This is a genomic window from Pleomorphomonas koreensis DSM 23070, assembly GCF_000425185.1.
Classification (GTDB): domain Bacteria; phylum Pseudomonadota; class Alphaproteobacteria; order Rhizobiales; family Pleomorphomonadaceae; genus Pleomorphomonas; species Pleomorphomonas koreensis.
On sequence record NZ_AULH01000016.1, the window covers coordinates 1 to 57671 of the forward strand.

At 67.7% G+C, this 57671-nt stretch carries 42 protein-coding genes and 1 rRNA gene (1 of these 43 running past the window's edge); 27 read left to right on the forward strand and 16 right to left on the reverse strand.

Annotated elements, in window-relative coordinates; genetic code table 11:
- Window positions 1-138 (reverse strand): 16S ribosomal RNA (locus tag H512_RS0114090); the annotation flags it as partial.
- 720 nt (window positions 139-858) lie between these two features.
- On the opposite strand from H512_RS0114090, the gene H512_RS24075 reads away from it, so the two are divergent.
- A complete protein-coding gene (locus tag H512_RS24075) occupies window positions 859-2526 on the forward strand; it encodes a DNA recombination protein RmuC (protein ID WP_210162699.1) in 1668 nt (555 codons plus the stop codon).
- Window positions 2527-2532: 6 nt separating this feature from the next.
- Here the strand turns inward: H512_RS24075 and arfB are convergent, their stop codons facing one another.
- Window positions 2533-2958: an alternative ribosome rescue aminoacyl-tRNA hydrolase ArfB gene (gene arfB, locus H512_RS0114100; RefSeq protein ID WP_026784005.1), complete on the reverse strand. Its 426-nt coding sequence runs from the start codon at window positions 2956-2958 to the stop codon at window positions 2533-2535.
- Window positions 2959-3003: 45 nt separating this feature from the next.
- The gene (locus tag H512_RS0114105) at window positions 3004-4152 is read right to left on the reverse strand and encodes an MFS transporter (protein WP_026784006.1); all 1149 of its coding nucleotides are present in this window, start codon (window positions 4150-4152) and stop codon (window positions 3004-3006) included.
- A gap of 234 nt (window positions 4153-4386) precedes the next feature.
- On the opposite strand from H512_RS0114105, the gene H512_RS0114110 reads away from it, so the two are divergent.
- From H512_RS0114110 to cyoE, 7 genes are all read left to right on the forward strand, one after another.
- Complete coding sequence (locus tag H512_RS0114110) at window positions 4387-6792, forward strand: membrane-bound PQQ-dependent dehydrogenase, glucose/quinate/shikimate family (protein ID WP_053239880.1); 2406 nt, start codon at window positions 4387-4389, stop codon at window positions 6790-6792.
- 115 nt (window positions 6793-6907) lie between these two features.
- Entirely contained in the window at window positions 6908-8227 is a 1320-nt protein-coding gene (locus H512_RS0114115; protein WP_053239881.1) for a cation:proton antiporter, read from the forward strand.
- A gap of 109 nt (window positions 8228-8336) precedes the next feature.
- Window positions 8337-9233 (forward strand): ubiquinol oxidase subunit II, encoded by an 897-nt coding sequence (gene cyoA, locus H512_RS24080; RefSeq protein WP_245585415.1) that lies wholly within the window; start codon window positions 8337-8339, stop codon window positions 9231-9233.
- A 34-nt stretch (window positions 9234-9267) separates the two neighbouring features.
- Window positions 9268-11247: a cytochrome o ubiquinol oxidase subunit I gene (gene cyoB, locus H512_RS0114125; RefSeq protein WP_026784009.1), complete on the forward strand. Its 1980-nt coding sequence runs from the start codon at window positions 9268-9270 to the stop codon at window positions 11245-11247.
- Entirely contained in the window at window positions 11244-11873 is a 630-nt protein-coding gene (gene cyoC / locus H512_RS0114130; protein ID WP_053239882.1) for a cytochrome o ubiquinol oxidase subunit III, read from the forward strand. Before cyoB ends, cyoC begins: the two co-directional genes overlap by 4 nt.
- Before the next feature lies 1 nt (window position 11874).
- On the forward strand, window positions 11875-12231 hold the full coding sequence (gene cyoD, locus H512_RS0114135; protein ID WP_026784011.1) for a cytochrome o ubiquinol oxidase subunit IV: 357 nt from the start codon (window positions 11875-11877) through the stop codon (window positions 12229-12231).
- 1 nt (window position 12232) lies between these two features.
- On the forward strand, window positions 12233-13090 hold the full coding sequence (cyoE, locus tag H512_RS0114140; protein WP_026784012.1) for a heme o synthase: 858 nt from the start codon (window positions 12233-12235) through the stop codon (window positions 13088-13090).
- Here the strand turns inward: cyoE and H512_RS0114145 are convergent.
- Window positions 13081-13695, reverse strand: a complete 615-nt coding sequence (locus tag H512_RS0114145; protein ID WP_026784013.1) for a LysE family translocator — start codon at window positions 13693-13695, stop codon at window positions 13081-13083. The two genes, cyoE and H512_RS0114145, sit on opposite strands and share 10 nt — an antisense overlap.
- 348 nt (window positions 13696-14043) lie before the next feature.
- Entirely contained in the window at window positions 14044-15735 is a 1692-nt protein-coding gene (locus tag H512_RS0114150) for an NAD-dependent malic enzyme (RefSeq protein ID WP_053239883.1), read from the reverse strand.
- Window positions 15736-16327: 592 nt separating this feature from the next.
- Between H512_RS0114150 and H512_RS24085 the strand changes: the two genes are divergently transcribed.
- A complete protein-coding gene (locus H512_RS24085; protein WP_036791845.1) occupies window positions 16328-18673 on the forward strand; it encodes a methyl-accepting chemotaxis protein in 2346 nt (781 codons plus the stop codon).
- Window positions 18674-18682: 9 nt separating this feature from the next.
- On the opposite strand, the gene H512_RS24090 is transcribed toward H512_RS24085, so the two are convergent.
- Complete coding sequence (locus H512_RS24090) at window positions 18683-20734, reverse strand: YgiQ family radical SAM protein (RefSeq protein ID WP_053239884.1); 2052 nt, start codon at window positions 20732-20734, stop codon at window positions 18683-18685.
- A gap of 376 nt (window positions 20735-21110) precedes the next feature.
- Window positions 21111-21929: a hypothetical protein gene (locus H512_RS0114165; protein WP_026784015.1), complete on the reverse strand. Its 819-nt coding sequence runs from the start codon at window positions 21927-21929 to the stop codon at window positions 21111-21113.
- Between the two features lie 85 nt (window positions 21930-22014).
- Between H512_RS0114165 and H512_RS0114170 the strand changes: the two genes are divergently transcribed.
- Complete coding sequence (locus H512_RS0114170) at window positions 22015-23277, forward strand: TIGR03862 family flavoprotein (protein ID WP_342663965.1); 1263 nt, start codon at window positions 22015-22017, stop codon at window positions 23275-23277.
- On the opposite strand, the gene folD is transcribed toward H512_RS0114170, so the two are convergent.
- From folD to H512_RS0114190, 4 genes are all read right to left on the reverse strand, one after another.
- The gene (gene folD, locus H512_RS0114175; protein ID WP_026784017.1) at window positions 23274-24140 is read right to left on the reverse strand and encodes a bifunctional methylenetetrahydrofolate dehydrogenase/methenyltetrahydrofolate cyclohydrolase FolD; all 867 of its coding nucleotides are present in this window, start codon (window positions 24138-24140) and stop codon (window positions 23274-23276) included. The genes H512_RS0114170 and folD overlap by 4 nt on opposite strands.
- Before the next feature lie 214 nt (window positions 24141-24354).
- Window positions 24355-25404, reverse strand: coding sequence for a succinylglutamate desuccinylase/aspartoacylase domain-containing protein (locus H512_RS0114180; protein WP_026784018.1), 1050 nt, complete (start codon window positions 25402-25404; stop codon window positions 24355-24357).
- 64 nt (window positions 25405-25468) lie between these two features.
- On the reverse strand, window positions 25469-26896 hold the full coding sequence (gene cysG / locus H512_RS24095) for a siroheme synthase CysG (RefSeq protein WP_053239885.1): 1428 nt from the start codon (window positions 26894-26896) through the stop codon (window positions 25469-25471).
- Between the two features lie 480 nt (window positions 26897-27376).
- Window positions 27377-27799 (reverse strand): organic hydroperoxide resistance protein, encoded by a 423-nt coding sequence (locus H512_RS0114190; protein ID WP_026784019.1) that lies wholly within the window; start codon window positions 27797-27799, stop codon window positions 27377-27379.
- Between the two features lie 171 nt (window positions 27800-27970).
- Between H512_RS0114190 and H512_RS24100 the strand changes: the two genes are divergently transcribed.
- The 6 genes from H512_RS24100 (at window position 27971) to H512_RS0114220 (ending at window position 34829) form a co-directional block, all read left to right on the forward strand.
- A complete protein-coding gene (locus H512_RS24100) occupies window positions 27971-28429 on the forward strand; it encodes a MarR family winged helix-turn-helix transcriptional regulator (RefSeq protein WP_036791850.1) in 459 nt (152 codons plus the stop codon).
- A gap of 700 nt (window positions 28430-29129) precedes the next feature.
- On the forward strand, window positions 29130-30092 hold the full coding sequence (locus tag H512_RS24105; protein ID WP_156899497.1) for an autoinducer 2 ABC transporter substrate-binding protein: 963 nt from the start codon (window positions 29130-29132) through the stop codon (window positions 30090-30092).
- A gap of 368 nt (window positions 30093-30460) precedes the next feature.
- A complete protein-coding gene (locus H512_RS0114205) occupies window positions 30461-31951 on the forward strand; it encodes a sugar ABC transporter ATP-binding protein (RefSeq protein WP_053239887.1) in 1491 nt (496 codons plus the stop codon).
- Window positions 31952-32024: 73 nt separating this feature from the next.
- Complete coding sequence (locus tag H512_RS0114210) at window positions 32025-33104, forward strand: ABC transporter permease (RefSeq protein ID WP_084798497.1); 1080 nt, start codon at window positions 32025-32027, stop codon at window positions 33102-33104.
- A gap of 13 nt (window positions 33105-33117) precedes the next feature.
- The gene (locus H512_RS24110) at window positions 33118-34221 is read left to right on the forward strand and encodes an ABC transporter permease (protein WP_053239889.1); all 1104 of its coding nucleotides are present in this window, start codon (window positions 33118-33120) and stop codon (window positions 34219-34221) included.
- Between the two features lie 56 nt (window positions 34222-34277).
- Window positions 34278-34829: an SIS domain-containing protein gene (locus tag H512_RS0114220; RefSeq protein WP_026784022.1), complete on the forward strand. Its 552-nt coding sequence runs from the start codon at window positions 34278-34280 to the stop codon at window positions 34827-34829.
- A gap of 41 nt (window positions 34830-34870) precedes the next feature.
- Here H512_RS0114220 and H512_RS0114225 read toward each other — a convergent pair whose 3' ends face one another.
- The 4 genes from H512_RS0114225 to H512_RS0114240 form a co-directional block, all read right to left on the reverse strand.
- Window positions 34871-36430, reverse strand: a complete 1560-nt coding sequence (locus tag H512_RS0114225; RefSeq protein ID WP_169507163.1) for an FGGY-family carbohydrate kinase — start codon at window positions 36428-36430, stop codon at window positions 34871-34873.
- A gap of 20 nt (window positions 36431-36450) precedes the next feature.
- Entirely contained in the window at window positions 36451-37428 is a 978-nt protein-coding gene (locus H512_RS0114230; RefSeq protein ID WP_245585416.1) for a sugar-binding transcriptional regulator, read from the reverse strand.
- A gap of 283 nt (window positions 37429-37711) precedes the next feature.
- On the reverse strand, window positions 37712-38770 hold the full coding sequence (locus H512_RS0114235) for an ATP-binding protein (protein ID WP_026784025.1): 1059 nt from the start codon (window positions 38768-38770) through the stop codon (window positions 37712-37714).
- Window positions 38767-39456 (reverse strand): response regulator, encoded by a 690-nt coding sequence (locus tag H512_RS0114240; protein ID WP_026784026.1) that lies wholly within the window; start codon window positions 39454-39456, stop codon window positions 38767-38769. Before H512_RS0114240 ends, H512_RS0114235 begins: the two co-directional genes overlap by 4 nt.
- Before the next feature lie 164 nt (window positions 39457-39620).
- On the opposite strand from H512_RS0114240, the gene H512_RS0114245 reads away from it, so the two are divergent.
- From H512_RS0114245 to H512_RS0114270, 6 genes are all read left to right on the forward strand, one after another.
- A complete protein-coding gene (locus H512_RS0114245) occupies window positions 39621-40775 on the forward strand; it encodes an efflux RND transporter periplasmic adaptor subunit (protein WP_026784027.1) in 1155 nt (384 codons plus the stop codon).
- 14 nt (window positions 40776-40789) lie between these two features.
- Window positions 40790-43936: a multidrug efflux RND transporter permease subunit gene (locus tag H512_RS0114250; protein ID WP_026784028.1), complete on the forward strand. Its 3147-nt coding sequence runs from the start codon at window positions 40790-40792 to the stop codon at window positions 43934-43936.
- Window positions 43937-44464 carry a GNAT family N-acetyltransferase gene (locus tag H512_RS0114255; protein ID WP_026784029.1) on the forward strand — a complete coding sequence of 176 codons (528 nt, stop codon included), beginning with the start codon at window positions 43937-43939 and terminating at the stop codon, window positions 44462-44464.
- Between the two features lie 546 nt (window positions 44465-45010).
- Window positions 45011-46486, forward strand: a complete 1476-nt coding sequence (locus tag H512_RS24115) for a DEAD/DEAH box helicase (RefSeq protein WP_053239891.1) — start codon at window positions 45011-45013, stop codon at window positions 46484-46486.
- A 74-nt stretch (window positions 46487-46560) separates the two neighbouring features.
- Window positions 46561-47607, forward strand: coding sequence for an L-glyceraldehyde 3-phosphate reductase (gene mgrA, locus H512_RS0114265; RefSeq protein ID WP_026784030.1), 1047 nt, complete (start codon window positions 46561-46563; stop codon window positions 47605-47607).
- A gap of 308 nt (window positions 47608-47915) precedes the next feature.
- Window positions 47916-49961 carry a methyl-accepting chemotaxis protein gene (locus H512_RS0114270; protein WP_036791853.1) on the forward strand — a complete coding sequence of 682 codons (2046 nt, stop codon included), beginning with the start codon at window positions 47916-47918 and terminating at the stop codon, window positions 49959-49961.
- A gap of 56 nt (window positions 49962-50017) precedes the next feature.
- Here the strand turns inward: H512_RS0114270 and mnmA are convergent, their stop codons facing one another.
- The gene (gene mnmA / locus H512_RS0114275; protein ID WP_036791857.1) at window positions 50018-51172 is read right to left on the reverse strand and encodes a tRNA 2-thiouridine(34) synthase MnmA; all 1155 of its coding nucleotides are present in this window, start codon (window positions 51170-51172) and stop codon (window positions 50018-50020) included.
- A 297-nt stretch (window positions 51173-51469) separates the two neighbouring features.
- Between mnmA and H512_RS0114280 the strand changes: the two genes are divergently transcribed.
- The 5 genes from H512_RS0114280 to fliG form a co-directional block, all read left to right on the forward strand.
- Window positions 51470-53641 carry a flagellar hook-length control protein FliK gene (locus H512_RS0114280; RefSeq protein WP_026784033.1) on the forward strand — a complete coding sequence of 724 codons (2172 nt, stop codon included), beginning with the start codon at window positions 51470-51472 and terminating at the stop codon, window positions 53639-53641.
- An 18-nt stretch (window positions 53642-53659) separates the two neighbouring features.
- Window positions 53660-54328: a flagellar hook assembly protein FlgD gene (locus tag H512_RS0114285; RefSeq protein ID WP_036791860.1), complete on the forward strand. Its 669-nt coding sequence runs from the start codon at window positions 53660-53662 to the stop codon at window positions 54326-54328.
- Window positions 54329-54697: 369 nt separating this feature from the next.
- The gene (gene sciP, locus H512_RS0114290) at window positions 54698-54973 is read left to right on the forward strand and encodes a CtrA inhibitor SciP (protein ID WP_026784035.1); all 276 of its coding nucleotides are present in this window, start codon (window positions 54698-54700) and stop codon (window positions 54971-54973) included.
- Window positions 54974-55289: 316 nt separating this feature from the next.
- Window positions 55290-57098 carry a flagellar basal-body MS-ring/collar protein FliF gene (gene fliF / locus H512_RS26380; protein ID WP_245585417.1) on the forward strand — a complete coding sequence of 603 codons (1809 nt, stop codon included), beginning with the start codon at window positions 55290-55292 and terminating at the stop codon, window positions 57096-57098.
- Window positions 56996-57671, forward strand: the 5' portion of a protein-coding gene (gene fliG, locus H512_RS0114300) for a flagellar motor switch protein FliG (protein WP_053239894.1). 389 nt of this gene lie beyond the right edge of the window; the window shows 676 of its 1065 coding nt (coding positions 1-676); it begins with the start codon at window positions 56996-56998; its stop codon lies beyond the right edge, outside the window. Before fliF ends, fliG begins: the two co-directional genes overlap by 103 nt.

A 57671-nucleotide genomic window follows, 5' to 3' on the forward strand; every position in this document is an offset into this window, starting at 1 on the left:
AGTTATTCCGAACCAAAGGGTATGTTCCCACGTGTTACTCACCCGTCTGCCACTCCCGTATTGCTACGAGCGTTCGACTTGCATGTGTTAAGCCTGCCGCCAGCGTTCGTTCTGAGCCAGGATCAAACTCTCATGTTCAAGAGTTCCATCCCGAAATCACAAAAACTCGACGAGGTCTTTCCATCCAGACCCACCCTCACGGACAGACCCAAACGGAAACCTATCAAGAAACGTCATTCCGGTGCTTAGCTCTTCTTGGCACAAACCAAACCCCTAAAGGCTCAGTCCGTGCCGAATAGCCCAAACGCCGGCCACGTTTCTCTTTCTTCCTATCCACTTGTCAAAGAACGGAGGCAAATGCCTCAAACCCGAAACCGGGAGAGCCGACCATCGAACCGCGCCGAACCTCGATCCGCCAAACCCGCCGACATGGCGACCCCGACAGATCAAAACATCCGGACATGTTCTTAACGTCCGCTCCGGAAGATCACTGATGAACCAGCAGGCAATCCGCTGACCATCTCCCTTCCGCGTCATCGCTCCTGGCGACGACACATCCGCCGGCCCTACGTCGCCGCAGCGCCGCCGTCGTTGGAGCGGGTTATATGAGCCCTCTCCCGGCCTGTCAACGCCTTTTCTTCAAAAAACCGTCATAGACGGTCGAAGCGCGCAAAGCCCCGGATTTCCAAGGTTTTTGACAGTGCGGCGCCGGCATTCGCCGACCGTTCGCCAGGACGCTTCCGGCATTTCCGGGCTTTTCCGCCCGCCATCCGGCAGGCCCGCGGCGACCTTCGGCAGTTTCCTCGGCGTCGTGATGCAGATATGGTAAACAAAACGGAAACGACAAGGAGTCGCTCGTTGCCCGAAACCAGTTTTTCCGCCGTCCTCGCCGGGCCGGCGCCGATGCTGCCGGTTATTGTCGTCATCGCCGTTCTCATCATCGTGACGGTATTGAGCCTCGCCGGCCGGCGTCGCCTTGCCGCCCGCGAGGCGGCCGGCCGGCTGGAGCTTGCCCGCCTCGACGAACGCCTCACCCGGCTCAACGACGCGGACAGCCAGCTTTCCGCCCTGAAGGAGCGCCACGCCGCGCTCACCGCCGATCTCGCCCGCACCCGCGCCACGCTCGACGAGCGCGACAACGAGGCGCGGCGGCTCAAGCAGGAGCTGGAGGCGGCGCGCACCACCCTCACCGAGGTCAGGGGCCGGCACGACGAGGACGAAGCCGACATGCGCGAGGCGCTCGGCACGGTGCAGTCCAAGCTCAGCGCCGCCCACGCCGACCTGCGCGCCAAGTGCGAGGAGGTCGAGGCGTTGAAGATCGAGCTTGCCCGCGCCCGCGAACAGCGGGAGGAGGCGCAGCGCCTGCTCGGCGAGGCGCGCGTCGCCCTCACCGACATGCGCTCGCGCACGGATGCGGAGCGCGAGGCGGCGAGCGAGAAGCTGGCGCTTTTGCAGGAGGCGCGCGTCCAGCTCTCCGACCAGTTCAAGGCGCTGGCCGCCGACATCCTGGAGGAGAAGTCGAAGTCCTTCTCCGAGGCCAACCGCGCCTCGCTCGGCACGCTCATCGATCCGCTGAAGGTGCAGCTTGCCGACTTCAAGGGCAAGGTCGAGGAGGTCTACATCAACGAGGCCAAGGAGCGCTCGGCACTCGGCGAGCAGGTGCGGCAGCTGTTCAGCCTCAACCAGCAGCTTTCGCGCGACGCCCACAACCTCACCACCGCCCTGCGCGGCCAGGCCAAGAGCCAGGGCAACTGGGGCGAACTGATCCTCGAACGGGTGCTGGAGGCGGCCGGCCTGGTCAAGGGCCTGCATTTCGTGCCGCAGGAGAGCCATGCCCGCGACGACGGCAGCCGCATCCAGCCGGACATCGTGCTGAACCTGCCCGGCCAGCGCTTCATGGTGATCGACAGCAAGGTGTCGCTCACCGCCTACGAGCTGTTCTCCTCGGCCGAGGACGACGGTGCCCGCGAGGGCGCCCTGCGTCGCCATCTCGACAGCATCCGCAGCCACATCAAGGATCTCTCGGCCAAGAACTACCAGGAGATCCACGGCGTCACGGCGCTCGACTTCGTCATCCTGTTCGTGCCGATCGAGCCGGCCTTCCTGGTGGCCATCACCCGCGACGCCGAACTCTGGCATCAGGCCTGGGAGAAGAACATCCTGCTGGTCAGTCCGTCGTCGCTCTTGTTCGTGGTGCGCATCGTCGCCCAGCTCTGGCAGAAGGAGCAGCAGAGCAAGAACGCCCAGGACATCGCCCGGCGCGGCGCCGAACTCTACGACAAGCTGGCCGGCTTCGTCGAAGACCTCGACAGGGTGGGCAAGGGCCTGAAGGACGCGCAAGGCGCCTACGACCGCGCCTATGCCAAGTTCGCCACCGGCCGCGGCAACGTCGTCCGGCAGGCCGAGTTGCTGCGTGCCCTCGGCCTCAAGACGGCCAAGCGCCTCGATGCCGGCCTCGTCGAAACGGCGGCCGACGCCGAGGAGGAGACGGGCGCCCTGCCGGCGCCCGAGGATCAGGTCTCGTAAACGGGGTCAGTCGTCACCGCCGGGTGGCCGCCGGTCGCGCTTGATGGCGCCGCGCTTGGTCTTGGCGTCGACGCGCCGCACCTGGCTCGCCCGCGTCGGCCGGGTGGCGACGCGCGGACGCGGCGGAATGGCCGCTTCGGCGAGGATGGCCTTCAGCCGTTCGAGCGCGTCGTCCCGATTGCGCTCCTGCGAGCGGAAGCGCTGGGCCTGGATGATGATCTCGCCGGCCTGGGTGATCCGCGACGGACCGGCGATGCGCGAGGCGCGCACCTTGGTTTCCCAGGGTATGCCGCTGGCGTTGTAGAGGTCGTAGCGTAGCGCCACCGCCGTCGCCACCTTGTTGACGTTCTGCCCGCCCGGCCCCGATGCCAGGACATAGGAGAAGCTGAGGTCCTTCTCGTCGATGTAGAGGCCGTCGGCAACGTAGATCATGGCAGCAGGATATAAAGATCGTTGCCGACCTCCGCAAACCCCTCGTCAGACCTTGAGGAAGCGGCCGCTCGCCGCCACGCCGATCAGGAACACCGAGATGATCAGGAAGGCGGCCGGCAGCGAGGCGACATGGGCGACGAAGCCGATGGCCGCCGGTCCCAGGAGGATGCCGGCATAGCCGAGCGTCGTCACCGCCGGCACGGCGACGCTCTCGGGCATCAGCGTCTGCTTGCCGATGGCGCTGTAGAGCACCGGCACGATGTTGGAGCAGCCGGCGCCGACCAGCGCGAAGCCGAGCATGGCCGCCGGCACCGAAGCCACCAACGTGGCGATCATCAGGCCGGAAGCGGCGAGCAGGCCGCCGATCAGGATGATCGTGGTGCGGCTCACCCGCCGCACGATGGCGTCACCGGAGAGGCGGCCGATGGTCATGGTGGTGGCGAAGGCGGCGTAGCCGAAGCCGGCATGCGCCGGGTCGGCGCCGCGTGAGAAGGTCAGGAACACCGCGCTCCAGTCGAGGATGGAGCCTTCGGTCAGGAAGACGATGAAGCAGAGGATGCCGATGAACAGCACGGCGCCGCGCGGCAGCGCGAAGGCCGGGCCGGACGTGTCGCCGCCGAAGCCGAGGAAATGCGGCGCCGCCCAGACCAGCATCGCCGCCGTGAAGACAAAGGCGATCAGCGACACGCCAAGCGGCGAGGCGCCGAGGCTGAGCGCGCCGGCGCAGCCGGCGGCGCCGACGATGCCGCCGACGCTGAACAAGCCGTGGAAGCCGCTCATCAGCGCCCGGCCGGCCGCCCGCTCGACGATCACCGCCTGGATGTTGACGACGCAGTCGACCGATCCGACGCCGGCGCCGAGCACGAACAGCGCGGCGGCCAGCAGCACGGGGTCCGATAGCGTGGCGAGCGCCGGCAGGGCGACGCAGACCAGCAGCGACGAGACGATCAGCACCCGCCGGCAGCCGTAACGGCCGGCCAGCGCACCGGCCAGCGGCATGGCGATGATCGAACCGATGCCGAAGGCGAGCAGCAGCAGGCCGAGACTGCCTTCCGCGAGGCCGGCCCGCGTCTTGGCGAACGGCACCAGCGCCGCCCAGACGGCACCGCCAAAGCCGGCGATCAAGAAGGCGACGCGGGTCGAGAATTGCTCGGCGCGGCCAATGGCAGGCGCCTCGAAGGCGGCGGTAGACATGATGGACGATCCCTCGAAACTGGCTGCCTTTCCCTGGGGCGGCGGCAGTTGATTCGATTCAGCCAGCGGCGTCAAGAGCCGCGGCGATCGCCCGTCCGGAACCGGATGGCCGACCGGGCGTTTCCGGAAAGCCGACGGGATACGGCGATCGCTCCGACATGGATGGGAGCCATCGCGCGCCGCCCCGCCTGACGCCGGTTGATCCGGAATACCCGTCCGTTCGGAGGCAAACGCATGACCGTCCCAGGCACTTTCCGCCGGCCGCACTGGCTGGTTCTTCTTCTCGCCCTGGCGATCGCCCTGATCGGCCTCACCCTGATCGTCGGCGGTCTTTATCTGATCTACGTCGGCGGCTCGCCCTATTACGCGCTGGCCGGCCTCGGCCTGCTGCTGACCGCCTGGCTGCTCTGGCGCGGCAGCGCGCTGGCGCTATGGCTCTACGGCCTCGTCTACGTCGCGACGCTGGTCTGGGCGGTTTGGGAGGCGGGCCTCGACGGCTGGGCGCTGGTGCCGCGCGTTGTCGCGCCCACCGTCATGCTGCTGTTCATCGTCGCCGCCATGCCGGCGCTGAGACCGCGCCACGCCAACTGGCGGGCGGCGTTTCTCGCCGACGTGGTGATCGTCGCGGCGGCGGCCATCATCGGCCTGACGCTGCCCAACGCCCACGTCACCGACTACGCCGGCGCCCTGCCGCCGGCCGGCCCGGCCGATGCCCAGGCCGATCCGTCGCTGCATCTGGCCGGCGCCGACTGGCCGGCCTACGGCGGCAGCGACAGCGCCCGCCGCTATTCGCCGCTGGCCGAGATCACCCCCGATAACGTCGGCAAGCTCAAGCGCGTCTGGAACATCCACACCGGCGACCTGCCGCAGTCGGAGTTCGCCAGGGGCAAATACGGCGCCGAGACGACGCCGCTCAAGGTCGGCAACGGGCTTTACCTCTGCACGCCGAAGAACGTGATGATCTCGCTCGATCCGGCCACCGGCAAGGAGCGCTGGCGCTATGATCCCAAGGTCAGCGACGACTGGATCCCCTATACCGCCGCCTGCCGTGGCGTCACCTATTATGAGGTGCCGGGCGCTCGCACCGGCGAGGCCTGCGCCGCCCGCATCATCGAAGGCACGCTGGACGCCCGCCTGATCGCCGTCGACGCCGCCACCGGCACTCCCTGCCCCGGCTTCGGAGAGAACGGCGCCGTCGACACCAAGCTCGGCATGGGCAAGGTGGAGCCCGGCATGCTGTCGATCACCGCCGCCCCGACCATCGTCCGCGGCGTCATCGTCACCGGCCATCAGGTGCTCGACGGCCAGATCCGTAGTGCGCCGTCGGGCGCCATCCAGGGCTACGACGCCGTCACCGGCGCCCTGCGCTGGGCCTGGGACATGAAGCAGCCGGATATCACCGGCCTGCCCCCGCAAGGTCGCAGCTACGCGCGCGGCACCCCCAACATGTGGACGGCGGCGAGCGGCGACGAACAGCTCGGCCTCGTCTACCTGCCGCTCGGCAACTCGGCCGTCGACTACTGGAGCAGCCAGCGCAGCGATATCGAGAACGACTTCGCCACCTCGCTGGTGGCGCTCGACGTCGGCACCGGCCGGCCGGTCTGGCACTTCCAGACGGTGCACAAGGACGTCTGGGACTACGACCTCGGCTCGCAGGCGACGCTGGTCGACTTCCCCACCGACGGCGGCCCCGTGCCGGCGCTGGTGCTGCCCTCCAAGCAGGGCGATATCTACGTGCTCGACCGCCGCACCGGCAAGCCGCTGACGCCGGTCGAGGAACGGCCGGCGCCGGGCGGCGGCGTCGAGCCCCAGCAGCGCGCGCCGACCCAGCCGCACTCGCTCTACCACACGCTGCGCAAGGCCGACCTCAGCGAGAAGGACATGTGGGGCATGTCGCCGATCGACCAGATGGTCTGCCGCATCGAGTTCCGCACCGCCACCTATCAGGGATTCTATACGCCGCCGACGTCGGCGACCCACAGCATCGAGTATCCCGGCTACAATGGCGGCTCGGACTGGGGCGGCGTCGCCGTCGATCCGGGGCGCGGCATCATCATCGCCAACTACAACGACATGCCCAACTACGTCCGCCTGGTGCCGCGCGACGAGGCCGACCGCCTCGGCTGGACGCCGCGCAGCCAGGCGCGCGGCGCCATCGGCGGCGCCGAGGGTGCCGGCGACCCGCAGGCCGAGACGCCGTTCGCCGTCAACGTCAACGCCGGCTGGCGCCTGCCGGTCACCGGGCTCTTGTGCAAGCAGCCGCCCTATGGCGGCATCCGAGCGATCGACCTGAAAAGCGGCAAGACGCTGTGGGATCGCCCCTTCGGCACCGCCCGCACCAACGGCCCGTTCGGCATCCCCTCGATGCTGCCGGTCGACATCGGCACGCCGAACAACGGCGGCGCCGTGGTGACGGCCGGCGGCGTGGTGTTTATCGCCGCCGCCACCGACAACCTGATCCGGGCGATCGACCTCAAGACCGGCAACACGCTGTGGAGCGACACGCTGCCGGGCGGCGGCCAGGCGACGCCGATGACCTACGAGGCGAACGGCAAGCAGTATGTGGCGATCATGGCTGGTGGCCATCACTTCATGGAGACACCGATCAGCGACGAACTGATCGCCTATGCCCTGCCCTGACCGGTCATGACCGGCCGTCCGGCTGGGCGCCAGGGTGCCCGGCCCCTCCGGAGCGTTTGCGTGTTTCGTGCAAGCGCTCCGGCTCTTTGATTGACGCTTTTCTTCACGCGAACCGGTGACCGCTTCACCCGGCAATACTCCATCCATCCCCGCCAGCCCGCCGGAGGCTCAACTGTCGCTGTTCCAGGTCTTTGCGCTGCTGATCGTCACCACCGCCGGCTTCAGTTGGCTGAACCGGCGCTTCCTCGGCCTGCCCGAGCACATCGCGCTGTTGCTGATGGGTCTCGGCGCGGCGGTGGCGCTGGTGCTGGTCGAGCGGACGGTGCCCTCGCTGTGGCCGGTCGACGCCGTCGAGGCCATGCTGCGGCGCATCGACTTCGAGGCGACGCTGATGCAGGGCGTGCTGGCCTTCCTGCTGTTCGCCGCCGCCATCACCATCGACTGGCAGGAACTGAAGCGGCGCAGCCTGGCCATCGCCCTGCTTGCCACCATCGGCGTGGCGCTGTCGGCCGTGCTGGTGGCGGCCATGCTCCATGCGGTGGCCGGCTTTGCCGGCCTGCCGATCTCCTTTGCCTGGTGCCTGGTGTTCGGCGCGCTGATCGCCCCCACCGACCCGATCGCCGTGTCGGCGGCCCTCGAGCACGTGCCGCTGCCCGCCCGGCTGCGCGTCGACGTGGTCGGCGAGTCGCTGTTCAACGACGGCGTCGGCGTGGTGCTGTTCTCGCTGGCGCTGTCGGCGGCCACCGGCGACGGCGACACCGGCATCGCCGTCGCCACGCTGGAGATCCTGGCCGAGATCGCCGGCGCCCTGGTGCTCGGCGTCGTCGCCGGCCTGGCCGCCACCTACGCCTTCCGCCAGATCGACGACTACTCGGTGGAGGTGCTGATCTCGCTCGCCCTGGCCATGGGCGGCTACGCGCTGGCCGACGCCATCGGCGTCAGCGGGCCGATCACCGTCGTCGCCTCGGGCGTGCTGATCGGCAACCTCGGCGCGCCGCGCGCCATGAGCGAGCGCACCCGCGCCTATTTCTACGGCTTCTGGCGGCTGATCGACGACCTGCTCAATGCCGCGCTGTTCGTGCTGCTCGGCCTCGAAGTGCTGGTGCTGCACCTCCGGACGACGCCGCTGTTGTTCGGCCTCATCGCCGTGCCGGTGGTGCTGATCGCCCGCTCGGCCACCGTCGCCGCCACGCTGGCGACGCTGGGCGGCTGGCTGCGCTTCGACAAGGGGGCCGGCGTCATCCTCACCTGGGCGGCGGTGCGCGGTGCCATCTCGGCGGCGCTCGCCCTGTCGGTGCCCTACGGCGACGAGCGCGAGCTGATCCTCGCCGCCACCTACGCGGTGATCCTGTTCTCGTCGGTCGTCCAGGGCCTGACGCTCGAACGGGTCATCCGCCTTACGACCCGGCCGCCGCCCGACGACAAGTCGACATAGGCCACGGAACCAAAGCCGCCGGTCGGCGTTAACCACATGGGGAATTTTCCGTACGGCCGCGCGTTGTCCGCCTTTGCACGCGTCTGGGAGATCTCCCCGGAGAGATGCCGTGTCCGTTTTCCGCCGCCTGAGACCGAAGCCCACCGTCCTCCGCCGCCTGCGCGCCGCATCGTTCACTGTAGCTGTTGCCCTCCTCACCGCCGGCTGCCGCTTCGCCGTGCTCGACCCCAAGGGGCCGATCGCCGCCCGCGAGAAGGAGCTGATCCTGATCTCCACCGGGCTGATGCTGATCGTCGTCGTCCCGGTCATCGTGATGACGATCGCCTTCGCCTTCTGGTATCGCGCCTCCAACACCCGCGCCAAATCGCTGCCCGACTGGGCGCGCTCCGACGCCATCGAGGCGGTGGTGTGGGGCGTGCCGCTCCTCATCGTCATCGTTCTCGGCTCGCTGGCCTGGACCACCACCCACGCCCTCGACCCCTACCGGCCGCTGGCCGGCGACGACAAGACGCTGGTGATCGACGTGGTGGCGCTCGACTGGAAGTGGCTGTTCGTCTACCCGGCGCAGAACGTCGCCGCCGTCAACGAGGTGGCCCTGCCGGTCGGCACGCCGGTTCGCTTCGAGATCACCTCGGATTCGGTGATGAACTCCTTCTTCATCCCCGGTCTCGCCGGCCAGATCTACGCCATGGCCGGCATGCGCACCGAACTCGGCGTCATCGCCGACGAGGCCGGCAGCTTCGACGGCCTGTCGGCCAACTACAGCGGCGCCGGCTTTTCCGGCATGAAGTTCAAGGCGCTGGCCATGTCGCGGGCCGACTTCGACGCCTGGATCGGCAAGGTGCAGCAGGCCGGCCGGCCGCTCGACGCCGCCGCCTATGCCGAACTCGCCAAGCCCAGCAGCAACAACGCCGTCGCCTACTACGCGCCGGGCAGCCCCGCCCTGTTGCAGAGCCTCGTCGACAAGTACCGCAACGCGCCGCCGCCGGCGCATCCGGGCGGCTGAGGACGGCGGCCAAGGAGAGCGCGACGTGAACGCCATCTTCGGAAAGCTCACTCTTGAGGCCATTCCCTACGACCAGGTCGTCACCATGGCCGCCGTCGGCCTCGGCGGGCTGGCGGCGCTCGCCGTCGCGGCGGCCATCACCTGGTACGGCCGCTGGCGCTGGCTCTGGGACGAATATCTCACCTCGGTCGACCACAAGAAGATCGGCATCATGTACGTGGTGCTCGGCCTCGTCATGCTGCTGCGCGGCTTCACCGACGCCATCATGATGCGCATCCAGCAGGCGATCAGCTTCGGCGCCAATCCCGGCTACCTGCCGCCGCACCACTACGACCAGATCTTCTCGGCGCACGGCGTCATCATGATCTTCTTCGTGGCGATGCCGCTGGTGGTCGGGCTGATGAACATCGCCGTGCCCCTGCAGATCGGCGCCCGCGACGTCGCCTTCCCCTTCCTCAACTCGCTGAGCTTCTGGCTGACCTTCGCCGGCGCCATCCTGATCAACGCCTCGCTGGTGTTCGGCGAGTTCGCCAAGACCGGCTGGGCCGCCTATCCGCCGCTGTCGGAGACCTCCTTCAGCCCCGACGTCGGCGTCGACTACTACATCTGGAGCCTTGAGATCAGCGGCATCGGCACGCTGCTCACCGGCGTCAACTTCCTCGCCACCATCCTGCGCATGCGGGCGCCGGGCATGAAGCTGATGCGCATGCCGATCTTCACCTGGACGGCCTTCTGCACCAATGTGCTGATCGTCGCCGCCTTCCCCATCCTCACCGTCACGCTGTCGCTGCTCGCCCTCGACCGCTACGTCGGCACGCATTTCTTCACCAACGACGGCGGCGGCGAGCAGATGATGTACGTCAACCTGTTCTGGGCCTGGGGCCACCCGGAGGTCTACATCCTGGTGCTGCCGGCCTTCGGCGTGTTCTCGGAAGTCGTCGCCACCTTCTCCGGCAAGCCGCTGTTCGGCTACAAGTCGATGGTCTGGGCGACCATCGCCATCACCTTCTTCTCCTTCGTGGTCTGGCTGCACCACTTCTTCACCATGGGCGCCGGCGCCAACGTCAATGCCTTCTTCGGCATCGCCACCATGATCATCGCCATCCCCACCGGCGTGAAGATGTTCAACTGGCTGTTCACCATGTTCCGCGGCCGCGTGCGCTTCACGGTGCCGATGCTGTGGACGCTCGGCTTCATGATCACCTTTACCATCGGCGGCATGACCGGCGTGCTGCTGGCCATGCCCGGCGCCGACTTCGTGCTGCATAACAGCCTGTTCCTGATCGCCCATTTCCACAACACCATCATCGGCGGCGTGGTGTTCGGCGTCTTCGCCGGCATCACCTACTGGTTTCCCAAGGCCACCGGCTTCCGCCTCTACGAGCCGCTCGGCAAGGCGGCCTTCTGGTGCTGGATCGTCGGCTTCTACGTCGCCTTCATGCCGCTCTACGTGCTCGGCTTCATGGGTATGACGCGCCGGCTCAGCCATTACGACAACCCGGACTGGCATCCCTGGCTGGTGGTCGCCGCCGGCGGCGCCGGGCTGATCGCCCTCGGCATCCTCTTCACCATCCTGCAAATCGCTTACAGCATCTGGAAGCGCGACGAGTTGCGCGACCTCACCGGCGATCCCTGGAACGGCCGCACGCTCGAATGGTCGACCTCCTCGCCGCCGCCGGCCTACAATTTCGCCGAGACGCCGCATGTCACCGAACTCGACGCCTGGGCGCGGATGAAGGCGAGCGGCGGCGGCATGTTCGTGCCCGCCTCGCCCTATGGCGACATCCACATGCCCAGCAACACCGCCGCCGGCCTGCTGATCGGCATCCTCAGCATCGGCCTCGGCTTCGGCCTCGTCTGGTACATCTGGTGGCTGGCCGCCGTGAGCGCCCTCGCCATGTTCGCCGTGCTGCTGCATCGCCTGTTCGAGGCCGACATCGCCTTCGTCATTCCGGCCGCCGAGGTGAAGGATCTCGAACTGCGGCGCCTCGAAGCCGGAGCCGGCCAGCCATGACCATCGATCTTCCCGAGGCCCACTCGGTGCATGCCCCGCAACTGCCGCCGGCCTCCGAACACGACACCGAACTCACCGAGAAGACCGTATTCGGCTTCTGGCTCTACCTGATGAGCGACTGCGTGCTGTTCGCCTCGCTGTTCGCCGTCTACGCCGTGCTCGGCCGCAACTATGCCGGCGGCCCGACCGGCCGCGACATCTTCGACCTCTCTTACGTGCTGGCCGAGACGGCCATCCTGCTCTTGAGTTCGGTTGCCTATGGCTTCGTGACGCTGGCCGCCCACGACGATCGGAGGCGGACGGCCCTGCGCTGGCTGGCGCTGACCTTCGCGCTCGGCCTCGCCTTCGTCGCCATGGAGGCCTACGAGTTCCACCACCTCGTCGGCGAAGGCGCCGGCCCCAGCCGCAGCGCCTTTCTCTCGGCCTATTTCGCCCTGGTCGGCACCCACGGCCTGCATGTCGCCTCCGGCCTCGTCTGGATGGCGGTGATGGCCGTCCAGCTCGCCCGCGACGGCCTTTCCGCCACGGTCCACCGCCGCATGGCCCTCCTCGGCCTGTTCTGGCACTTCCTCGACATCATCTGGATCGTCGTCTTCACCGAAGTCTACCTGACGGGAGTCCTCTGACATGGCCGACGGCAGAACCCAGCATCTTCCCGGCGCCGCCGCCTCGCTCCGCCACTATCTCCGCGGTTTCGTGCTGTCGGTGCTGCTGACCGGCGCCGCCTTCGCCCTGGTGATGACCGGGGCACTGCCGCGCGATCCCACCATCCTCGTCATCTTCGCGCTGGCCGCCGTGCAGGTGCTGGTGCATCTCGTCGACTTCCTGCACATCGACGGCTCGCTCGAACAGCGCTGGAACGTCTACGCGGCGCTGTTCGCCCTGCTGGTGGTCGGCATCCTGGTCGGCGGCAGCGTCTGGATCCTGTTCAACGCCCAGGCCAACATGAGCCACGGCATGCCCATGCCGCCCGAGGCCTTCTGAGGTGGCGGCCGGCCGCAACCCCTATCTGCGCCTCGTAAAGCCTGGCATCGTCGGCGGCAACCTGATCTCGACAGCCGGCGGCTTCCTGCTCGGCGCCCGCGGCGCCATCGATATCCGGCTGCTGGCCGCCGCGCTGATCGGCGTGGCGCTGGTGGTGGCCGGCGGCTGCGTCTTCAACAATGTCATCGACCGCGACATCGACGCCCTGATGAGCCGTACGGCCAGCCGGCCGATGGTGACCGGCGCGGTCGGCATCGCCACCGCCATCGCCTACGGCGCGGCGCTCTCAGCCCTCGGCCTGCTGCTGCTGATGCTGATCACCGGCCGCCTCGCGGCGGCGACGGCGGCGGCCGGCCTCTTCATCTACGTCGGCCCCTACAGCCTGTGGTTCAAGCGGCGCTCGCCGGTCGGCGTGCTGGTCGGCAGCCTGGCCGGCGCGACGCCGCCGGTCATCGGCTACGCCGCCGCCACCGGCCGGCTCGACGGCGCGGCCCTCCTCCTGTTCCTGATGTTCTCCCTCTGGCAGATCCCCCACTCCGACGCCATCGCGGTTCTCCGCCGCGACGACTATGCCGCCGCCGGCGTGCCGGTGCACCCCGTCCGCCACGGCGTCGCCGCCACCAAATTCCGCATCGTGCTGGTGATCGCCGCCTTCGGCTTCGCCTCGGTCGCGCTGTCGCCGGCAGGCTACACCGGCGGCGCCTATCTCGGCGCCGCCGTGCTGGCCGCCGCCGGTTGGCTCTCCGTCGCCCTATCCGGCATGGCAGCCGACGACGGCCGCTGGGCGCGGCGCGTCTTCCTCGCCTCGCTCTGCTGCCTTCTCGTGCTCTGCCTGATGATGGCCGTCGACTATCGCTGATCGGCGAGCGCCAGCTTCAGGCCGAGCAGCACGAAGGCGCCGGCGAACAGCCGCCGCAGCCCGGCGAGCACCGCCGGCCGCGACAGCACCCGGTCGCGCACCCCGGCGGCGGCGACGCCGTAGAGGGCGAACACGACGAAGGTCATCGCCATGAACACGCCGCCGAGTTCGACGAAGCGCAGCGTCGGCGCCGCCTCGCCGCTGCCGACAAACTGCGGCAGGAAGGCGAGGAAGAACACGGTGAGCTTGGGGTTGAGGAGGTTGAGAAGGATCGCCCTGAACGTGATGTCGAAGGCCGAGCCGTCGCGGCCGTCGGGCGCCACGGCCAGCGCGCCGGTCTCCTTCAGCGTCATCCAGGCCATGTAGAGGAGATAGGCGACGCCGGCGACGCGCAGGATTTCGAAGGCGACGGCGCTTGTCTCGATCATCGCCGAGAGGCCGAGCACGGCGGCAAGAAGATGCGGCAGGATGCCGAGCGTGCAGCCGAAGGCGGCGATCACCGCCGCCCGGCCGCCGCGCCCGAGGCCGGCGCCGAGGGTGTAGAGCACGCCGGTGCCCGGCGAGGCGACGACGATCAGCGAGGTCAGGAGGAATTCGGGAGACAGAAGAGCGGACATCATCGGGGCTCCGGCTGGTTCGCCCCATCCTGCCGGCATCCAGTCGCCGAGGCCACCCGATTTTTGGAAGAGGGGCGCCCTGAACGATCTGCCCCGGAGAGAAGGAGTCCTATACTCGCCGCCTGCCCCATTCTGCCCGAGATCCTCCGCCTATGCGGAGAATGACAACCTATGTATATGTTTTTTATATATAATTCTGTCATCCTCCGCATAGGCGGAGGACCTCGAGCAGGACAAACGCGGGGCCGATATAAGGCGCCCGGCCCACACGAGACCCAAAACGAAACCGGGCGGCCTCACGGCCGCCCGGCTCAGTTAGTCACCTGCGATCGTCGATCAGACGAGCGACTTGTAGACCGGCTCCCACACCTTGGCGGTGATGGCGGCCTTGATGGCGGCATCGTCCAGCTTCGGGGCAAGGCCCTCGGCCATCGCCTGCTTGGCGACGGCGACGGCGATGTGCGAGGAGACCTCGCGCATGCGGTCGAGCGTCGGCAGCAGCTTGTCGCCGGGGTTGGTCTTGGCCGGCGACAGCTCGGCGAGAGCGCGGGCGGCGGCCAGGAACATGGCGTCCGTCACGCGCTTCGAGCCGACGGCCAGCGTGCCGAGGCCGACGCCCGGGAAGATGTAGGAGTTGTTGGTCTGGGCGAAGTGGTAGGTCTTGCCCTCGTACTCGAAGGGCAGGAACGGCGAGCCCGTGCCGATGATGGCGCGGCCTTCGGTCCACTTGATGATGTCCGACGGCTGGGCCTCGACGCAGGAGGTCGGGTTCGACAGCGGGAAGACGATCGGCCGCTCGGTGTGCTTGCCCATCTCGCGGATGATTTCTTCCGTGAACATGCCCGGCTGGCCGGCCACGCCGACGAGAACGGTCGGCTTGGCGTTCTTGATCACTTCGTAAAGCGAAGCCTTGCCGGCCTCGGCGACGTCCCAGCCGTCGATGATCTTGCTGTCCTGACGGAAGCCGAGCTGGAAGGTGTCGAGGTTGGGCGTCTTCTCGGTGACGAGGCCGTAACGGCCGACGATGAAGAAGCGCTTGCGGGCTTCCTCGTCGCTGAGGCCCTCGGCGACCATCGCCATGCGGATCAGGTCGGCGATGCCGACGCCGGCCGAGCCGCCGCCGAGGATGGCGACGCGCTGCTCGGTGAGCGGCTTGCCGGTGATCTGGATGCCGGCCAGCAGCGTGCCGGTGGCAACCGAAGCCGTGCCCTGGATGTCGTCGTTGAACGTGCAGAGCGCGTCACGATACTTGTCGAGCAGACGGTTGGCGTTGTTCTTGTGGAAGTCTTCCCACTGAAGAAGAACGTTCGGCCAGCGCTTCTTCACGGCCTCGACGAACTGGTCGATGAAGCTGTCGTATTCCTCGCCGCGGATGCGCTCGTGCTTCCAGCCGAAGTAGAGCGGATCGGCGATGCGTTCGGCGTTGTTGGTGCCGGTGTCCAAGGTGATCGGCAGCACGGTGTCGGGGGCGATGCCGCCGCAGCCGGTGTAGATGGCCAGCTTGCCGACCGGGATGCCCATGCCGCCGACGCCCTGGTCGCCGAGACCGAGGATGCGCTCACCGTCGGTGACGACGATGCACTCGACGTTGTCATAGCGCGGGTTGGCCAGGATTTCGTCCATCTTGGCGCGGTTCGGATAGGAGATGAACAAGCCGCGCGGACGGCGGATGATGTGGTGATACTGCTGGCAGCCGGCGCCGACGGTCGGCGTGTAGATCATCGGCAGCAGTTCGTCGAGATTGCGGGTGATCACCGCGAAATAAAGCGTCTCGTTGGCGTCCTGCAGGTCGCGCAGATAAACGTAGCGGTCGAGGTTGGTCGGCAGCGCGCGGATGGTCTCCAGCGAGCGGGCGACCTGGGTGTCCAGCGTCTCGACGGCGTCGCCGAAATAGCCGTTCAGCTTGAAGGCGTCGCGCTCGGCCTGGGTGAAAGCCGTGCCCTTGTTCAGCAACGGGTCTTCGATGAGGGCCTGGCTCGTGGGGATCGCCTTGACGGCCGCGCCGTCCTTGAGGGTCACGTCGTTCATCTCTCTCTTCATCCTTCTGGCTGTCGAACCGGGCCCGCCATCTCGGCGGAACACCACGGATCCGGCGCGGTCGCCGATCCCATTTTTTCGGGCCACTTACTGCCCCTTTTGCATCAGAAAATCTTCCGTAGAAACACGACGTCGTCTTTGCCCGGGGAGCTTAAACGCGTAAATCGGCGGGTGTCCGACTACTATATCGATGTAGTTGGAAATTCATGTCATCGACGACAAGCCGTTGCGGCGGCAAAACTGCGGCCACTCGGCCGTCTTTCTTCAGGAAAACCCCGGATAAGCCGGGCTTTGCAGCGGCGGCCAAGGAGATCGACGCGACGGCGGCCGATCGACGCGGCAACGGCCGCGGCGGCAAGGTCGGACTCGATGGCCGCTACGTACGTATTCATAGCCGACGAAGAAAGTATTAGCGTCGAAACACTGGGCAAACCCCGCGAAAACTGCCAAGACGACTAAGGTCACCCTTCCCGCTGCGGCCGTTTGTCATGAAAAATTCATGGGGTTATTTTCTCATCTTTATATGTCGTTAAGCCCATCCCCGTAGTCGATGCGCAGTTTTGACAGGGTCCGGGGATTGTCCATGCGTTTCGGCCAGAGCATCACGGCACAACTTTCGATCTTCGCCACGCTGCTTGTTCTACTCTCCATCGCGGCGGGCGGCGCCGGCTTCTACGGCCTGGTGCGCACCGGCGACGCCGTCGACGCCGTTTCCCGCGCCTCGACGGCGCTGGCCGGCATGAACGGCGCCGCCAGCGCCATCCAGTCGCTCTATCTCACCGGCCGGTCGGCCGATGCCGAGGCCGCCCTTGCCGGCATCGCCGCCGTCGACGCGGCCATGGCCGGCGGCGGCCTCGGCGACACCGCTGCCGGCCTGACCGACGTCGTCCGCCGGCTCGAAGCCGGCTGGCGGGACATCCGGACCGCCGACGCCGCCATCGGCAAGGCCTTCGCCGCCCTGTCCGACAGCGCCGCGAGGCTCGAAAGGCAGGCGGAGAGCGACCTCGCCCAGGCGGAGGGCGACCTCGCCGACGTCGACGCGACGCTCGACGGCCTCAGGGCGACGGTCTCCGGGCTGGCCGATGCCGAGTTGCGCCTCGTCCGCGGCCGCGCCGCCTTCGAGGCTTTCCTGAGAACGGGCGAGGCCCGGAGCCTCGGCGACGGCCAGGACGCGCTGTCGACGGCGGCCCGCCTCGCCTACGACGCCCGCGCCGAGAACGCCGAGGCCGAACTGGTCGAGCCGCTGACCGCCGTCGCCGGCCTCACCGCCGACCTCTACAAGGCGGTGGCTCGCGGCAGCGACGGCAGCCAGTCGGTCGATCTCGCCGCCCGGTGGCCCGACTTCGCGCCGCGGCTTCTCGCCGCCGACCAGCGCATCGACGCCGTTGGCCAGGACATCCGCGCGCGGTCGGACAAGGCGTTCTACCGCGCTTCCGGCCTGTCGGTGCGCCGCGACCGGGCCGTCGGCGAGGGGGCCCGCGCCCGCGCCTTCCGCGTTGCCGCCTACGACCTGCTGCTGGCCACCGACGCCTATCGCCGGATGCCCGACAAGGCCGGCGAGGCGGCGATCGGCGAAGCCCTTTCCGGCGCCGATGCGGCCGCCGCCGCCCTCGGGCCGGACGCAGCCAAAGGCGTCACCGCGTCGCTCGACGCCTACCGCACGGCCGCCGCCGGCCTTGTCCGCACCACCCAGGCGTTGCAGGCGGCGCGCAGCGGGGCGCTCGACCTGTCGGCCGCCGCCACCGACGGGCTGCGCCGGCTGGCCGGCCAGGCGACCGCCGCCGCCGACCACGACCGCCACCGCACCAGCCTGCTGGTGCTGATCGGCATCGCCGGCATCGTCTGCGTCGCCGCCGTCGTCACCCGGCTTCTCAACCGGCGCATCGCCCGGCCGATCCGCGCCCTCACCCGCCTCATGCACGAACTGGCCGACGGCAAGCTGGACGTCGCGGTTCCCGAGCGCCGGACGCGGGACGAGATCGCCGCCATGGGCGAGGCGCTGGTCGTCTTCCAGCGGAACGGCCGCGAGCGCGAGGAACTGCGGCGCGACGCCGAGCGCCAGCAGGCGCTGCGCGAGCGCCGCCGCGCCGAGCTGGAGCGGGCCATCGCCGCCTTCGACGTCGCCGCCGACGATCTGATCGCCAACGTCGAGGCGCACGCCGGCCGCCTCGGCCGCGGCACCGCCGAACTGACCGCCGCCGCCGGCCACGCCGCGACGCTGGCCGAGCGATCATCGCTGTCGGCCGGCAGCGCCGCCGAAAGCGTTCGTACCATGGCCGCCGCGGCGGCCGAGCTGGCCCAGTCGCAGATGGCGGCCCGCCACCAGGCCGATGCGGCGGTGGCCGTCGCCGTCACCGGCGCCGATCGCGCCCGCGCGGCGAGCGGCGTCATCGCCGGCCTGTCCGACACCACGGCAAGGATCGGCGAGGTGGTCGACCTGATCGGCTCGATCGCCGCCCAGACCAACCTTCTGGCCCTCAATGCGACGATCGAGGCGGCGCGGGCCGGCGAGGCCGGCAAGGGCTTTTCGGTGGTGGCCGGCGAGGTGAAGTCCCTGGCCAGCCAGACCACGCGCGCCACCGTCGACATCCGGGCTCTGATCGACGGCGTCGGCGCCGCCACCCAGTCGGCGGTGACGCTGATCCGCGACATCGCCGCGGCGATGACCGATATCGATGCCGCGGCCGCCCTGCTGTCGCAGTCGGTCGTCGCCCAGGGCGAGGCGACGACGGAAATCTCGGCCGGCGCCGCCATGGCCTCGGCCTCGACCGACGATATCGCCGGCAAGACCGTCGAACTGGCCGGCGCCGCCGGCCAGACGCAGACCGTCGCCGCCGAGGTGCTGGAGACGACCGATCGCGTCAACGCCGAAATCGCCCGCATGCGCGGCCTGGTGGAAGCCTTCACGCGGGACGCCCGTGCCGCCTGAGCGGCGGCCTCAGCCCTTGCGGCCGCCCGGCCGGCGCGGCGCGCCGCCTCTCGTGACGCCCTTGGTCAGGAAGGCCTGCGTGCCGTGCTTCACGCCCGTCCGCCGGCCCTCGCCGCCGCCGAGGCCGGTGCCGGCCGGCTGGAAGCTGGGGATCAGGTGCTGCTTGCCGTTGCCGATCAGGTCGGCGCGGCCCATCGCCTTCAGCGCCTCGCGCAGGAGCGGCCAGTTCTCCGGATCGTGGTAGCGCAGGAATGCCTTGTGCAGCCGCCGCTGTTTGAGGCCCTTCACCGTCTCCACCGGCTCCGAGGCGCCGCGCCGCACCGGCTTCAGCGGATTGACGCCGGAATGATACATGGCGGTGGACAGCGCCATCGGCGACGGCAGGAAGGTCTGCACCTGGTCGGCGCGGTAGCCGTTCCGCTTCAGCCAGAGCGCGAGGTTCATCATGTCCGCGTCGGAGGTGCCGGGGTGGGCGGCGATGAAATAGGGGATCAGGAAGTATTTCTTGCCGGCCTCGGCCACCGCCGCGTCGAACAGTTGCTTGAAGCGGTCGTAGGCGCCGATGCCCGGCTTCATCATCTTGGAGAGCGGCCCGGCCTCGGTATGCTCGGGGGCGATCTTGAGATAGCCGCCGACATGGTGGCGCACCAGTTCCTTGATGTAGGTCGGGCTCTTGACGGCGAGATCGTAGCGGACGCCCGAGGCGACCATCACCTTCTTGACGCCCGGCACCGCCCGCACCTTGCGATAGAGCCGGATCAGCGCCTCGTGGCTGGTGTCGAGGTTGGGGCAGACGTCGGGATAGACGCAGGACGGCTTGCGGCAGGCGCTCTGGATCGACCCGTCGCGGCAGGCGATGCGGTACATGTTGGCAGTCGGGCCGCCGATATCCGAGACGATGCCGGTGAAGCCCTCGGTGCGGTCGCGGATCTTCTCGATCTCCCCTAGGATCGAGTCTTCCGAGCGGTTCTGGATCACCCGGCCCTCGTGCTCGGTGATCGAGCAGAAGGCGCAGCCGCCGAAGCAGCCGCGCATGATGGTCACCGAGAAGCGGATCATCTCCCAGGCGGGAATGCGGGCGCCGCCGTAGCGGGGATGCGGCGCCCGCGCATAGGGCAGTTCGTAGACGGCGTCCATCTCCTCGGTGGAGAGCGGGATGGGCGGCGGGCTCACCCAGAGTTCGCGGTCGCCGTGGCGCTGGACGAGCGGCCGGGCATTGCCGGGGTTGCTCTCGCGGTGGAGGACGCGGGAGGCGCGGGCATAGGCCTCCGGATCGGCCTCCACCTGATCGAAGGCGGGGAGGCGCAGCACGGTGTCCGGCCCGGAGCGGCGGGCGCCGTCGTCGGCGGCGTCGAGATCGTCGGCGGCCAGCTCGGTCCAGCCGTCGGGCACGGCGGATTTGATTAGCGCCACGCCGCGCAGGTCGTCGAAACTCTGGGGGTCGCCCCCCTTGGCGATGCGGTGGGCGACCTCGACGATGGCCCGCTCGGCGTTGCCGTAGAGCAGGATGTCGGCCTTGGCGTCGACGAGGATCGACCGGCGCACCTTGTCCGACCAGTAGTCGTAATGGGCGATGCGCCTCAGCGACGCCTCGATGCCGCCGAGCACGATCGGCACATCGCGAAAGGCTTCGCGGCAGCGCTGCGAATAGACGATCACCGCCCGGTCGGGCCGCCTGCCGCCCTCGTCGTTCGGCGTGTAGCTGTCGTTGTGGCGGATGCGGCGGTCGGACGTGTAGCGGTTGACCATCGAATCCATGTTGCCGGAGGTCACCCCCCAGAAGAGGTTCGGCTTGCCGAGCGCCCTGAACGCCTCGGCTGTCTTCCAGTCCGGCTGGGCGATGATGCCGACGCGGAAGCCCTGAGCCTCCAGGAGCCGGCCGATCACCGCCATGCCGAACGACGGATGATCGACATAGGCGTCGCCGGTGACGACGATCACGTCGCAACTATCCCAGCCGAGCGCTTCCATCTCGGCGCGGCTCTGCGGCAGGAACGGCGCCGTGCCGAAACGGGCGGCCCAATAGGGCTTGTAGGAGAAGATCGGCTTGATGGCGTCCATCATGGCCCTGCCGTTAGCAGATTTGCCCCGGCGTGAAAACGGCGGCGGCCCGCCCTACGGGATGGCCCGCTCCCGGCGGAGATCCGAAGGATAGAAAACTGGATACGTAAAAACACCCAAAAAATAACACCGTTTAGTTCAAATACGTTTGTGTCGGCCCACATTTTCCGCTAATATTCACTCATGGTCAGGTTATAGGCAGCTGCCGCGAATTATAGCAATAACGAGACATTCCGGAAACGCCCTCGGCTGAGCGAAACAGAAAGAGCGACCTGAAAAAGTTCTATTTTTCATGACGTGAAACTAGACGCCCCGAGCGAGAAATCTTATTTTAAACCATACTTACCAAAAAGCCGGAACAATTTTGTTCCGGCTTTTATTTTGCCGATTGTTCAACCCATAAGGCGCGGGCGCGTCCGGCAACCTCGGCCAGTTCGGCCGCCTTGTCGGAAAGCCAGCGATCGAAGTCGGCCAGCAACCGGTCGGACAGGCAGACCGTGCGCCAGGCCGGCGCCGCCGCCGTCAGCAGGCCGCGCGCCGCCGCCGCCTGCAACAGGCTCCACATCTGGCTCTTGGAAACGCAGAAGGCGGCGGCGGTTTCCGCCACGTTGAAGGCGACACGCGTCGAGCCGCCCTGCTGAGAGGCGCGCAGCAGCTCCAGCAGCATCGAGTAGCCGCCATCGCGCATGATGAAGAAGGCGATGGCCGGGTGCCGGCCGACGAAGGCGGCGGTTTCCACCGGCATCATCGGCGAGGCGGCGCGAAAGGCCAGCACGAAGCCGGGCGAGCGCTCGTCGTCGCGCGGGCTGAACAGACCGAACGCTTCGAGCGAGCGAAGCTGTACCGTCAACCAGCGATGGTCCTCGGCCACCATGCGGTCGGTCACCAGGAGGATACGCTGGCGGCGATCGTCCGCTATTCGAGTTTCCAGGAAGCCGAGCTTGCGCAGCAGCAGCGTCTGCGCCGCCACGCGGCCGGGGCTGAGACCGCCGTTCTCGGCCGTCATCTTCTGCAGGCGGGTGAGCGTCAGCGCCGGTGCGTCGTCGTCGAAGGCGTGGCGGGCATGGATATGCAGCGCACAACCGAAGATGGCATGGCGAGGCAAGGTATTGACCGCCTTGTTGAGAAGGCCGGTGTTCCGGTAGAGGGCGCTTGCCCCCTCGATGTAGATGGTTCTTGCTTCCGCAAATCCCATGGCTACCTCGCCCGCGGACTACGCAATTTTACTATACTCCATCGGTATGATTTTTCAAAGCGTGGTTGTCCGATGAAGAATCCGCTTGCCTGAACCGGGCGGCCACCGCACATGTTCCCCGCCGGGAACAGCGGAGACGGCAATGGCGGAAGTGGCAATCGTCGGCGGCGGGCCGGCCGGCCTGATGGCGGCGGAGGTGCTGGCCGGCGCCGGCCATCGCGTCACCGTCCACGACGCCATGCCGAGCCCGGCCCGCAAGCTGCTGCTTGCCGGCAAGAGCGGTCTCAACCTCACCCACAGCGAACCCTGGCAACGCTTCATCGGCCGCTATCGTCCGAACGAGCCGATGCTGCTCGCCGCTCTCGACGCCTTCCGCCCGGCCGACCTCGTGGAGTGGGCCGACGGCCTCGGCGCCGACTGCTTCGTCGGCTCGTCCGGCCGGGTGTTCCCCAAGGCGATGAAGGCGTCGCCGCTGCTGCGCGCCTGGCTGAGGCGCCTCGCCGACCTCGGCGTGACGATCCGGACGCGCCATCGCTGGACCGGCTTTTCCGATCACGGCCTGACGTTCGAGACGCCCGACGGCCGGCTCGACATCGCGCCCGACGCGGCGCTGCTGGCGCTCGGCGGTGCCTCGTGGCCACGCCTCGGCTCGGATGCCGCATGGGTGGCGCCTCTCAGGGCGATCGGCAACGACGTCGCCGACCTCAAGCCCGCCAACGCCGGCTTCGACGTCGACTGGGACGCCGCCTTCGTCGAGCGCTTCGCCGGCGCGCCGGTGAAATCGGTGACGGCAACCTCGGATGCGGGAACGACGCCCGGCGAGTTCGTCATCTCCCGCCACGGCATCGAGGGCAGCCTCGTCTACCTCCATGCGGCGGCCCTGCGCGACCGGCTCGACGCCGAGGGCAAGGCCGATTTCCTCCTCGACCTGGTACCCGGCCGCAGCGTCGAGCGCCTCGCCCGCGACCTCGGCCGGCAGGACGCCAAGGCATCGTTCAGCAACCGGCTCAGGAAGGGCGCCGGCCTCGACGGCGTCAAGGCGGCGCTGGCCCGGCTGTTCATGTCGGAAGACGAGCGACGCCATCCGGACAGGCTCGCCGCCCGCCTCAAGGCACTGCCGATCCCGCTCCGCCGCATGCGTCCGATCGCCGAGGCGATCTCCTCGGCCGGCGGCATCCGCTTTGCGAGCCTCGACGACCGCTTCATGCTCAAGGCGCGGCCGGGCACCTTCGTCGCCGGCGAGATGCTCGACTGGGAGGCGCCGACCGGCGGCTACCTCCTCACCGGCTGCTTCGCCACCGGCCGCGCGGCGGCGCGGGGGCTGATGGACTGGCTCGCTGAGCGTTAACCAGCGATCCGCCGCGCCGCCGAGTCGAGCGTGTTCAGCATCAGGCAGGCGATGGTCATCGGACCGACGCCCTTCGGCACCGGCGTGATGAAGCCGGCGACCTCGGCGGCCGAGGCGAAATCGACGTCGCCGCAGAGCTTGCCCTTGCCGTCCACCTCGATGCGGTTGATGCCGACGTCGATCACCACGGCACCGGGCTTCACCCAGCTGCCCTTGACCATCAGCGGTCGGCCGACGGCGGCCACCAGCACGTCGGCGGTGCGGCAGAGGCCCGGCAGATCGGCGGTCTTCGAGTGAGCGATGGTGACAGTGGCGTTCTTCCTGAGGAGAAGCTGGGCCATCGGCTTGCCGACGATGTTGGAGCGGCCGATCACCACGGCATGCTTGCCGGAAAGATCGGGCATGACGCGATCGATCAGGATTTCGGCGCCGCGCGGCGTGCAGGGCACGAAGCCCGGCAGGCCGATCGACAGGCGGCCGGCGTTGACCGGGTGGAAGCCATCGACGTCCTTGTCGGGATCGATCAGGCCGAGCACCTTGTCGGCGTCGATCTGCTTGGGCAGCGGCAACTGCACCAGGATGCCGTGCACGGCCGGGTCGGCGTTGAGCTTGCCGACGAGGGCGAGCAAGTCCGCCTCCGAGGTGTCGGCCGGCAGGATATGCTCGAAGCTCCGGAGGCCGCATTCGGCGGTGGCCTTCAGCTTGTTGCGCACGTAGACGCCGCTCGCCGGATCGTCGCCGACCAGCACCACGGCGAGGCCCGGCACGACGCCATGCGCCTCTTTCATCGCGGCGGCGCGAACGGCGATGTCCCGGCGAAGCTCGGCGGCGATGGCAAAGCCATCGATAATCTCTGCGACCATGGCGGTGTCCCCTCGTGGCTGGAAACCGGGCCTAACCAGATAAGCCCGGCGATTGCAAGCCGCCGGGCGAGATCAATCGAGTAAGGTGGCGAAGCACACAGAGCCTCTTTCTGCCCGGGATGGTCCGCCTGCGCGGACCATGACAAAACAACTCATTGTTTTTGGCTGTCATCCTTCGCATGCGACGGAGGATCTCCGGCAGACGGAACCACCGTCAACTCTCCAGCGCGCCGCCGTCCTTGGCCGTGGGCGAGCGATGATCGCCGACGATCTTCAGGAGGTCGTCGCCGATCCGGACGGCGCGGGCGAGCACCCGCGTCAGCACGACGCCCGGCGCCGCGGCGCGCACCGGCACCACCGCGTCGAGATCGCCCGGCGCCGGGATCAGTTCGGCCACCAGTTGCCCGGCCGTCACCGTGTCGCCCGGCCCGACGTGGAAGAACACCATGCCGCCGACCGGCGCCCTGACCATCTCGACATAGGACTGCGGCACGCCCTTGCCGGTGAACGGTCCGACCGGCGCCCCGGTCGCATCGTCGATCACGCCGCGACCGACCAGGAAGCGGTAGAGGCCGTCGCCGTCCCGCCGCGCCGTCTCCGGCCCGACGTCGTGAATGCCCTTCAGCTCGACGGTGGCGACGACACGCTTCTCGAAATTGCCCGCCGCCAGATGCGGTCGGAAGGCCGCCTCGTCGAAGGAAGCGTCGGTGCCGCCCTCGAAGGTCAGCACGGCGGGGCAGTCGAGCGCCGCCGCGAGGTCGGCGCTGTGCGGCCACAGCTCCGAGGGCATGTAGAGATAGTTCGGTCCCTCGTTGTCGCAATGGAGGTCGAGCACCAGGTCGGCGTCGAGCGACAGCTTCTGCAGCGTCGCCTTCAGCCGGCGGTCGCAGGAGACGCCGTCGACGTCGTCGGTCAGCAGCGCCGGGTCGGGCCGGTCGAGCAGCGCGAAGGCACGGTTGAAGTTGACGCGGTTGCCGTAGAAGAAGCGCCCCTGGTGGTCGTCCCACTGGAACTGGTTGAGGCCGATCGGGTTGGCGAAGGGGACCACGGTGATCGAGCCCCGGAGCCGCCCCTCGGCCTCGGCCGCCTTGAGCCTGGGTATCAGCACGTGCAGCGCCGCGACGCCCGGCAGCTCGTTGCCATGCAGCGCCGCCTGGAGATAGGCGGTGGGCGCCGCCGGGTCGGAGCCCGAAAAGCGCAGCACCGTCAAGGAGTAGCTAAGGCCCGGCAGATCGCCGGGAATGGTGATGATCGTCTTGTCCATGCCATCCGTCCGTGAAGAATTCGGACGACACCTAGCACTCCTGGCGGCGGCAAGGCGACCGGAATCAGCGGCCGCCGGCCGCGAACACCTTGCCGATGCCGATCACCAGCGGCTCCGCGGTCGGCACCGAACCGAGGGCGACGAGGTCGGCGAGGCGATGGCGCTCGATGCGCTGGCCGGGCTGGCCGACGCCGAAGCCGAATACCACCGGCGTCTCTGCCGGCAATCCCTCGGCAATCAGCCGGCCAGCCAGCCGGCCGGCGGTGCGGCCGCCCATGTAGACGACGAGCGTGGTGTCGGGATCGGCGAGGCCGCGCCAGTCAAGCCCGTCGTCGAGTTCGCCGCTCTTGGCGTGGCCGGTGACGAAGCGCAGCGAATGGGCGGCGTCGCGATGGGTCAGCGAGGCGCCGAGCGCCGCGGCAAGCGCGATGCCGGCCGAGATGCCCGGCACCACCTCGACCGGGATGCCCTCGGCCCTCAGCCGGTCGATCTCCTCGCCGGCCCGGCCGAACACCATGGGGTCGCCGGCCTTGAGGCGGACGACGCGCTCGCCGGCCCGCGCCAGCTCGACCATCAGCTCGTTGATGTCCTCCTGCCGGCAGGAGGCGCGGCCGCCGCGTTTTCCCACCACGACGCGCCGTGCCTCGCGGCGGGCCAATTCCAGCACGTCGGCCGAGACGAGATCGTCGTAGAGCACCACGTCGGCCGATTGCAGCGCCCGCACCGCCTTCAGCGTCAGGAGTTCCGGCTCGCCCGGTCCGGCGCCGACCAGGATCACCCGGCCCGCCGCCTCGGCAGCACTCCCCTCGCCCGTCGCCTCGGCGATCAGCCGCTCGGCCTCGCCGTCGCCGGGCGCCGGCCCGAAGGCCCGCTCGGCGAAGCGCTCCCAGAAGATGCGCCGCGCCGCGCCGGGCGCCAGGCGGGCGGTGATGGCGTCGCGGATGCGGACGGCCAGCGCGCCCCAGGCGGAAATGGCCGGCGGCAGCAGCGTTTCGATGCGGCGGCGGATCGCCTGCCCCATCACCGGCGCCGCGCCGTCGGTCGAGATGCCGACCACCACCGGCGAGCGGTTGACGATCGAGCCGAACAGCACGTCGCAGACGTCCGGCTTGTCGACGATGTTGACCAGCGCCCCGGCGGTGTGGCCGGCGGCGCGGAAGGCCTCGATCTCGGTCGCATCATCGGCATCGAGCACGGCCAGCGCCGCGCCGTCGAGGTCGGCCGCCGTCCAGGCGCGGCGGTTGAGCGTCAGCCGGCCGGGCGGCGTGCCGCGCTCGATGATGGCGAGAAGCTCGGCATCCGGCGTCTCGGCGAACACCGCGACGTCGCCGCCGGCCGCCGAGAACAGCTCCGCCTTCCAGGCCACCGCCTCCGACGCGCCGGCGACGACGACGCGCCGGCCCGAGAGGTCGATGAACAGCGGCAGCCGGGCCAGCGGCTGCATGCGGGCCGGAAAGGTGCGGAGGGGCGCGCGGGCGTCGCGCTCGGTCATGTCGGGTCGTCCTGATCGATCAACGAGAAGCGTCATCTCTAGAGTATTTCATCGACGGCGTCCGACAAGAAGAACCGCCGTGCCAAACTCCGCTGCCAGCCGGATTTTCATTGCCGGAATATTGCCATCAGCAATCAGCTTTTTCCGGACCGGCCAACGGGACGCCTGAAACGGTTTCGCCGCCGGACACCGTTGCCCGGAAAGGCAACGGCAGCCGGCGGCGACAAGCTGGCCCTGTTGTCGGGCCGGTTCCCTTGGAAGGTGCGCCTTGTCGGCCCACTCGCAACAGGAAAAGCAGGAAGCGTGCCAGCCTTGGGAGCCCCGTTACGCGGCCTGCCGCGGTCTCTCGCAGCCCGCTTTGCCGGCATCTGCCCAAGGATTCAGCCGGACGCTTCCCCTAAAAAGACGACGCGCCGGGCGAAGGTACCCGGCGCGTCGGTGGTCGGTCAAAGGGCGGGAACGGGGGAGGGGCAACCCGCCTCAGAGCACGACCAGCGTCTTCTCGATGTTGCCACGCGTCGCGTGGCTGTAGGGGCAGACGACGTCCGCCTTCTGGACCAGATCCTCGACCACGGCGCGGTCGACGCCGGGTACCTTGATTTCCAGCTTGGCGGTGATGCCGAAACCGCCGCCATCGTCGCGGGCGCCGATGCCGATGTGGGCATCGATCGAGGCGTCGGCCGGAATGCTCACCTTCTCCTTGCCGGCCACGAACTTCAGCGCACCCATGAAGCAGGCCGAATAGCCGGCCGCGAAAAGCTGCTCGGGATTGGTGCCGGCGCCGCTGTCGCCGCCCAGCTCCTTCGGGGTCGACAGGTCGACCTTCAGGCGGCCATCGTCGGTTTCCGAATGGCCGGTGCGGCCGCCGAGAGTATGGGCATGGGCAGTGTAGAGAACTTTCATGGCTTCCTCGCCTGTTGCTGTTCCGTTGCCCATATTGATTGCGCGCAATTGAATTTCGCACAATTCACATTGCCGTGATCGATACCGATTTCCACTGGGGAAATGCCGCTGCTCCCGTATACTTGCCCTACCAACGCCGGCCGCGCCGAAAGGTTCCAGCACCGCACCGACATGAACAGCGCTCCGAAACTCTCCGACCAGCTCTGCTTCGCCGCCTATTCCTTCGCCCACGCCCTCAACCGCGCCTACCGGCCGCTGCTCGAACCGCTCGGCCTCACCTATCCGCAGTATCTGGTGATGCTGGTGCTGTGGGAGGCCGACGGGCAGACGGTGAAGGAGATCGGCAGCCGCCTGCGGCTCGATTCCGGCACACTGACGCCGCTTCTGAAGCGACTGGAGGCAACCGGCTACGTCAGCCGCCAGCGGGGCAGCCGCGACGAGCGGCAGGTGATCGTCGCCCTCACCGACGCGGGCCGGGCGCTGTCGGAGAAGGCGACGCGGGTGCCGCTCGATCTCGGCTGCGCCATGGGCGCCGGCCGGGAGGAGATCGCCGATCTCCGCGACCGCCTCGTCGCCCTGCGCGACCGCCTCGCCGACGCCGGCTGCAGCGTGGGCGAACCGGAGACGTGACGGGAAAGCCGGGACAGTCCGCCGATCGGGAGCCGGAACCTCGTTGCGGCATTCCTATTGTCTCGGGCTTATAGACCAGTCATCACCACGCTTGCGCCACCAGGGCTGCGATGCTTCCAGCAAAAAGGAAGCGCTGCGCAAAGTAGGCTTGACGAGTTGCGATGCGTTACCAGTCCTCGAACTTGTCGGACATGCTCTCGCTTCCAAAACCCTGCTGACAAAGCACTCCATCTCCGGGAATAACGCCCCTAAGCCTTCGCGATGACCAGATGCTGGCATCGACAAGCTGGACCGGGCGCCATCGAAGCCCGTCATGTCTGGCGTCGGCTGTGATTGGACTTGCCTGTCGGTCGAGGTGCCGTTCTCGTTATGGCGGGCGACGCCGTCGCTGCGGATGCTGGGCCGCGTCGGCGACCGCCCTCCCCGTGGATCGGCCAGAACAATGCAATGCCCGCACCGCGGCGCCCAATGATGGCGGCGAAAGTTGCCCCCGCTTCGCGAGACGTCCTTCATCAGGCGCTCATCGCCCTCCTCTCTCGCCCCAAAGGCAGATCCGTAAGCATCATGCCGAGACGCAGGACACCCCCTTGACACCCGCCGCCGCGCGGGCGTAACACATATGTGTTTTTCGCGGCACATATGTGCATAGGGAGGAACTGAGATGATTACGAGAAGAGCCGTCCTCGTTGGTGGAGCCGGTATGCTGGCTCTGGGATCGGCTGGGCGCGTCGCCTTTGGCGCCGAGTCCGGGAAGAAGTTCGAAATCGTCATGTGTGCCAAGCAGGAGGGCATTTCCTGGTTTGACGACATGCGAAAGGGCGTCGAGCAGTTCGCCGCCGATTTCGGTGTCAACGCCTACCAGATCGCGCCGGAGACCGGTGACCCGGCCAAACAGGCCCAGATGGTCGAGAGCCTGATCGCCAAGCATGTCGACGCCATCCTGGTGGTGCCCAACGATCCCCAGTCGATCAAGCCGATCCTGGAGAAGGCGCGCAAGGCCGGCATCATCGTCATCAGCCATGAGGCCCAGAGCCTGGCCGGCGTCTCCAACTACGACGTGGAAGCCTTCAAGAACGAAGACTTCGGTGCCCTGATGTTCGAAAAGCTTGCCAAGGCCATGGATGGCGAGGGCCAGTATGCCGGCATCGTCGGCGCGCTGACCATGGAAACCCACATGCAGTGGTTCAAGGCGGGTCTCGAATACGCCAAGAAGAACTACCCCAAACTCGAGTTCGTCCTGTCCGAGCCGCTTGAGGACAACAACGACGAGAAGACCGCTCTCGACAAGGTCAACGAGACGATCAAGAAGTATCCCAACCTGAAGGGCTTCTTCGGCTGCTCGGTCTCCGGTTCGTCGATGGCCGCCCTCGCCGTCGAGAAGCTGCGCCGCAAGGACATCAAGGTGGTCGGACTTGGCCTGCCGAGCATCAACGGCGTCTACTTGGAAGAAGGCTACCAGGCCGAAGCCCAGTGCTGGCGCCCCGCCGATGCCGGCTACGCCGCCGCCGTTGTTGCCTTGAAGACGCTGAAGGGCGAGCCGGTCGAGGCGGGTATCGACCTCAAGCGGCCCGGCTACGAGAAGGTGACCGTCGAGAACGGTGTCGTCTACGGCAATGCGACGCTGGTCCTGACCAAGGACAACTATCAGGAATACCAGTTCTGATGTAGTTCGCAGACTTGTAGTTGATAATCGTCAAGCTGGACCGCTTGTCGCATAATAAAAACAACAAGCCAGGCACGTTCCCGAAGTGAACGTTGAGTCTCGCTCCCGGCTTTCGGGGGCGAGTCCTGTCTGGGAGACCGGTACGAAACATGCTGGTATCGGGCAGCCAGCGATAAGTTCGGGAATCGGCGCGGAGCGGACTTGAGGTTCGCAGGGCCTGACGCGCGGAACTTGACGTCGGATGCCCGACGCGGCGGAGTTTTGCGGCGGGCTCCGAATCTACGGCTTCGTCCGGAACATCGACGGCCGCCGGCCGCGCGTTCGGAGCACGGCCCGGCCTGTCCGGACTCGTTGGAGACATGCACACAATGGAACTGCTACGTCTTGAGGGGCTGAGCAAGCGCTACATCGGCACCCAGGCTCTCGATGCCGTGGATATGACCATAGAGGCCGGGCAGGTCCTCTGTCTGGCCGGCGCCAACGGGTCGGGCAAATCGACGCTGATGAAATGCATCGCCGGCGGAGAGACCCCGGACAGCGGCCGTATCATCTGGCAGGGTCGCGCCTTCGACAGGCTGACGCCGGCGCAGTCGATGGCGCTCGGCATCGAGATCATCTACCAGGACCTGTCCATCTTCACCGACCTGACCGTGGCGGAGAACATCGCCTTCCACGTCGTGCAATCCCAGCACCGCGGCTGGATCAACTGGAGCGAGGTGGATCGGATCGCCGCGAAGGCGCTCAACGAACTCGGCGCCGACCTGCCGCTGCGCGCGCGGCTGGGCGACCTGCCGATCGGCGCGCGGCAGACGGCCGCCATCGCTCGCGCCCTGACGCAGGATTGTCGCCTGCTGGTCATGGACGAGCCGACGACCGCCCTGCCAAGCCGGGACGTCGCCCAGTTGCTGAGCATGGTGCACCGCCTGAAGAGCCGGGGCATGGCGATCATCTTCATCAGCCACAAGCTCGACGAGCTGTTCGAGATCGCCGACCGCTTCTATGTGCTGCGAGACGGTCGGAAAATCGGCGAGTACGCCCCCGCCGAACTGACCACCACGCGGCTCAGCTACCTGATGACCGGCATCGAGTTCAAGGGCGACAAGGCGCCGCAGGAGTTCGATCGGGCTGCCGCGCCCCTGCTCGTCGTCGAGAACCTGTGCCGCCGCGACCAGTACCACGACGTCTCGTTCTCGCTGCGGCCGGGCGAGATCGTCGGCTTCGCCGGTCTGACCGGATCGGGGCGCACCGAGATCGCCTTGACGCTGTTCGGCCTCAATCCGGCCGACGCCGGCAAGATGACCCTGGCGGGGCTGCAGCTCAGGCCCCGCTCCCCCCGCGAGGCGATCGGCAACGGTATCGCTCTGGTGTCGGAGGACAGGCACGGCCAGGGACTGTTCGCCCGCAAGGCCATCATGACGAACATCGCCTCCTCGATATTCGAGCGCAGCAAGGGGCGGCTCGGCCTGCTGTCGCAGGCAAAGGAACGCGACATCGGCGACACCTGGATCCGCAAGGTGCGGGTGAAGACGCCATCGGGCGAGGAGCCGGTTCAAAGCCTGTCGGGAGGCAACCAGCAGAAAGTCGTGCTGGCCAAGTGGCTTGCCGCCGACCCCAAGATCCTGATCCTCGACAATCCGACCGCCGGGATCGACGTCGGCTCCAAGATGGAGATCCACGACATCGTCCGCCAGCTGGCCCGCCAGGGGCGCGGCGTCATCATGATCTCCGACGACCTCGAAGAACTCGTCATGAGCTGCAACCGGGTTTTCATGATGCAGGCCGGCAGGCTGGCCGCCGAGTTCTCCGGCGAGACGCTGACCGTCGAAGCGCTGTCCGGCGAGCTTCGCCAGGCAAGCTGAGCGACGATCGCCGCCCTCTGCCGGCACCCGATGTCGATGCGCGAGAAAAGACAAGAGTGAACAAGGTGTTAACATGATGCCACAGGGTAACGGTAAGACAGCCGAGACCGGCGAGACGAACAAGACCGGGCTGCTGCCCCGCCTTCTGGGGCAAGGGATCGGGCATCAGAGCGGGTTGTCGCTGCTGGCCTTCCTCATCATCGTCTATGTCATCATGGTCGCCTTGCGCTCGCCCGACTTCCTGTCGCTGGCTTCCCTGTTCGACCTGATCCGCAGCGGCGCGGCCTGGACGGTCGTCGCGCTCGGGGTGCTGGTGGTCATGGTGTCCGGCGGCATCGACGTGTCGTTCCTGGCCAACGCCATCCTGTCGGCCTATGTCGCGACGATGATCACCAAATGGACCGGCCTCGACAGCCTGGTCTTCGCCCTGGTGGTGGCGATGGCGCTCGGGGCGTTCGTCGGCGCCATCAACGGCCTGATCATCTCGCTGTTTTCCCTGCCGACACTGATCACCACGCTGGCCATGCAGGGCGTCATCCAGGGCGTCCTGATGGTCTTCCTCGACGCCCGCCCCATCACCGCCGGCAACATGCCGGTGTCCCTGCGCTACTTCGGCACCGACGTTCTGTTCGAGTTTCCCGACGGACCGGGATACGTCGGGCTATCGGTGTTCGTCGTGCCCCTGGTCCTTGCCGTCGTCGCCACCTGGTACCTGCTCAATCGGACCGCCATCGGCCGCGCCACTTACGCGATCGGCTCCAACCGGCTGGCGGCGCTGCGCTGCGGCGTCAATCTGCTCAAGGTCAATCTGGTCATCTACGCCTACGCCGGCGCGCTGGCCGGGCTGATGGGCGTGATGATGGTCTCCGACATCCGTCTGGTCGATCCGGTCACCCTGGTCGGCAACGAGCTGATCGTCCTTGCCGCCGTGGTGATCGGTGGCGCCAAACTCAGTGGCGGCGCCGGGTCAGTGTCCGGCGTTCTGCTCGGCATGACCCTCGTCACTCTTCTCAACAACACATTGGTCACCATTGGCCTTTCCGCTTCGTGGAACCGGTTCTTCATCGGCTGTGCGCTGGTGCTCATCGCTTCCATCTCGCACTACCGCACGAAGATGCGCAATCTTCGCCAGCTCAACTTCGAGAACGTTTAGGGAGAGCGCCACGATGGATGGCGAATACAACAACTCGTCGCCGCTCGGCGCCAGTTGGCGCCGGTTCCTCCCGGCCCGCATGGATGAGGAAGGTCTCAGCCAAAGCGTCCTCTACGCGATGATCGCCTGCGTGCTGGCTCTCATCTTCCTCTCTCTGGGAACGGCGTTCTTCAACCCGACCAATCTGGTGTCGGTTCTTCAGCAGACGCCGGAGTTCGCCCTGCTGTCCCTGGCCATGGGGCTGTCGATGGTATCGGGCGGCATCGATCTGTCGATCATCGCCGTCGCCAATCTCGCCGGCATTTTCGCCGCCCGGCTGATGACCTCCGAACCGGTGCTGGCCGCCCTCGGCCCGGACGCGACGATCGGGCTCGCCTGCCTGGTGGCGCTCGCCGTCGGCGTCTGCGCCGGTCTGCTGAACGGCATCATCATCGTCCGCTTCGGCATTCCGCCGCTGTTGACCACCCTCGGCTCGATGATGGTGTTCGCCGGCTTCGGCACCGGCCTGACCGGCGGCGCCGGCATCACCGGCATGCCCGAGGCCTATGTCAACGTCGTGTCGTCCAGCCTCTTCGGCGTCATCCCCAAGTCGTTCTGCCTGGTCCTCGTGGTGTTCGTCGTCATCTCCTTCGTCGTGAACAACTCCGTCTTCGGCAAGAGCCTCTATCTGTACGGCGAGAACAAGGTGGCCGCCCTGTTCGGCGGTCTCCGGCTCGAAAGCACCATTCTGATCTCCTACACCGTCTGCGGCGCCCTGGCTTCGCTTGCCGGATTGATCATGCTGGCGCGCTTCAACTCCATGAAGGTCGGCTTCGGCGACGCCTTCCAACTGCAAGCCATCCTGGTGGCAGTGCTGGCCGGCATGGATCCCGATGGCGGCCGCGGCCGGCTGCTGAACATCCTGCCGACGGTTCTCCTGCTGCAATGCGTCGAGAACGCCTTCACCATCGCCAGCCTGTCGCCCTTTGCCAAGAAGATGATCTGGGGGGCGCTGCTCCTGGTGTTCATGGCGCTGAATTTCTTCTTCCGGCGCATCGTCGTCCGCCACCTGACGGCGCTGGCCATTCGGCGTCAGCAGGCGTCCCTCGGCGTCGATGCCCCCCCTCTTGCGAGATGACGCCCGGTTCGTGAGTCCAAGCCGTCGGCCATGCGTTGAAACTGCGGAATTCGCAAATGACCACTCTCTATCGTGATGCCATTACCGATCTCGAACGGGTATTCGAGCGCCTGGATGACGCCGAAGTCGATTGCGCGGTCCGGAAGATTGCCGCTGCAAAGCGGATTGCGCTTTACGGCGTCGGCCGCGAGGGGCTGCAGATCAAGGGGCTCTGCATGCGCCTCTTCCATCTCGGCTGTCGCGCCGCCATGGTCGGGGACATGACCACGCCGCCCATCGGACAGGGCGATCTGCTGATCGTCTCGGCCGGACCGGGGTTCTTCGCCACGGTGGAAGCCCTGATGGGGGTGGCCAAGGCGGCCGGCGCCGAGATCCTGCTCATCACCGCCCAACCGGACGGCCGATGCGCGAGGGCCGCCGATCTCGTCCTGACGCTACCCGCCCAGACCATGGCCAACGACCATGGCGCCGCCACCTCCGTGCTGCCGATGGGATCGCTCTACGAGGGCGCCCAGTTCGTGCTGTTCGAAGTGATGATCCTGAAACTGCGGACCTATCTCGACATTTCGCCCGAGGCCATGCGCGCCAATCACACCAATCTGGAATAGACCGGCCTTACGGGCCTGCGACGCCGGCCGTCGTCTTGTCATCACGTCGGAAGACAGGACTGAAGAATCTCATTCCTTACATCGTAGAGACGCAGGTACACCTTGTAGTCGGCGTCGAGTTGGGCGGCGCGGGCGGCATCCCTCTCCACCAACCTGGTTTTCGTCGACATCCTGGCGGCAGCAGCGCGCAAGGTCGTATAGTGACCGGCCGCCACGGCGGCAATCATCGCCGTACCGGCCAGCACCGGTTCGGGCGCTTCGCAAAGATAGAACCGGCCATCGAAGCAGTCGGCATAAAGCCGGACCAGCAACGGATTGTGCCGGTGCCCGCCGGACAGATGGATCGTGTCGATCGCGTAGCCGTGGGCGTTGAGATGATCGACGACCTGCCGCATCTGGAGCGCCAGTCCGCGCGCGGTCGCGTAGTAGCTTTCCAGGAACGCCCGATAATCCAGTTCCTGCCCGAGGCCGGTCATGATCGTCCGCACCCGGCTGTCGTTGAGCGGCGCACGGTTGCCGAGCCAGTCGGGTACCAGATGCTTCTGCGCCGCAAACAGTCGTCCCTCCTCGGCAAGCAGCGCCAGAATGTCGGAAGCGGCCCGGCGGTGGTTGTCGGCCGTCGGCTCGCCCGGACTTGCCGGATGCTGCCTCAGCACGGCATCGAGCGCGCCGCCGGACCAGCTCTGCCCGCCCTCGTGCATCCAGAGACCGGGGAAGACGGCATCGCGGAACGGCCCCCAGACGCCGGGAATGAAGCGCGGATCGGCCGAGAAGGCCATGAAGTTCGTCGAGGTTCCGCCGGTCATCAGCAGCGTCCGGCCGATGACGGCGTCAAGATCCGCGCCGACGTTGCCGAGCACGCCGGCTTCGGCGTCGATCGCCCCAACCCCCACCACCACGCCTTCGGGCAAGCCCAGCTGGCGTGACGCTGCGGCGGTGATGCGACCATGGACGCCGCCAAGATCGCGCACCGTGCTTTCGAGAAAATCCAGGCCATCGCGCTCGCCAAGCCCGAGGGCTTCGAGCAGATCCCGGCACCAGGGATCATCCTGTGATGGAATGAAGGGCCACTTGCAGACCAGCGCCGACTTCGATCGGACGGATTCCCCCGAGGCGCGTCCGGCCAGTTCGTCGCAGACATCGCGAAAATGAACGGGACCATTGTCGCCGTCGGGTCGGTGCCGCGCGTACCAGACAATTTTCGGCAGGTGGATTTCCGGCGAAATCGCCCCGCCGAAGAACTGAAGATAGGGGTGGCCCGTGGCGGTAATCTCGGCCGCCTCGTGCTGGGCGCGGTGGTCCATCCAGCCGAAGACGTCTCCTTGCCCAGCGCCGATCGGCGCGCCGGCGCTCTCGACGTAGAGAGACGACGTCGCGTCGAAGGCGATGCCGGTGATGGCCATGCCGTGGGCGCCGGCCTGCGCGCCACAGTCAGTCGCGGTACTGCAAGCCGCCGCCCAGATCTCTTCCATCCGGTAGGTCGCCATGGCGTTGCTGTGCTGTCCGAGCGTGATGTCCCGCCGGGCATGCGCCACCAGCGTTCCGTCGAGGCCGAACAGTCCGGCCCGGACCTGACGCGAGCCGACGTCAACGGCGATCACTCCATCCGGCATGGCTTCCCTCAGACTGAACGCAACAACAGATCCGCGCAGCGCTCGTCCGTCACCAGGTGCTTGACATAGCCGGCGCGCAACACGGCCCGGATGATCGGCATCTTGTGAACGCCGCCGGATGCGAGAATGGATTGGTGAACGCCTCTCAGGTCTTCAAGGTCGAGCGCCATCAGCCGCTCGTTGAGCACGTGCTTCACCGGCCGGCCATTTTCGTCAATGAACAGGCCCAGCAGATCGCCCACCGCCCCCGCCGAGAGGAGCGAGTCGAGGTGTTCGGACACCACCCGCGTTCCCACGAGCTGCGAACGCTGGGACATGTCGCCGCAGGATACGAAGGCGATATCCATATGCTGCTTGATGCGGGCCAGGACATCGGCAATGCCGTAGTGCCCCTCCAGCAACAACCGGCTGTCGGCGGTCGGCAGATAGATCGGAACGGCCAGATAGAAGCACTCCGCTCCGAGGACCTTGGCGAAGGCGGTGGCCAGCTCGAACGTCGTCGTACCCAGCCCCTGGGTCATGCCGCCCATCAGGGTCGCCACCCAGCCAGTGGACTGATTTCGGGGAGATATGCGCGGCAAGGCGGCGGCGAGGGTGCGCCCCCAGCCGACCCCAAGCCGGGTTCCCTCATCGAGAAGCGAATCCAGGAGTTCTCCGGCAGTTTCGCCGATCACCCTTTGCTGCTCGTTGCCATCTTCGAGATAGGGCACGACCCGGGCGGATCGCAGGCCGAACCGGCTTTCCAGCTTGCTCTCAAGCTCGATGCAGCCGACGAGGGGCAGCTTGATTTCGGTCCGCACCGAGCCTTCGGCGCGGAGTTGGCCGACGATGCGGTTGACGCGGGTCCGTGTGATCTCAAACTTGCGCGCGATCTCCTGCTGCGTCAGGCCGCCGATGAAATAGTACCAGGCCACCCGCGCCCGCATGGCGTCGGTTTCCTGGATATCGCGATCGCTGTCCCCCGGCCCTTCGTTGATACGCCCCACGGCCAACCTCACTCATTGCAACTCCGCGCCTGAGTTCAGTGATCCCGCAAAGGAACGCCTGTTTCAAGCCCGAAACAATGGTCGGCACAAACAGGCCGGCAAACTGGAACTGGAGTGCCATGCTATCGATGCGCCGGGGCGCATGCTGTTCGAGGTCTCTGGCGCACCACACCGGAGGATGGCAACTTCCCTTGCGCCGTAGCCTCACCGAACAGAACAGGCTGTTCGCGAGGCTGTCGATCGGAGGCGGAACGCCGTCCTGATGCCCTGACAGTGGGCCGGTTTACTTGATGCCGAAGATCAGGTCGAATGCCGCCCCGCCGCGCGGGCCGGCGCAATACTCGAGATGGCCGCCATGCGCTTCGGCGATCGCCCGGACCACGGAGAGGCCGAGCCCGCTTCCCGAGCGGTCCTCTGCGCCGCGCGAAGACCCACGCACGAACGGCTTTGACAGCCGGGGCAGGTCGCCACCGTCGAGACCGGGGCCGTCGTCGTCCACCCGGATCACCACCTTGCCGTCGCGTGCGAACAGCGCGATGCCGATAACCTCGGGCGACGCGTGCCGGCGGGCATTGTTGACCAGCGCCAGCACGGCCTGACGCACCCGCAATATGTCGACCCGGGCACGGAGATCCATAAGGTCGAGTTGCAGCGAGATGCCGGCGGACAGCAACTCGTGCCGCAGCATGTCCGCCAGTTCCGACAGATGCGGTTTCAGCCGCTCGTCGGCGAGCTGCAAATCCAGGTGTCCGCTGTCGGCCAGGGTGACCGTCCGCAGGTCTTCGACCAGCCGGGCAAGCGTATTGACCTGATTGAGCAGCCCGGTGAGAGAGACCTCGTCCAGCGGGAATATCCGGTCGATCATGCCCTGCAACCTTCCCTTGAGGATGGTAAGCGGGGTGCGCAGTTCATGGGCGATGCTGGCATTCCAGGCCATCATCTCGTTCGACATGTCTTCGAGACGCTGCGCCATGGCGTTGAAATCCTCCACCAGATCGGCGGTCTCGCCCGGCGAATTCCTGTCCGCCACCGCGCGGGCGGAGAGGTCGCCGTTCTTGATGCGTCTGGCGCTCGTCGCCAGCGAATTGAGCGGCGCGACGATGCGGCGCGCCAATCGGAACGAGGCCAGCGCCGCCACAACGAGCACCGGCAGGATGACGATCGCCAGAATGAGGAAATCGGTGCCGGTGAACCTCTCCTCGTCGGTCGCCAGAGACGGCAGATACTCCCAGAGCAGGCTGAACAGGATGAACGTGCCGAAGAATACCACCAGACCTGACACCACGGTCGCCGACGCCATCAGCAGGAGGATTTCGCGGCTGATCCGGTAGCGCAGCGTCATGGCTGGACACCCAGCCGGTAGCCGACGCCGCGCACGCTTTGCAGCATGCGCACCGCCCCCGCCTCTTCGAGCTTCTTGCGCAGCCGGCTCAGGTGGCTGTCCACGGTGCGATCGAGGGCATCGGAACCGGGAAGGCAGGCATCGACCAGTTCGCTGCGCGAGAACACCTTGGTCGGCGTCCGCGCCATGTGAACCAGCAGGCGGAACTCGGTGAGCGTCAGGTTGAGGGGCTGGTCGCCCTGCGGCGACGTGACGCTGGCCTGATAGGCGTCGAGATCGATCGACAGCCCGCCGACCCGCAACACGGCAGCCTCGGATATGGTGCCCGCCCGGCGCAGGACGGCGTTCGCCCTCGCCACCACCTCGATCGGGTTGAACGGCTTCACTACATAATCGTCGGCGCCGAGGCGCAGGCCCTGCAGGCGGTCGAGGTCGGCATCGAGCGCGGTGATCATTATCACCGGCGTGTTGCCTCTCTGGCGGATGCCGGCCAACACCTGCCATCCGTCGACGCGCGGCATGGTGACGTCGAGGAGCAACAGGTCGGGTTTCAGGGCGGTGTGCAGATCGAGCGCCACCTGGCCATCCCGCGCATGGGTGGTCCTGAATCCCTCTCGCTGGAAATAGGCTTCCAGAATTCCGGCGATCTCGGCGTCATCCTCGGCAATCAGCACCAAAGCGTTCATCGGCTCATACTCCTCATGCGAGTGTTGCCAGAGCACGCCTGCCACGTCGAGCATCAGCAGTCCGCCTCCACACAGGCTCCACCAATCTGCAACAAAACGCCAATGCTGCCGACCGATATGCATCGGGCGCCGCCATGGCGCCTGTAGCCAACCGGATTGCGCCGATGCCCCAGACCCTCCGCCTGTCGATTGTCCTGCTTGCCGCCGCCCTGTGCCTGGCGGCGTGCAAGCAGGAGACCGATACGCCTGAAACCGATGCCGGCGCGGCACCCGCCACGGTGTCGGTCCTCACCGCCACGCCTGAGGCGATCACCGTCTACGACGATCTGTCGGGACGCATTTCGGCCGATCGCACCGTCGAGATCCGGCCGCAGGTCGGCGGGATCATCCTGAAACGCCTGTTCGAGGAAGGGGCGACGGTCGAGGCGGATCAGCCGCTGTTTCAGATCGATCCGGCGGTCTTCGAGGCCGAGGTGGCGGCGGCGGAAGCCGTGCTCGCCCGCACGGAAGCCGACCTCGTCAATGCGGAGGCGAAGCACACGCGGGCGCTCGCTCTGGCGCAGGCCAGGGTGTCCGCCGAACGGGCGACGGAGGATGCCGTCGCCGCGCTCGCCCAGGCAAAGGCGAATGTCGCCGAGGCCCGGGCCAATCTCGACCGCAAGACGCTCGAGCTGTCGCATGCCGTGGTGCGCAGTCCGATCAGGGGCCGCATCGGTGCGACCCTGGTCAACGAGGGAACGCTAGTGGCGCCGGGCGCCGGCCCGCTTGCCGTCGTGCAGCAGATCGGCGTGGTCTATGCCGACGTGAAGCAGCCGGTCTCCGCCCATGAAAGCCTGCGCGAGCTGATCGCCTCCGGCGCGGCCGCCGATCCCGGCGACCGGCCGGTGCAGATCCTGTCGCCGCTCGGCACGCCCTATGCCGTTTCGGCGCGCGCCCTGTTCTCGGACATCACCGTCGATCGCAGCACCGGCAACATCAATATCCGCGTCGAGATCACCAACACGGACGGCTCGCTGCTGCCGGGCATGTTCGTCCGGGCGCGCCTGCCGCGCGCCACCTACCACGCCGCGCTGACCGTGCCGCAGGAGGCCGTCCAGCGCGATACGACAGGCCATGCTCAGATCGTCGTCCTCAACCCGGACAAGACGGGCAGCCTGCGCCGGATCGAGCTGGGGCCGCTGGTCGGCCATCGCTATCTGGTGGCGGCGGGCCTCACGGCCGGCGAGACCTTCGTCGTGCTCGGCGCAGACCGGGCGCGCGAGGGCGTCGTCCTGTCGCCGGTCCCCCATCAGCAGAAGACCGCAGAGGCGGCGCAGTAAGCGGGAGACGGATCATGCCGCAATTCTTCATCGACCGGCCCGTCTTCGCCTGGGTCATCGCCATCTTCATCTCGCTGGCCGGCATCATCGCGGTGCCGCAGCTGCCGATGGCGCGCTTCCCCCCGATCGCGCCGCCGAGCGTCAGCATATTGACCAGCTACACCGGCGCCAGCCCGCAGACCATCAGCGACAGCGTGATCGCGCCGATCGAGCGCGAGCTGTCCGGCGTCAAGAACGTCCTCTATTTCGACTCGTCGGCGGACACGTCGGGTTCGGCCAACGTCAACGTCGTCTTCAAGCCCGGCACCGACCCGACGCTGGCCCAGGTCGACGTGCAGAACCGCTTGAAGGGAGTGGAAGCCCAGCTTCCCGAAACCGTGCGCCGCAGCGGCCTGTCCGTCGAAGCCGCATCGTCCGGCTTCCTGATGATCGTCACGCTGAGTTCCAGCGATGCCGCGCAGGACCCGCTGTCGCTCGACAGCTATCTGGTCCGCAACATCGTGCCGGAGCTTCGCCGCGTCGCCGGTGTTGGCCAGGTGCAGTCTTTCGGCACCGAGGCCGCCATGCGCATCTGGCTCGATCCCGCCCGTCTGGTCGCCTACTCGCTATCGGTCGCCGATGTCACCGGCGCGATCCAGGCGCAGAACGTGCAGGTCGCCCCCGGCCGTCTCGGCCAGGAGCCGGCCGTACCCGGCCAGACCGTCAACGTGCCGCTGAGCGTTCGCGGCCAGCTGAAGACGCCCGAGGAGTTCGCCGCCATCATCCTGCGCTCCAACCAGGACGGCTCGAAGCTGCGTCTCGGCGACGTGGCGCGGGTGGAGATCGCCTCGCAGAGTTCAGGCTTTCTGGTGCTGGACAACGGCAGGACCGCCACTGCGGCAGCCATTCAGCTGGCCTCCGGCGCCAACGCGGTCAGCACGTCGGACGCGGTGCGGGCGCGCATGGCAGAGCTTCGCGCCTCCATGCCGCGCGGCATGAACTATTCCATCGCCTTCGACAACGCGCCCTTCATCAAGCTTTCGATCCACAAGGTGGTGGCGACGCTTTTCGAGGCCATGGCGCTGGTCTTCCTGATCATGCTGCTGTTCCTGCAGAACCTCCGCTACACGATCATTCCCACCATCGTGGCGCCGGTTGCCCTGTTGGGCACGGCGGCGGTGATGCTGGCCATCGGCTATTCGATGAACACGCTGACCATGTTCGGGCTGGTTCTGGCCATCGGCATCATCGTCGACGACGCCATCGTGGTGGTGGAGAACGTCGAGCGCATCATGCGCACCGAAAACCTGCCGGCGCGCGAGGCGACGCGCAAGGCCATGCGGGAGATCACCGGCGCCATCATCGGCATCACGCTGGTGCTCACGGCCGTTTTCATCCCGATGGCCTTCGCCAGCGGTTCGGTCGGCGCGATCTACAGGCAGTTCACCGTCTCGATGGCCGTGTCGATCCTGTTCTCGGCCTTCCTGGCGCTGACGCTGACGCCGGCGCTGTGCGCGACGCTGCTGCGGGCCGAGGACGCCAATCACGACAAACGCAACCGGTTCTTCGCCGCCTTCAATCGTGGCTTCGAGGCGCTGACCGGCCGCTACACCGGCTGGATCCGCAGGCTGCTGCGCCGCGGCGGTCGTGTCATGGCCGTCTATGCCGGACTTCTGGTGGTTCTTGCCTGGGGTTTCTCGACGCTGCCGTCGGCCTTCGTCCCGCAGGAAGATCAAGGGTCGTTCATGACCTCCTTCACCTTGCCGGCCGATGCCACGCTCGCTCGCACCCGAGACGTGGTCGCCCTCTATGACCAGCACCTTGCCAAGCGGCCGGACGTATCCGGCAACCTCACCATCACCGGCTTCAGCTTCAACGGCTCGGGCCCGAATGCAGCCCTGTCGTTCACCACGATGAAGGATTGGGAAACGCGCAGCACGACGGTGGACGATGAGATCGCAGCGGCCAGCCAGGCGATGGCCGCCGCGCCGGAAGGCGAGATCTTCAGCATGAACCCGCCGGCCATCGACGAGCTGGGAACCAGCGCGGGATTCACCTTGCAGCTTCAGGACCGATTCGGACGCGGTACGGCGGCCCTGCTCCAGGCGGCGCAGAAGCTCGTGGCTCTCTCTTCCGGCAGCAAGCTGGTGACGGATGTGCGTCCTGACGGGCTGCCGAGCGGTCCGAACGTCACGCTGGTCATCGACCGCGACAAAGCCGAGGCGCTGTCCGTGCCGTTCGCCACCATCAGCGACACGCTCGGCGCCATCATGGGCTCGGCCTACGTCGGTGATTTCCCACAGGCCGACCGCCTGTTGCAGGTGATCGTCCAGGCCGACGCGCCGGCCCGCATGCAGGTGGACGACGTGTTGCGCCTGCATGTCCGCAACACCGCCGGCGACATGGTGCCGCTCTCCGAGATCGTAAGGCCGGAATGGTCCTCCGAGCCGTTGCAGCTCGCCCGCTTCAACGGCTACCCGTCGCTGTCGATCTCCGGTTCGGCGCCGCCGGGCGTGTCGAGCGGCAGCGCCATGCGGGAGATCGAACGGCTGGCCGGCCAGTTGCCCGAGGGTTACTCGATCGCCTGGACGGGCCAGTCGCTTCAGGAACAGCAGGCAGGCACTCAGGCGCCGATGCTGGTCGCGCTCTCCTTCCTGGTGGTGTTCCTGGTACTCGCCGCGCTCTACGAGAGCTGGACGGTGCCGTTCGCGGTGATGCTGGTGGTGCCGCTCGGCGTGCTGGGCGCCGTCGCCGCCATGCATCTTCGCGGTCTCGAGAACGACGTGTTCTTCAAGGTGGGGCTGATCACGCTGATCGGCCTGTCGGCCAAGAATGCCGTGCTGATCGTCGAATTCGCGCGGCAACTGCACGCCGGCGGACAGTCCCTGCACGACGCCATCGCCAATGCTTCGAGATTGCGGCTGCGGCCGATCGTCATGACGTCGCTCGCTTTCACGCTGGGCGTCGTGCCACTGGTGATCGCCAGCGGCGCGAACTCGGCGACGCAGCACGCCATCGGCACGGGACTGTTCGGCGGCATGATCTCCGCCACGGTACTCGCCGTTCTGCTGGTGCCGGTCTTTCATTCCGTCACGGTGGCAAGCGTCGAGACATGGCGGCGCAGGCGGGGAACCGGCCGCTCCGCCAGTCACAGAGGGTCGCTTCACGACAGAGAGGCTTGAATGAACACCATCGAAACCGACCGTCTCGTTCTCAGGAATTTCAGGACGGAGGACGCCGGTGACCTGTTCGCCTACCTGCATCAGCCGGTGGCGAACTGCTTCCTGTCGCTCAAGCTGGAGGACATCGGCTCGGCGGAAGCGGAAACCGAAACGCGGAGCAAGAGCGACGAATACCTCGCTGTATGCCTGAAAGACACCGGCAAGCTGATCGGCGATCTCTTCGCGATCCCCGAGGAGGATACATGGTCGGTCGGATGGAACTTCAACCCGGCATTCGGCGGCGCCGGTTATGCGTCCGAGGCCGCCCGCGCCCTGTTTGATTATCTGTTCACGGTCAAGGAGGCCCGGCGTCTCTACGCCTACGCGGAAGACCACAACATCGCCTCGCAACGCCTGTGCGAGCGGTTGGGCATGCGAAAGGAAGGGCTGTTCAAGGAGTTCGTGTCGTTCACGACGGATGCCCGGGGGGCGCCGATCTTCGAGAACACTCTGCAATACGCTATCCTGCGGAAGGAGTGGCGCACATGAGCGCCGTGTCTTGCGCGACGTTGATCGTATCCCACAGCGCTGCGCAACTGGCGGTGTGTCGCCACCATCGCCTGTGATTTGCCGGGCCGGTCAGTTGGCGAAGGCGGGAGGCCGGCGGCGGCATCTACCCCTGGGACAAACCGGTGAAGCTGATCGACGGGACTTGCGCGGAGGATGGCGGAGGATGGAGTCCGCAGCGCGGCTGGACTGCATTCAGAACCCCACGTCAACATGGCGAGCCAGCCGGACACGGGTCTCGGCACCGCCAACGCCATCACGGCGGCGTCCTGACCCAAAATCGGCCTTGTCCGTGCCAGCGCATGGCTCTCATGTCCTGCTTTGTCTTGACTTCTCCGGCCTCAGGCCTCATGTGGAAGCCGGACGGGCGACCAGTCGCCCCCTTTGCGGCCGCGTGAACGGATCGGTTTCGATCCTCAGGCCGTCCTCCTCCCGATAATTGGCCCGATCACGCGGGGCCGGTTGCCCCCGCGAACGTCCCCGGCTTTTCTGCCGGCGGCTCCGCATGGTTTGAAAGCAGTTTTCCCTTTGACGTCCTTTTCCGACTTCGGCCTTGCCGACAGCCTGACCCGCGCGCTCGTCGACGCGGGATATGAAACCCCCACCCCGATCCAGACGCAGGCGATCCCCGACCTCCTGAAGGGCCGCGACCTTCTCGGCATCGCCCAGACCGGCACCGGCAAGACCGCCGCCTTCGCCCTGCCCATCCTGCAGCGCCTCGCGCCCGGCAAGCCTGCCGCGCCGCGCCGCGTCCGCGCCCTTATCCTGTCGCCGACCCGCGAGCTGGCCACCCAGATCGCCGAGAGCTTCAAGGCCTATAGCCGCTACATGAACCACATGTCGGTCGCCGTGGTGTTCGGCGGCGTCGGCCATCGTCCCCAGGAAGACCGGCTGAAGCGCGGCGTCGACATCCTCGTCGCCACCCCCGGCCGGCTGATGGACCACATGGCCGCCGGCATGGTCTCCCTCGAATCGACCGAGATCTTCGTGCTCGACGAGGCCGACCAGATGCTCGACATGGGCTTCGTCCAGCCGGTGCGCCGCATCGTCAAGACCCTGCCCAAGGCGCGGCAGAGCCTGTTCTTCTCGGCCACCATGCCCAAGGAGATCGGCCAGCTGGCCGGCGAGATGCTGTTCAACCCGGTCACCGTGTCGGTGGCGCCGGCCGCCACCACCGTCGAGCGCGTCGAGCAGCGGGTGATCCACGTCGAGACCGCCGCCAAGCGCCGGCTGCTGCTCGACGTCATCGTCGCCGAGAAGCCGGAGCGGGCGCTGGTGTTCACCCGCACCAAGCACGGCGCCGACCGCGTCGTCCGCCAGCTCGGCCAGGACGGCGTCGAGGCCGCCGCCATCCACGGCAACAAGAGCCAGGCGCAGCGCGAGAAGGCGCTCGCCGCCTTCAAGGCCGGCTCCATGCCGATCCTGGTCGCCACCGACATCGCCGCCCGAGGCATCGACGTGACGGGCGTCAGCCACGTCATCAACTTCGACCTGCCGAACATCCCGGAAAGCTACGTCCACCGCATCGGCCGCACGGCGCGCGCCGGCGCCTCCGGCGTCGCCATTTCCTTCTGCGCCGACGACGAGCGGCCCTATCTCAAGGACATCGAGAAGGTCACCCGTCAGAAGATCCCGGCCGAGGATCGGCGCGGCACCATCGCCCTGTCCGAGCGGTCGGACGCCTCCGATCGCCACGAGCGCCCGGCCGGCAAGCGGCCGCAGGGCGGCAACCACGCCGGCAACCGCCGCCCTGCCCCGCCCGCCGTCTCGGCCGACCAGCAGCGCCGCGACGCCATGCCGGCCGCCAAGGCGCGCCAGCCCGGCGCCGCCAAGCCCTCGCATGTGGCCAGCGGCAAGCCAGGTCCGTCCAAGGCGGCGCAGCGCCCGATCCATCGCGACACCGGCGCCACCGAGGAGAGTCTCGGCCGCGTCGGCTTCCTGGCCGGCGGCCGCGATGGCTTGACGCGCAAGTCCGGCGACGGCCGGGTCCGCAACGGCCGCTGATCGCCATCGTCGTCATTGCCCCTCGCACCGCTCCGGACCTATAACGCTCCGGACCGATGCGAGGGAGCGACGCCATGACCTATCAGGCCAAAGCCGACCGTTACGACGACATGATCTACCGCCGCGTCGGGCGCTCCGGCCTGAAGCTGCCGGCCGTCTCGCTCGGCCTCTGGCAGAATTTCGGCGAGAACGCGCCGATCGAGCGCGGCCGCGCCATCTGCCGCGCCGCCCTCGACCTCGGCGTCACCCACTTCGACCTCGCCAACAACTACGGCCCGCCGCCCGGCACCGCCGAGGAAGCCTTCGGCCGCATCCTCGCCACCGACTTCCGCCCCCATCGCGACGAGCTGATCATCTCGACCAAGGCCGGCTACGGCATGTGGCCGGGACCCTACGGCGAATGGGGCAGCCGCAAGTACCTGATCGCCTCGCTTGACCAAAGCCTGAAGCGTCTCGGCCTCGACTATGTCGACATCTTCTATTCGCACCGCTTCGATCCGGAGACGCCGCTTGAGGAGACCATGGGCGCGCTCGACCACATCGTCCGCTCCGGCCGGGCGCTCTACGTCGGCATTTCCTCCTACAATGCGAAGCGCACCCGCGAGGCCGTCGCCATCCTGAAGGGGCTCGGCACGCCCTGCCTCATCCACCAGCCGAGCTATTCCATGATCAACCGCTGGGTGGAGGACGACGGCCTTCTCGACACGCTGGACGATCTCGGCCTCGGCGCCATCGCCTTCTCGCCGCTCGCCCAGGGCATGCTAACCGACAAGTATCTGAAGGGCGAGGTGCCCGAGGGCAGCCGCGCCGCCCGCAAGGGGCCGCTGAAGCCGGCCTTTCTCGGCGACGACAACCTCGCCCGCCTCAGGGCGCTGAACGATCTGGCGGCGGCGCGCGGCCAGACGCTGGCCCAGATGGCGATCGCCTGGGTGCTGAGGGGCGGCCTCGTCGCCTCGGCGCTGATCGGCGCCAGCCGGCCCGAACAGGTGGCCGACTGCGTCGGCGCGCTGAACAACCTCGATTTCTCGGCCGACGAGCTGGCCGAGATCGACGCCCGCGCGCCCGACCTCAACGTCAACATCTGGGCCGCCTCGTCCGAGCGGCCGGGGCCGTCGCGCTAGGACAGCGGATTCGGCCTTCGCGTCCCGCCCGTCTCAAAGCGAGCCACATCGCGCGGCGCACCGCCGGCAATCCCCTTTGCCGCCGTCGAACGTCCGGAGTGCCGATCGGCAACGGCAAGTCGTCAAGCACAATCGCAGGATGAAGAACTATCGAAGACCGATCGGGCGTCGGTAAAAGACGACGCCTCGACTTGGCGCCCGAAGTTTAAGCCCCCTGCGCGGGCATGTATAATTTCGGCGTTTCCAAAATATTTACCAATATTCAACACTCGCGAACCTACCGTCGGACCGTCTCCAATCGGAGGTTCATGATGCGCATCGAGGGCAGCCTTTCCACCCGTCTTCTCTGGACCACCGGCGCCACGGTCGGCCTGACTATCGTCCTGTCCGTCGCGGTGATGGCATGGAATTCCGCCCGGCAGGTCGAGGCGGAAATCATGACGCTGGCCACCGAGAAGGCGTCCAGCATCGCCAAGGGCGCGGAAAACCAGATCACCGAGGCCGTTTCGGCCGGCGCCACCCTGACGGCGACGCTGTCGGGCCTGGCGATCAAGCGCAACACGCAGCGCGCCGACGTCATTGAAATGATCAAGGCTGTTCCGGCCGCCTTCCCCAACGTCTTCGGCGCCTGGATGTGCGACCTGGTGGACCGGCCGGCCGGCGACCTGTTCAAGGGCAGCGAGGGCGCCAACGAGGCCGGGCAGTTCTCGCCCTACTGGACCAAGTCCCAATCGGGCGAGCTGTCGTTCTCGACCTTCAAGATCGATCCGACCGCCAGCTGGTATGCCGCCCCGCTCAAGGCGCAGACCGGGACGATCTCCGAACCTTACCAGTCGGTGCAGAAGAAGCTCCTGACCTCGGTCACCGTCCCCCTGAGGGTCGACGGCAAGATCGTCGGCCTCGCCGGCGTCGACATCCAGCTCGACGACCTCGCGACGAGTTTCAGCCAGATCCGTCCGTTCGAAGGCGGCCGGGTGATGCTGGTATCCAACGCCGGCAACTGGCTGGTGCCGCCGGACGCCGACAGCCTGATGAAGCCCTACGCCGGCATCGGCGAGGCAGAGGTCAAGGCGGCGCTGTCGGACGGCAAGATGCGCACCATCTCGGGATTCGACGATGGTTCCGTCCGCATCGTCTACCCGTTCTCCGCATCGGGCATGAACACCACCTGGGCCGCCATCGTCGACGTGCCCAGGGCGGTGTTCGTCGATCCGATCTACGACAATGCAATGGTCACCTTCGCCGGCGGCCTCCTGGTGCTGGCCGTGGCGCTCGCCGCGATCCTGCTCTCCACCCGCTACGTGGTGCGGCGCCCGCTCGTCCACACGCTCTCCAGCGTCAACGCGCTGATCGACCGCCGCTACGACGTCACCATCGGCGACACCGAGCGCAAGGATGAGATCGGCGCCATCAACAAGGCGCTCGAAGTGTTCCGCGACAAGGCGCGGCAGGCCGAGACGCTGTCCGAAGAGCAGGCCGCCGAGCAGCAGCGGCAAATCGAGCGCGCCGAGACGATCCGCGGCGCCTCCCAGCGCTTCGATCGCGAAATCGCCGGCCTGACCGATCGCGTGCTGGGGCTGGTCGACGAGTTGAACAAGGCCTCGCAGACGCTGACCCAGGGCGCCGACGACACCAGCATGAAGAGCGCCACGGTGGCCTCGGCCTCCGAGCAGGCGTCGGCCAACGTCGGCGCCGTGGCCTCGGCGGCCGAGGAGCTGAACACCTCGGTCGACGAGATCGGCCGCCAGATCAGCCAGTCGGCCGAGATCGCCTCGCAGGCCGTCGGCCAGGCGACCGACGCCAACAACCGCGTCGACGCCCTGTCGGGCGCCGCCCAGCGCATCAGCGAGGTGGTCCAGCTCATCGACAGCATCGCCGCGCAGACCAACCTCCTGGCGCTCAACGCCACCATCGAGGCGGCAAGGGCCGGCGAGGCGGGACGCGGCTTCGCGGTGGTCGCGGCGGAGGTGAAGCAGCTCGCCGACCAGACCGCCAAGGCGACCGGCGAGATCGCCGTGCAGATCCAGTCGGTGCAGTCGGTGACGGCGTCGACGGTGGAGGCGATCCAGGCGGTCACCGCCACCATCCAGGAGATGAGCCGGATTTCGCGCGGTATCCATATCTCGGTCGAGCAGCAGGGCAGCGCGACGCGCGAGATCGCCACCAACATCCACGAGGCATCGGCCGGCACGCGCGAGGTGTCGCAGAACGTCTCGGCCGTCGCCAGTTCGGCGACCGCCACCGGCGAAACGGCCCGCAAGGTGCAGGAGGTGGCGATGAGCCTCTCCGGCCATACCCAGAATCTGCGGACGACGGTGGCCGGCTTCATCGACAGCGTCCGCAAGACCGCCTGACGCTAGCCTCTCGATACGTGTCCCCGCCGTGCCTCGGCGCGTGCGGGGGCCGCCCTTTACTCGGCGGCGAGCGACGTCCGCATGGCGGCGGTGGCCTCGATGAAGCCGCCGCCCAGCACGCGCGCCTCGTCGCCGGGGCCGTCGTAGAGCACGCAGGCCTGGCCGGGGGCGATGCCCTGCTCGCCGTCGAGCAGCTCGATGCCGATGCGGCCGTCCTGCCGGACGATCATCGCCGCCTGCGGCGGCCGCGACGAGCGCACCTTGGCGAACACCGTGCGGCCGCTGTCGGCTTCGGCGTCGAGCGACGTGCCGCCGATCCAGTTGAGGTCGCGCAGCGTCAGGCGATGGGTGATCAGCGCCTCGCGCGGACCCACCACCACCTGCCGGCTGGCCGCGTCGAGGCGGACGACGAACAGCGGCTCGCCGGTGGCAACGCCGAGGCCCTTCCGCTGGCCGACCGTGAAGTGGATGATGCCGGCGTGGCGTCCGAGCACCCGGCCGTCGACGTGGACGATATCGCCGGCCGCCGCCGCTTCCGGCTTCAGCTTCTCGATAACGTCGGCATAGCGGCCCTGCGGCACGAAGCAGATGTCCTGGCTGTCGTGCTTGTCGGCCACCTCGAGGCCGAGGTCGCGGGCGATTCCCCGCGTTTCCGGCTTGGTCAGGTCGCCGAGCGGGAAGCGCAGGAAGTCGAGCTGCTCCTGCGTCGTCGCGAACAGGAAGTAGCTCTGGTCGCGGTCGAGGTCGACCGGCCGGTACATGGCGCGATGGCCGCCGGCGAGCCGCGAGCGCACGTAGTGGCCGGTGGCCAGCGCCTGCGCCCCGAGGCTGCGCGCCGTATCCAGAAGATCGGAGAACTTGACCGTCTGGTTGCAGGCGACGCAGGGCACCGGCGTCTCGCCGGCCATGTAGCTCTCGGCGAAGCGGTCGATCACCGCCTCGCGGAACCGGCGCTCGTAGTCGAGCACGTAATGGGGGATGCCGAGCCTTGCGGCCACGTCGCGGGCGTCGTGGATGTCCTGCCCGGCGCAGCAGGCGCCCTTGCGGTGGATCGCCGCGCCGTGGTCGTAGAGCTGGAGCGTAACGCCGACGACGTCGTAGCCCTCGTGTTTCAGAAGACCGGCCACGACGGAAGAGTCGACGCCGCCGGACATGGCAACGACGACGCGGGTATCCTCGGGGCGGCCTTCGAGATCGAGCGAATTCAGCATGGCGTCTTTCCGGCGGCAGGGCCCGGACGCCGCCGGGAGCCGCTCTCACGATTGATTCCTAATAGCTGCTTTGTCCGCCAACCTCCAGAGCCGCGCCGGCATGGCTGGGTCAATTCTGCCGGGTAGCGGCAATCCTTGCCGGCCGCGTCGAGGCAGCGGCGGGCGAGACGTGACGACCGTTGGATAAAAAGCTGTTTCAGACCAAATACTTGCCCTGATGTCCCCCTGGCCGCGCCGTTGGCCTTTCCCTTGCACCCGCAAGGGAGACCGAGTTTGTCCCGTGTAGCGGATCCGTCCATGGCCACTGTCGCTCCCGTTCTGCCGCTTCCCCAGCCCGTTGCCCCGGCGCCCGCCGCCAGCGTGGCCGCCGCCCGGGGCGTCGGCAACGACTTCCGCGACATGGTCGCCGAGGCCGCCGACAGCGAGCCGACGGACCAGCCGGCGCCGGCCCGCGACGCCACGCCGGCGCGCCGGGCCGACCGTACCGATCGCCCCGACCGCTCCTCCTCCCGACGCGACGCCGCAGCCGCCGACCGTCCCGACCGCTCCGCCTCCCGACGCGACGCCGCAACCACCGACCGCACCGACCGCACCGCCTCCCGGCGCGATGCTGCCGCTGCCGACGATAGCGCCGATGACGCCGACATCGCCGCCGTCAAGCCCGAAGACACCAAGGCGGCGGACGCCGCACCGGCGGCCCAGCCGGCCGCCGCGCCACTTGGTTATGCGGTCTTCTCGTTGACCGGTCCCGGATCGCCGGCCGAAGGCGACGCCGCCATCGCTGCCACAGCCGTCGCGGCCGCCGGAACCACCCCGACGCCGGCTCCCGCTCCGACGGTCCCGCCGGCGCCGACGGCTGATGGCTTCCTCAACGCCCTTGCCGCCGCCGGCAAGGACGCGACGCCTGCCGCGACTACGCCGGCAAGGTCCCAGCCAGCCGGCCAGCCTGCGGCCGATGCAGCGGGTCCCGCCACCGCTTCGCCCGTCGCCGCCGAAACGGCCGCCACGGCCGCGCCGGTTGCGTCAGCGCCTGCCGCGTCTGCCGCACCGCAGTCCGCCGCGACGACGGTGGACACCGACATCCCCATTCCAGCCATCCTGCCGCAGGTCGCCACTCCGGCGGCGAAGCCTGCCGACGCCGCCCCTGTCGCCGCCCCTGTCGCCGCCCCTGTCGCCGCGCCGACGAGCGAGGCCGTCGATCTGCCGGCATCGCCAGTGGTGTCCGACACTCCGGCCGCACGGCTACAGGGCGACGTCACCGCCGACCAGCCGGTCCGTCCGGCCGCCGCCGCATCCCGGCCGGCGCCAACCCCCGACACGCCGGCCACCACCATCGCCCGGCCCGCCGGAACTTCGGCGGGAACCGACGCACCGGCCGCGCCCGCCGCTGCCGCGCCGGTGACCGTCGTCGATGCCGACACGGCGACCCCGGCCGTTGCCACCTCGCCCGGCGAGACGGCGTCCAGGCCGGTCGACAGTGCCGCCAAGCCAGCCGCCGTCCAGACCGCCGTCGCCACCGCCGATGACGCCGCCAGCCAGCCCGCCGACGATGCGGCCGAGCCGGTCCAGCCGGCGTCGGCGCCACCCCGCGCGCCGCAGCCGTCGTCCGACGCCGGCACGGCGGCCATCATCTCTGCCGCCGCGGCCGACGCCGCCGGCGATCAGGCGATCGCCGCGTCCGCGTTGACCGCCACGGTCAATGCCAAGCCGACGGCCGGCAAGGCAGGCGCCGCCGACAAGCCGGCCAAGACCACCGACGAGGCCGGCGGACAGCCGTCCGGCAGCAGCAAGGGCGCGGCGCCCAATCAGGCAGCCGACAACGATCTTGCCAGGCCGAAGACGGTGAGCGGCGTCTCCAGCGCCGCCCGCGCCTTCGCCGACCGGCTGCGCGACGTCAACGCCGGCAGTACCGCGTCGTCGGACGGCGCCGCGTCGGACGGCTCGCCGCAGACGGCGGCGCTGCCGACCGGTCAGACCGCTCCGACCGCCGCCGCTTCCCAGTCCGCCGCCACGGCCGCCACCGCCGCCGTGCGGCTCGAGGATGTCGGCGCCACCATCGTCCGCCACGTCAAGTCCGGCGAGACCAGCTTCTCGGTGCGGCTCGATCCGGCCGAGCTTGGCAAGGTCGACGTCAAGGTCGCCTTCTCGTCCGACGGCAGCGCCCGCGCCCATCTCGTCGTCGAGCGTCGCGACACCTTCGACACGCTGTCGCGCGACCAGCGGCACATCGAGCAGACGCTGCGCGACGCCGGCTTCGAGGTGAAGGAAGGCTCGGTATCGCTGTCCATGCGCCAGGACGGCGGCCAGCAGGACCGTTCCGCCTTCGCCCGCCAGGACCAGCAACAGCAGCAGTTCCGCCAGCATCAGGCGGACAGTCCCGTCACCGTCAAGACCAAGGACGACGTCCCGGCGACGATCGTCAATGCCTACAGCCCGCGCGGCGACGGCCGCATCGACATCCGCGTCTAGAGTGCGAGGGAGATCATCATGAGCGTATCCGGCATTGGTGCCACCACCTCGAACACCACCGGCACCGGCGCGTCCGCGGCGACCAACTCGCTGATGTCCAATTACACGACGTTCCTGACGATGCTCACCACGCAGCTCAAGACGCAGAGCCCGCTCGACCCGATGGACGTCAACAGCTTCACCCAGCAGCTCGTGCAGTATTCGTCTGTGGAGCAGCAGATCCAGACCAACGCCAACCTCAAGTCGATGATGGAGACGCTGACCTCCAGCGCCGCGCTGCAACTCGTCAACTACATCGGCAAGTCGGTCGTCGCCTATTCCGACACCACCAAGTTCGACAGCGGTGAAGCGGCTTGGACCGTGAACTCCAGCGCCGCGTCCTCGGGCGCCAAGGTGACCATCACCGACGAGAACGGCGGCGTGGTCTACCAGGGCACCACCGACCTCAAGGCCGGCGACAACGCTTTCACCTGGGATGGCCAGGGCTCGAACGGCAACGACTACAGCGCCTCGACCGGCGCCTTCACCATCTCGGTTGCCGGCACCGACACCAACGGCAAGGCGGTGTCGATCACCACCGAGGTCAAGGGCAAGGTGCAGGCGGTCGACACCTCCTCGCAGCAGCCCTACATCAAGGTCAACGGCCGCCTGCTGCCGCTGTCGGCGCTGACCGAAATCTCGGTCTGACACCGGGTCGCCCTTCCCTGCCCAAAATCTCGGAGGCCGCCGTGCCATCGGCGGCCTTTCCGTCGTTCCGGCGCTTTCCACCGGATCGCCGATGCGTAGTTCTGCGCATCGAGCCGATGGTCGCGACGCGACGCCCCTTTCCGCCAGCGATGCCGGTCCGGCCGGCAATCTTCGTCCGCCCGTTAACCTTTGAGGCGGAAAACGACGCGGTTTCCGCGGCCGGATGGTCCAATTCCTAAAACGGAGGCCACCGGACCGCTTTCGTCAAGTCGTTCAAAATCTTACTGAATTCTTGCGGAGCAATTAGGCGTTTTTTAAACGGCTTGATCTAGGATGCGTTCCTGAAGGTCAGATTTGTGTGAGAGTAGAATGACCGAACAGATGCGTCCGCGCGTAAAATATGTCATCGGGCCGGATGGAAGTCCGTTGACGATCGCCGATTTGCCGCCCGAGGGAACCCAGCGCTGGGTGATCCGTCGCAAAGCCGAGGTCGTCGCCGCCGTGCGCGGCGGTCTCCTGTCGCTGGAAGAGGCTTGCAAGCGCTACACCCTCACCGTCGAGGAATTCCTGTCCTGGCAGCAGTCGATCGACAAGCACGGGCTTGCCGGGCTTAGAGCGACGCGCGTCCAGCAGTATCGCCCCTAGCGCCTGACGCGCCGCGCGCGTTCCGATGGAGCCTTTTCGAGGGCGACCGGTCCGGCTGGATCGGTCGCCTTTTGCTTTTTGGAAGGCGCCAGGCGGCGGGCTTTTACCTACTTCACACCCTCCGCTGGCCGGCCCGGCAAAAATTGCCGTGGATTTTGCAATTCTTAACAAACCAGCTTTGGCGGTTTTCCGCCAATCGCGCCGGAACGGACATTCGGCGTTAACAACTTGTTTACCATACCCGTGCGGAAATAATTGCCGCCTTGGTCCGCGGCGGTGGCACGATTCCCGCCGCGTCGAACAATGGGGAATGGGTGTGGGTGGATTTGGAGAGTTCCTGAAGACCCTGGGGCCAAGCCGGCTGGCGGCGATGGGCGCCGTGGCGATTGGCCTCATCGGCTTCTTCGTCTTCATCGTGCTCCGCTTCTCGGCGATCCAGCAGGTGCCGCTCTATACCGGTCTCAGCATGGCCGACTCGGCGGCCATCGTGCAGCAGCTCACCTCGTCCGGCACCGCCTTCACGCTGAAGGACAACGGCGGCACCATCCTGGTCGACGAGACCAAGCTCGACCAAACGCGCATGAGCCTCGCCCAGCAGGGCCTGCCGGCCGGCGACGGCGTCGGCTACGAGATCTTCGACAAGACCGACGCCCTCGGCACCACCTCCTTCGTGCAGTCGGTCAATGCCTTGCGCGCCCTCGAAGGCGAGCTGTCGCGCACCATCCGCACCATCCGCCAGGTCGACCAGGCGCGCGTCCATCTGGTGCTGCCGGAGAAGCAGCTGTTCCGCAAGGACGAGAAGAAGCCCACCGCCTCCATCGTGCTGAAGACGCGCGGCACCCTCGATCCCGGCCAGATCCGCGCCATCCAGCATCTCGTCGCCTCGGCCGTTCCCGGCCTCGACCCGTCGCGCATCTCGGTGATCGACGAGACCGGCCGCCTCTTGGCGCAGGGCAACGGCGACGAGAGCAGCGCCGCCTATCTCGCCACCAATGCCGACGAGCGCACCGCCGCCTACCAGAACCAGGTGGAAGCCCGCGTCCGCGACATCGTCGAGAGCGTGGTCGGCGCCGGCCGCGCCCGCGTGCGCGTCGCCGCCGAGCTGGATTTCAACCGCGTCGAGGAGACGCAGGACACCTTCGACCCCAACGGCCAGGTCGTCCGCTCCACCCAGACGCGCGAGGAGAAGTCGCTCAGCCAGGACAATCAGGGCAATCCGCCCGTCACCGCCGGCAATCAGATCCCCAACGCCAACCAGCAGTCCGGCGCCAACGCCTCGCAGACCTCCGACAACGCCCAGACCACCGAGGAGACCGTCAACTACGAGATCTCCAAGACCACCCGCACCCAGGTGACCGAGGTCGGCGGCGTCAAGCGCCTGTCGGTCGCCGTGCTGGTCGACGGCCGCTACGCGCCGGACAAGAGCGGCGTCATGACCTACGCGCCGCGGCCGCAGCCCGAGCTGGACCAGATCACCGCGCTGGTGCGCACCGCCATGGGCTACGACGAGAAGCGCGGCGACCAGTTGCAGGTGGTCAACCTCCAGTTCGCCGACGGCCCGCAGAATCCGGCCGACCTCGCGGCGGCGCCGGCCTCGATGTTCGACTTCTCGCGCGAAGACATCATGCGCTTCGCCGAGATGGGCGTGCTGATCCTGGTGACGCTCCTGGTGCTGCTGTTCGCCGTCCGGCCGCTGATCCGCCGCATCCTCGGCTCCGACATCGACGCCGAGACGCTGCCCGCCCTCACCTCCGCCCTCAGCGAGGCGGCCGCCGCCGGCCGTGGCGCGGTGACGGTGGTGCTCAATCCCGACGGCAAGCCGGTGGTGGTTGGCCCCGAAGGCGCCGCGCAGCCCACCGACCTGCCGGAGATCGCCCCCCCTCCGACACCCGCATCGAGAACGCCAAGGCGCAGGGCGCCATGCAGCTCGACCAGGTGCGCAAGGTCGGCGATCTCGTCGGCGGCAATCCCAACGAAGCGGCGATCATCATCCGCAACTGGCTGTCCGAGGTACCGGCGTAAATGTCCATTTCCCCGACCGCGATCGTCGCCAAGGGCAACGCGCTCACCATTTCCTCTGAGGGCGAAAGCCGCCTGCTTACCGGCGCCGAGAAGGCGGCCGTGATGATGCTGGCGCTCGGCGACCGCTACGGCACGCCGATCTGGAAGCTGCTCGACGAGATCGAGATCAAGCAGCTCTCGGTCGCCATGTCCAAGCTCGGCCCGATCACCCCCAGCATGCTCGACGACCTGATGATCGAGTTCGTGACGCGCGTCTCCTCCTCCGGCGCCCTCCTCGGCAACTACGACACCACCGAGCGCCTGCTGCTCTCCGTGCTGCCGCCGGAGAAGGTCAACGCCATCATGGACGAGATCCGCGGCCCGGCCGGCCGCAACATGTGGGAGAAGCTCTCCAACGTGCAGGAGACGGTGCTCGCCAACTATCTCAAGAACGAGTATCCGCAGACCGTCGCCGTCGTCCTCTCCAAGATCAGCTCCGACCACGCCGCCCGCGTGCTGTCCAAGCTGCCCGACGAGTTCGCCCTCGAGGTGGTCGACCGCATGCTGAAGATGGAGGCGGTGCAGAAGGACATCCTGGAGAAGGTCGAGCAGACGTTGCGCGTCGAGTTCATGTCCAACCTCACCAACACCCAGCGCCGCGATGCCCACGAGCTGATGGCCGAGATCTTCAACTCCT

Coding starts and splice junctions, on each gene's coding strand:
- H512_RS24105 (WP_156899497.1), top strand. CDS start 29,130: ATGCTGGCTCTGGGATCGGCTGGGCGCGTCGCCTTTGGCGCCGAGTCC.
- H512_RS24110 (WP_053239889.1), top strand. CDS start 33,118: ATGGATGGCGAATACAACAACTCGTCGCCGCTCGGCGCCAGTTGGCGC.
- H512_RS0114220 (WP_026784022.1), top strand. CDS start 34,278: ATGACCACTCTCTATCGTGATGCCATTACCGATCTCGAACGGGTATTC.
- H512_RS24090 (WP_053239884.1), bottom strand. CDS start 20,734: ATGGACGCCATCAAGCCGATCTTCTCCTACAAGCCCTATTGGGCCGCC.
- H512_RS0114285 (WP_036791860.1), top strand. CDS start 53,660: ATGAGCGTATCCGGCATTGGTGCCACCACCTCGAACACCACCGGCACC.
- H512_RS0114250 (WP_026784028.1), top strand. CDS start 40,790: ATGCCGCAATTCTTCATCGACCGGCCCGTCTTCGCCTGGGTCATCGCC.
- H512_RS24085 (WP_036791845.1), top strand. CDS start 16,328: ATGCGTTTCGGCCAGAGCATCACGGCACAACTTTCGATCTTCGCCACG.
- H512_RS0114280 (WP_026784033.1), top strand. CDS start 51,470: ATGGCCACTGTCGCTCCCGTTCTGCCGCTTCCCCAGCCCGTTGCCCCG.
- H512_RS0114190 (WP_026784019.1), bottom strand. CDS start 27,799: ATGAAAGTTCTCTACACTGCCCATGCCCATACTCTCGGCGGCCGCACC.
- cyoC (WP_053239882.1), top strand. CDS start 11,244: ATGACCATCGATCTTCCCGAGGCCCACTCGGTGCATGCCCCGCAACTG.
- arfB (WP_026784005.1), bottom strand. CDS start 2,958: ATGATCTACGTTGCCGACGGCCTCTACATCGACGAGAAGGACCTCAGC.
- H512_RS0114205 (WP_053239887.1), top strand. CDS start 30,461: ATGGAACTGCTACGTCTTGAGGGGCTGAGCAAGCGCTACATCGGCACC.
- H512_RS0114180 (WP_026784018.1), bottom strand. CDS start 25,404: ATGGACAAGACGATCATCACCATTCCCGGCGATCTGCCGGGCCTTAGC.
- H512_RS0114245 (WP_026784027.1), top strand. CDS start 39,621: ATGCCCCAGACCCTCCGCCTGTCGATTGTCCTGCTTGCCGCCGCCCTG.
- H512_RS0114270 (WP_036791853.1), top strand. CDS start 47,916: ATGATGCGCATCGAGGGCAGCCTTTCCACCCGTCTTCTCTGGACCACC.
- H512_RS0114210 (WP_084798497.1), top strand. CDS start 32,025: ATGATGCCACAGGGTAACGGTAAGACAGCCGAGACCGGCGAGACGAAC.
- H512_RS0114235 (WP_026784025.1), bottom strand. CDS start 38,770: ATGACGCTGCGCTACCGGATCAGCCGCGAAATCCTCCTGCTGATGGCG.
- mgrA (WP_026784030.1), top strand. CDS start 46,561: ATGACCTATCAGGCCAAAGCCGACCGTTACGACGACATGATCTACCGC.
- H512_RS0114255 (WP_026784029.1), top strand. CDS start 43,937: ATGAACACCATCGAAACCGACCGTCTCGTTCTCAGGAATTTCAGGACG.
- cysG (WP_053239885.1), bottom strand. CDS start 26,896: ATGACCGAGCGCGACGCCCGCGCGCCCCTCCGCACCTTTCCGGCCCGC.
- H512_RS0114150 (WP_053239883.1), bottom strand. CDS start 15,735: ATGAACGACGTGACCCTCAAGGACGGCGCGGCCGTCAAGGCGATCCCC.
- H512_RS0114110 (WP_053239880.1), top strand. CDS start 4,387: ATGACCGTCCCAGGCACTTTCCGCCGGCCGCACTGGCTGGTTCTTCTT.
- folD (WP_026784017.1), bottom strand. CDS start 24,140: ATGGTCGCAGAGATTATCGATGGCTTTGCCATCGCCGCCGAGCTTCGC.
- cyoD (WP_026784011.1), top strand. CDS start 11,875: ATGGCCGACGGCAGAACCCAGCATCTTCCCGGCGCCGCCGCCTCGCTC.
- H512_RS0114105 (WP_026784006.1), bottom strand. CDS start 4,152: ATGTCTACCGCCGCCTTCGAGGCGCCTGCCATTGGCCGCGCCGAGCAA.
- H512_RS24100 (WP_036791850.1), top strand. CDS start 27,971: ATGAACAGCGCTCCGAAACTCTCCGACCAGCTCTGCTTCGCCGCCTAT.
- mnmA (WP_036791857.1), bottom strand. CDS start 51,172: ATGCTGAATTCGCTCGATCTCGAAGGCCGCCCCGAGGATACCCGCGTC.
- sciP (WP_026784035.1), top strand. CDS start 54,698: ATGACCGAACAGATGCGTCCGCGCGTAAAATATGTCATCGGGCCGGAT.
- H512_RS0114240 (WP_026784026.1), bottom strand. CDS start 39,456: ATGAACGCTTTGGTGCTGATTGCCGAGGATGACGCCGAGATCGCCGGA.
- H512_RS0114165 (WP_026784015.1), bottom strand. CDS start 21,929: ATGGGATTTGCGGAAGCAAGAACCATCTACATCGAGGGGGCAAGCGCC.